Genomic DNA, 57,671 nt, shown 5'->3' with positions numbered 1-57,671 from the left:
AATGACTGTAAAAAATATAGCAACTCTAATGATCATTGTCAGCGACAACATAGCTACAAATATGATAATTGATTATCTTGGGATAGATACCATCAATACTTTTATGAAAAACCAAGGTTTTAGTAGCACAGTACTACATAATAAGCTAGACTTTGAAAAATATGATAAACTTGGAACAACAACGCCTAGAGATTATGCAACATTATTTGAACGATTATGCAATGAAGAATTGGTAAGTAAGGAAGCTTCACGTGAAATGTTAGAAATATTTAAAAAACAACATTATAATTCCATGCTAACAAAACGCTTCCCACAAGCACTGATTGATGAAGATACCTATGAAGAAGAGCTAATCTATGTAGCCTCCAAAAGTGGTAGTATGAATGCGTGTAGAAATGATGGGGGAATTGTATCAACACCATATGGGAAGTATGTAATTGTATTAATGAACAAAAACTTCCATGATCCAGTATATTATGCTGAACATTCAGCAACTGAGTTCGGTTCCAAGGTCAGTCGATTAATTTTTGATCAATATATGACGCTAAAAGGCAAATTAACATTGAATTGATAATTTTAATCGGAAGATAAATTAGGAATTGACTGATATTTGTGACAGATTAGTAATATGAAAATAAATTTGCATAGATTGATGTTTGTAATATAAAAATTAAAATCAACATTAGATTGATGCTCCTTGAAGAAGAAATACAAATCTGACATTAAACGTAAAAACATTTACCTAGATCCATCGTATAAACAGTAACTCATGTAATTCCGTGCCATTTAGAAAAAAGGCGTGGGACATACATGTGACCGGAACGTTTATGCGATTAGACTAGGTATTTTTTTATTGTAAATAAAGAAGTAGGTTGTATGTAGAAACAAAGTAGTTTACAATACTCTTATTGAAAGGAAGGGTGAGATTGCATATATGACATTAAGAAAATCAACTAGATTAGATTTGCCCGATATTATGGCGATAATTTCCCATGCACAAGAGAGCTTACGATTACAAAATATAGATCAATGGCAAAATCAATATCCAAATGAGGATACAATTTTAAATGATATGAAACAAGAGAATAGTTATGTCTTTGTGGATGATTCTAATCAAAAAGTCGTTGCTACGGTTGCGCTGTCTTTTGACGGAGAAGAAACTTATAATAAAATATATCAGGGAAAGTGGATTTTAGATGAACCGTATGGAGTGATTCATAGAATCGCAGTTCATAAGGAGTATCTAGGTAGTGGAGTTGCTGCAAAATTAATACACCAAATTCAAGATATTGCAAGAAAACAAGGCGTTCATAGTTTAAGAATTGATACACATAAAGACAATGTTCCTATGCAAAAGCTGTTAAATAAACTTGCCTTTACTCAATGTGGAATTATATATCTAAAAGATGGCAGTGAACGACTAGCGTATGAAAAAGGCATAAGGGAGGAATTTTAATGTATAGCTTTAAGAATGATTACAGTGAAGGAGCACATCCTAATATTATAGAGGCACTCACTAAGACGAATTTTATCCAAAGCGTTGGATATGGTTGTGATGAATATTGTGAGTTAGCGAAGACAAAAATAAAAAAGAGATTACATTGCGAAAATGTAGATATTCATTTCCTTGTTGGGGGTACACAAGCGAATCAAACAGTGATAGCTTCTGCACTTCGTCCACATCAAGCAGTAATTGCGGCTGCTACTGGACATATCAACGTACATGAGACAGGGGCAATTGAAGCCACTGGTCATAAGGTTTTAACCGTTGAAACAAAAGATGGAAAATTAACACCTTCGCAAATAAAAGAAATTTGCGAAAACCATCCAGATGAACATATGGTTCAGCCAAAGATGGTTTATGTTTCAAATACAACCGAATTAGGTACCTTATATAAAAAAGAAGAGCTTAGGGCATTATATGAATGTTGCAAGGAGTTATCATTGCTTTTTTTCTTAGATGGCGCAAGATTAGGCTCTGCACTTGCCTCTTTAGAAAATGATATTTTGTTGGAGGATTTACCAAATTTAGCAGATGTATTTTATATCGGCGGAACAAAAAATGGTGCGTTATTTGGCGAAGCAGTAGTAATTTGTAACGATTCCTTAAAAGAAGATTTTCGTTACCACATCAAACAACGAGGTGGTTTATTAGCCAAAGGAAGATTACTTGGAATACAATTTAGCGAGTTATTTGAGGATGACTTATATCTTAAATTAGGGAAACATGCAAATGACATGGCTATGGAAATAAAAAATAATCTTATTTTAAAAGGTTATCAATTAAAAACGGACTCCTATTCAAATCAATTATTCGTTATTTTTACCGATGATAAAATAAAAGAGCTTGAAAAGAATTTCATTTTTGAAAAGCAAGAAAGAGTGGATGAAACACATACTTGCGTACGTTTTGTTACATCATGGGCAACCACAGAAGAAGCTGTAAAGGCTTTAATCGCAGAATTGTAGGAGGCTTTTATCATTATAAAAGATCTAATGATAAAACCATCGAAAGATAAAACCATTTAAAGATTAAACCGTGTAAAGCTAAAACCATCGAAAGATAAATCTTTATTTAACAAAGTTTATAAAAATTTTCTTCGATTTAGGGAATGTTTCATACATTGACCCGAAAAAAATGTTATAATATACAAGATGAGCAAAATAGCTAATAGGCCACAATGCATTTATATATGTAAGCCTAAGGCTTAGAGCTTCTATTGTAGGAGGTATATATGAGTGTAGATGTGATTGTTCCAGTTTATAAGCCAAATCACAAATTTGAGCGTTTATTAAAAATGTTAGTGAAGCAGACAAATAAACCTAAAAATATAATAATATTAAACACTGAGGTATTGCCTGAATATTCAACACCTCTTATAAAGGAGCGTATTGAAAAAACGTTAAGTGGAATGCATATTCCAGGTACTGGCGAAATTAATATAGATGTTCAATCCATAAAAAAAGAGGAATTTGATCATGGTGCGACCAGACATTATGGTACAAGCTTCAGTGATTCAGATTTTCTATTATTTATGACTCAAGACGCAGTGCCAAAGAATGAGCATTTAATAGAAAAACTATTAGCTCCTTTTTCAGATGAAATGGTATCAGCAGCTTATGCAAGACAGTTGGCAGATGAAACAGCAAAAATAACAGAAGCATATACTAGAATTTTTAATTATCCTGAGAAAGGATTTATTAAGTCAAAGGAAGACAAAGAACGTTTAGGTATAAAAACATATTTTTGTTCCAATGTATGTGCTATGTATCGTAGAAAAACCTATGATGAATTAGGGGGATTTGTAACACGTACAATATTCAATGAAGACATGATATTTGCATCAAAAGTCATTGAAGCAGGCTATAAAATTGCTTATGCGGCAGATGCAATGGTGATACATTCTCATAATTATACGATTGAAGAGCAATTTCATAGAAACTTTGATTTAGGTGTGTCACACTATGAGTATAAAGAAGTATTTTCATCCGTTCCATCAGAGTCAGAAGGGATGAAAATGGTAAAACAAACACTATCATTTTTAGCGGATCGCAAAGAATATTTAGAAATGATTGAATATTTTTTTGAAAGCGCAGCAAAATATATTGGATATTTCATGGGAAAGCATTATTCCACTTTACCCAAGAATCTTGTAGTATGGAGTAGTATGAATAAGGGATATTGGAGGAAATAATGAGTACGGTTAATATCGTTATGGCAACCTATAATGGTGAAAAATATATAAAACAACAAATCGAATCAATATTAGGTTCCAACTATACCGATTGGAGTTTATTTATTTTTGACGATGGATCTACCGATGCGACGATTGAGATAGCAAAAAGTTTTGAATCAAAATTTCCGGAACGAATTCAAGTAAGCCAAAATGAAAAGAACCTAGGCTCTACTTTGAACTTTTTAAATGGATTAAAGAGAGTATATGATCTAACGAACGTAGAAGGAACATCCGATAATGCTTCAAAGATGCCTTGTTCCAGTAATCATGCTAGGTATTATATGTTTTGTGATCAAGACGATGTATGGAATCGTGATAAAATTAAGATAACCCTAGAACGTATGAAATTTATAGAAAAAAAGTTTGGTAAGGATAAAGCCCACTTAGTTTTTACCGATGCAAATGTAGTGGATGAGAATTTAGAGCTTATTTATCATTCCTTTTTCCGAAGCCAATGCCTATATCCATATCGCACTGATCTAGCACATATGCTAATGGAGAATAAATGCATTGGTTGTACTGTAATGGTAAATCGTTCTATGGTAGAATGTTTAAAGGAATTGCCTGACGCAGCAAGACTTCATGATTGGTGGCTAGGATTAATAGCGGCAAGCTTTGGTCATATTAGTTATGTCGCTACTTCCACTATACAATATAGACAACATGGAAATAATGTAGTTGGTAGTAAGAGTTTTGGTGAATATGTAAAACAACGAGTTAAGTCATTAAATAACCAAAAGATAAGCATAAATGCTTGTATCAATCAAGGAAAAGAATTTTTAAGAATCTATCAAGATGAGTTATCAGAAGAAGAGAAGAAATTGATATCTGAATTTACCTTAATAGCAGATTCAAATTGGTTAAAAAAGAGATATTTATTGCTTCGATATGGGTTCTTAAAATCTGGACTTATTAGAAATATAGGATTGTTAATTATTATATAAATGAAAAATCGCTATGCTTACCATAAAGTGAACCATTTTGTTAGACAAAAGTTTAATGAAATGGTTCACTTTACAATTAAGCATAGCGATTTTTTTGACTATATTGGAATAAACGGCTTAATATTATTTCTTATCACTGCCAGGTTTATGACGATTGCCTGACTGTTTTTTTGTGTTATTGCTTTCTCCATCTAATGCACTTTCTGCCATGGTAGGTCCACCTTTTGCTTTTTCTTTGCGTACCTCTTTTGGGTCTAACTGTGAATCTTTTGCCATATGTTACCTCCTATTATAATACGTATTCATATTATTGGAAGCACGCTAATTATTTATGCATTGGAATGAAAGCATGAGTCTTTAAGCGATATGCAAATCGTCATTTCTATGAAGTAGACAGGACTTTGTAAACTCAATAAATTCCGTATAACTTTTATTTTGTAATAACTGTACCAGTTTTCCCAGCAAGAGCATCGATAGCACGGTCAATTTTAGTAATAATTGCTTTTCTTGAAGAATCCTCATTTACAAAGGATACCGCAGCACTTACCTTTGGAAGCATAGCACCTTTTGCAAAATATCCATCTTTCATATACTCTGCAGCTTCTTCTGAAGTAATAGAATCTAAGAATTTTTCATTTTCAGTGCCATAATTAAGAGCAACTTTCTCAACTCCTGTTAAGAATAAAAGAGTATCTGCATGTAATAATTCTGCAAGTTTTGCAGCAGTTAAATCTTTTTCAATAATTGCGCTTGCGCCTTTTAATACTGTTCCTTGCTCAAGAACTGGTATACCACCGCCGCCACCTGCAATAACGATTTGATCTGCATCAACCAATGCTTTGATAGCATCAATTTCATAAATATCCATAGGATTTGGAGCTGCAATGATACGACGGAATCCTTTTTCTTCCTCTACTACATAGTTACCTTTGCGTTCTTCTGCTTCTGCTTCTTCCTTAGTCATATAGCGACCGATTACTTTAGAAGGGTTGCTAAATGCCTTGTCAAAAGGATCTACTTTTACTTGAGTTATAATGGTGGATACAGGTTTAAAAATACCACGATTTAAAAGTTCGGTACGAATGGCATTTTGTAAGTCAAAACCAATATAACCTTGGCTCATTGCACCACATAAGGACATTGGGGCAACGGTATAGCGGTCATCTAAACGGCTAAATTCGGTCATAGCAGTATGTACCATACCTACTTGAGGACCATTACTATGAGTAATTACAATTTTATAATTGGCTTCAACTAAATCAGCAATCGCTTTTGCTGCTATTGATACATTTTTACGTTGTTCAGGAAATGTTTCTCCAAATGCACTTCTGCCTAGTGCAACTACAAGTGTTTGCTTTTTCATAACTTCTCCCATTCCGCCGCACATAGCGGCACAAATTTTATTAAAGAAACCACATTGCGGGTTCTATTAGAACAAAAGTGATTTCATTCACTTTTATCTCCATGCATATAGTACATGTTTTATATAGATATCATAACATTTTTGTATATTTTTTTAAAGGTTTTCTTATAAATTTCTGGAATTCTTAATTTAGAAAAATTATTAATTAAAAAGGAAAGCTTACTTTTACAATACTTATGAAAGCTGATTACAGTGTTTTTACTTGCACTTAAGTATCACCTTTGGTAAAATAAATATATATAAAAAAGCCAGATGCAATAATATTTTTATAGTATTGCATTTGTAATATACATAAAAAATAATATATGTTACAATATATTGTTTAACACGATATAACGATAAGGAGATAAGTGATGTTACAGGACGATTATATCTTTTTTAAGATTGAAAAGACAAAACATATTGCATTAATCGCACACGATGGTAAAAAGAAAGAACTTGTCGAATGGGCACAAAGACATAAAGAAGAATTAAAAAAGCATACCTTATGTGGTACAGGAACAACAGCAAGATTGTTATCAGAACAAACTGGTTTACCAGTAAAAGCATATAATAGTGGCCCACTTGGTGGTGATCAGCAAATAGGTGCTAGAATCGTGGAAGGTAAAGTGGACTTTGTTGTATTCTTATGGGATCCACTAGAATCACAACCACATGATCCAGACGTAAAGGCATTATTACGTATTGCTGTAGTGTATGATATTCCAATTGCCAATAATTTAGCAACTGCTGATTTTCTATTACAGTCTAAATTAATGAATGAAGAATACGATAGAAAAGTTTCTAATTTTAATAAAACAATGCAGTCTAGACTTGAACAGTTTTCAAAGGAATAAATTTCTGAAACTAATTAAAATTAAAGAAAAGCGTTTTATATATGCCCCAATAACATATTGGAATATATAAAACGCTTTTTAATTAATTGAAATAAATAAGCTTTATTTTATATTGAGATTTGGATGCTAAAATCCCGTTTTCAAAATTATAATGCCGATTGCACAAAACAAAAGAACCTATGCACTTATGGAAATGCATTTATGTTATTTTCTTTCATGCAAAAGCGACTGTGCTCCTTATTCGTCCATATTATATATGAAATTCCTCTATATAACTTCTTAACTTTTCAGATGTCTCTTTCGTTACTAAATTTGTAGAAGCAATAGAAGATGAGGCGATATTAATATCACTGATGGATTCAGCAATGGAAGTACTTCCGTTGGCACTTTCATCTGTAGCTGTTGTTATTTGAGTTAAAACAGTCGCCATGTTATTTATAGAATCTTGAATCTGTTCCGACATTGTTTTTAGATGATCGACTAAAGTAGTTACAAATAAAGAATCATTGTAATATTGTTCCCCTGTAGTTACTAATTCCTCATAGGCAGTTACTACATTTTGATCCATGAACTGTAATATGTAATTTGAGCATGAAATTAAATTTTCAACTGCATTAGTAACGAGAGACGTAACTTCCTGAATTTTATTTACTGTGCTACTAGACGCTTCCGCAAGTTCTTTGATTTCATCAGCTACAACTGCGAAGCCACGTCCACTTTCCCCTGCCCTCGCTGCTTCAATAGAAGCATTTAATGATAATAAGCTAGTTTTTGAAGTTATAGTTAAAATTGTATCAGATAATATTTTAATTTCATCGATACTTTTTGCTTGTTCAATTGCAGAAGTAAGTTTATCTTTTGATTCTATAATGATGTCATTGGTTTTCTTCTGTGATTCAAAGGCATTTGTTTTTAAGCTAATTGCACGATTTTTAATCTCTGTAGCAGCAGTAGCTCCATCCTTTGCCTGTAATGAAATATTAATTGCCGCTTTTTCTAACGCATATGAGGAGTTTTGAACTTCTCCCATGGAAGCACTCGTTTCTTCCATACCAGCAGATATTTCTTCTGTAGTAGCGGAAACATCATTTAAATTAGAATTTAATTCTGTTAGCTGCTTAGTGGTATTATTTAAAGAATTATCTAATGTTGCGGCTGTTTCTGTAATTGTTTGTATTATCCTTATTAATTCTGTTTTTAATTGATTGGCTTCTCTAGCTAAGGCCCCAATTTCATCTTTTCGCCTTGTAAATCGTTCTGGGATGCTTCCAGTAAAATCTTTGTTTGACATACGTTCAAAAGCGGATATCACTGTTTGCAACGATTTTACAATAGAGCTACCAAAGAAATAAAATAGAACGATACCAATAAGTGTAATACATCCAAGTACAAAGGATATATTTTTTATCGCATCAAAAATGACTTGTTGAATCATAGATTGAGGCATTCCTAGATATAACATTCCTACGACAGCACCTTGTGCATCTAATAAAGGCATATAAATAGCTCTGGTTAAAACATTCATTACATTAAGAGTAGAAGTATAGATTTCTCCATTGTCTAAAACCTTATCAATTACCATATCGGAGGCTTTTGTTCCAATGGCGCGCTCACCAGATTCATCTAAAAAATTCGTTGCTATTCTTGTATCCATAGCGAATATGGTAACATAGTAGCCTGTGTGTTTAGATACCGTATCAATAAAAGAAGTTTCATTATTTAATAAATGTCCACCTTTGTATAAATGTCCGTTGGAATCTAAAGAAAAGTCTCCAGGATAGGAATGATCCAGTATTTCATAGGAGAGGTTTAAGTCTTGAGATACAACGGTTTTGTAAGTATTAGTGAGTGAGTTTCGTATCGTTGTATTCGTAGTTAGACTCACTAATAAAGTAGTAATTAATAAAATGATAACGGTAAATCCAATTAACTTAAATCGTAATTTCATAAAGTTTTCCTCCAAAATTCAAAATAAACTTAAAATAAAATAATTTACCAAAAAGTAAATCGAATTCAAAATAATTTAGTTAATTTTTTGAATCTTGGTAAGGAATATTTCTTTTTTAATATTATTTCGATAATAGTAATTATTCAATAAATGTATTATATTATATAGCCTTCAAATAAGCAAAGAAATTATATGATTATTAGTTTTAGACTTATAATTATTTGTTGACAGGAATAGTATAATTGTATACAATAAGACAATAAATCAGCAAATGATACTATACAGGGTGAATAAGGAGAGTCGACATGAAGAATCGTAGAGTTTATATGAACATGCATAATAATTTACTTTCTCTAGAAGAGCACATTTACGAATTGGTAGATGTTGAGGCACCGAACGTATTTCGAAATCTATTTCCATATGATGAAATACCTAAAATTGCATTCAACGATCGAATCGTACCCCATAATATGCCAGAAGAGATTTGGATTACTGATACGACATTTCGTGATGGACAACAGTCTAGAGCTCCTTATACGACTGAACAAATTGTAACTATCTATGATTATTTACACCGATTGGGTGGTCCAAATGGAATCATAAGGCAAAGCGAGTTCTTTTTATATAGTAAAAAAGACAGAGATGCCGTTTACAAATGTATGGAACGTGGATATCAATTCCCTGAAATTACATCATGGATCCGTGCAAATAAGAAAGACTTCGAGCTTGTAAAAGAGATCGGTCTTAAGGAAACAGGAATTTTGGTAAGTTGTTCTGATTATCATATTTTCTATAAAATGAAAATGACAAGAAGTCAGGCAATGAATCATTATTTAAATATAGTTAGAGAATGTCTAGAGACTGGTGTTGCTCCAAGATGTCACTTAGAAGATATTACACGTTCGGATATTCATGGATTTGTTATTCCTTTTTGTTTTGAGTTAATGAAGCTCGGTACAGAATATGGAATTCCAGTTAAGATACGTGCTTGTGATACTATGGGATATGGAGTTAATTTTCCAGGAGCGGTAATTCCACGATCTGTGCAAGGAATTATTTATAGTTTAATTACCCATGCTGGTGTACCATCGGAATTATTAGAGTGGCATGGACATAATGATTTTTATAAAGCAGTAACAAATTCAACTACAGCCTGGATCTATGGTGCTTGTGGTATCAATTGTTCTTTATTTGGAATTGGAGAGAGAACAGGAAATACACCACTTGAGGCAATGGTATTTGAATATGCCCAGTTAAAAGGTTCTCTAGATGGCATGGATACTACAGTCATTACAGAATTGGCTGAGTACTTTACTAAAGAAATTGGTTATAAAATACCACATAGAACACCATTTGTTGGAAAGAATTTTAATGTAACACGAGCTGGAATTCATGCAGATGGTTTGTTAAAGAGTGAAGAAATTTATAATATATTTGATACTGAAAAGTTTTTAAAACGCCCAGTCTTAGTTTCTGTTTCTAATACGTCTGGTTTGGCTGGAATTGCACACTGGATTAATACATATTATCATTTAAAAGATGAACTTCAATTAGATAAATCACACCCTATGGTGAATCGTATCAAAGAAGAAGTTGATAAGGAATATGAAGAAGGAAGAATTACAGTAATGACTGATGGTGAATTAGTTGACATGATTAATAAGTATAAGGTAGAATATAATTTGGATTTACCGGAAGTTACATTGGAATAATTATGTTCCCTAACATTATTTACAGGAGGATAACAAGATGATTGCAGAAAATATCGAAAAAGCGAAAGAGGCCTTTGGAAAGTTATTAGAGGAACAATTAAAACGTGTTGAAGCTATGAAAGCCCAAGGAGATTTCTTAAACTATCAAGAATTAGATCAAATTATTATCGGCGTTTGTGGCGGAGATGGAATTGGACCTGCAATTACAGCACAAGCCCAAAGAATCCTTGAATTTTTATTAAAAGAGGATGTAAATGCTGGCAAGGTAGCATTTCGCGTAATCGATGGTTTAACAATTGAGAGAAGAGCGGAAGAGATGGCAGCGATTCCAGCAGAGGTCTTGAAAGAATTAAAAGAATGTCATGTTATTTTAAAAGGACCAACTACAACTCCTAGAAAAGGCGATCCTTGGCCAAATGTAGAAAGTGCCAATGTTGCAATGCGTAAAGAACTAGATCTTTTTGCTAATGTTCGTCCGGTTCGTATTCCTGAGCAGGGAATTGATTGGACATTTTACCGTGAAAACACGGAAGGTGCATATGCAGTGGGAAGCAAAGGTGTACATGTAACAGAAGATTTAGGTATAGACTTTACAGTTGTTACATCACAAGGAACAGAACGTATTATTCGTGCAGCGTTTGAATTTGCAAAAGCGAACGGTAAAACAAGAGTAACTGCGGTTACCAAAGCAAACATTATTAAGACTACAGATGGTAAGTTCTTAGATATGTTTAAAGAAATTGCTAAGGAATACCCAGATATTACAGCTGATGATTGGTATATTGATATCATGACAGCAAAATTAATTGATGAGAAGAGAAGAAGAGATTTCCAAGTATTGGTTCTTCCTAATCTATATGGTGATATTCTTACAGATGAAGCGGCAGAGTTCCAAGGTGGTGTAGGTACTGCAGGAAGTGCTAATATTGGTAAGAGATATGCAATGTTTGAAGCAATTCATGGTTCTGCTCCTCGTATGGTTTTAGAAGGAAGAGATAAGTATGCAGATCCATGTAGCGTAATACGTGCAGCAGCGATGCTTTTATCACACATTGGTTATAAAGAACAATCTGATAAATTATATGCAGCACTTGATATTTGCACTGTAACAGAAAAGAAACTTGTTATGACTGGACGTAGTGACGGAGCAACAGGTGAAGAATTTGCAGATTATATTATGGAAACAATTGAGAAAATGAAATAGATTGATACGGTGTGACGTCTGTGATATTAGGGAAACCTATATTGCAGGCGTTTACGTATTAAGAAAATTTTCATTATCTTATTTCTGGTTCTTATATGAATGGCGCAAAAGTAGCGCCTTTTAACGGAAGTTATAAATAATTTCCTACAGTACAATTTGGAGGGAGAAAATCCCGTTTATCATTAGGAGGACGTTGTGAGCAATAAAGACGTGCAAAAAGAAGTAACCGATAAATACTCGTTACGTGGTAGAGTATTTCATCGAATCAGAGAAGATATATTATCTGGTAAATATTCTCAGGACGAAGAACTTAAGGAAAATACCATTGGTATGGAATTAGGTGTAAGTCGTACTCCAGTAAGAGAAGCATTAAGGCAATTAGAACTTGAAGGACTTGTTAATATTATTCCTAACAAAGGTGCCTACGTAACTGGAATCTCAGAAAAAGATATTCATGATATCTATGTGATACGTTCTTATTTAGAAGGTTTATGTGCAAAGTGGGCATGTGAACATATTACAGAACAACAGATTGAAGCTTTAGAGGAAGTTATTTTCCTTTCAGAATTTCATTTAAAAAAAGAACATTATGAACAAATATTAGAGTTGGATAATAAATTTCATGAGTTGATATATGAAGCTTCTGGAAGTAAAATACTAGAACATGTTTTAAGTGATTTTCATCATTATGTTCAACGAATGAGAAAAATTACATTATCTCGAACGGAACGTGTTTCTGATTCAAATGCAGAACATACAGCGATTCTTGAGGCGATAAGAAAAAGAGATGGTGAGCTTGCAGAAAAACTAGCACATGAGCATATCATAAAAACAATCCAGAATATAAGTAAACAAGGCTTATAGTAAGGCTTAAAAATTAATTAAATACGGAGTAAGAAAGTTGTGTTTTGTACTATGATCGAATCGTCATATATGTATATAATACAACTTTTTTTATTGGTAGAATTAGGTGTCTAATCCCTATATACTTTATGGAAATGACAATTTTCACAAAGCTAAAATACTTCCGCTTCGATTAAAATGCATAAGATGTTCCAATTCTTTCATAATTTGTGTTAAACATATCAAAAAACAGATAACTCGCTATGAACAGACAAATCTGTCTTTTGATATAACACAAATTTTAAAGAAAGGAACATCTAAAGCATTTCTATAGGCACAGTCTTTTTCCTGTTTTATTTCGTCTTTACATCACTAAAAAAAGTTTTTATATGATCTAATCTAGAACTCATACTTTGTAACATAAGATCTAAGAGTGTAAGGGCAGCCATTGATTCGATAACAACAACAGCTCTAGGTACTATGATAGGATCATGACGTCCTTTGATATTTACAGTTATATTTTCACCATTCTTATTTACGGTTTGTTGACTTTTTGCTATGGAAGGAGTAGGTTTTATTGCTGCACGCAATATAATTTCCGAACCATCACTAATACCCCCAAGAATTCCGCCCGCATGGTTTGAGATTTTTTTAAGTTGAGAACCTTCTTGTATGAAGTTATCATTATTATAGGAACCAAAATGATTTGCAACTTCAAAACCATCACCTATCTCAACACCTTTCACTGCGCCAACTGACATAATAGCTTTTGCAAGGCTGGCATCCAATTTATCAAAGACAGGCTCGCCAATCCCAGCAGGAACTCCACTAATAATACACTCTATGATTCCACCAACAGAGTCTTGATTTTCCATAGCAGAGGTAAGAAATTCCTCAGCTGCATTTGAAGCTTCTAAATCTGGCATGCAAAGTGGGCTTAAATCTCTATTTTCTTTTTTGCAGTTTTTATAATCAATTTTTATAGGGCCGATGGATTTTGTATAAGCACATACTTCAATACCAAGTTCCTTTAAAATAGCACTTGCAATAGCACCAGCAGCGACACGACCCGAGGTTTCACGACCAGAAGAACGTCCGCCACCACGATAGTCACGAAATCCATACTTACTATCAAAAGTAAAGTCTGCATGACCAGGACGATAATAGCTTGCAATTTCGCTGTAATCAGAGGATCTTGCAGTTTCATTAAAGATAGCTAAAGAAATAGGTGTACCTGTTGTCTTTCCTTCAAAAACACCAGATAAAATATGTACTTTATCTGCTTCTATTCTTGGGGTGGCAAATTTCGTTTGACCTGGTTTTCTTCGGTCTAAATAAGTTTGTATTAATTCTTCATCAATGGATAATCCAGCTGGGCATCCATCAACAACAACGCCAATACCTTTTCCATGAGATTCTCCCCACGTAGTAATTTTAAATATTGTTCCTAAAGTAGATCCTGACATAATCGACCTCCAATTCTAATTCTTTAATTATTTCCATGTTGAACTTATGAATAAGTATAATAGATGTATTTAAAATAAGCAATGAAAAAAGTCATTGATTCAAGTCGAATAATGTAAACATTTTCGTAATTATATCATATAATGAAGTATAGTCTAGTTGGAAGGAATTCATCAATATGAAAAAAAATTATGGAATCGTAACTACAGATGTGTCAATCAATGATTTTAATATAGAGCTTAATAAAAAAAATGAGTGCAAACTTTGTGCATGTGGTGAGGAGAACTCAACAAATGCACTGTTAGTAACTGACGAAACATCTATATATGAATATGATTATGATTGTTTAAAACAAAAACAAAAAGAGCTGTAATCAGCTCTTTTTGTACATAAATGTTTAAAACTAGCAGCAGCCATTGTTGCCAAAGCCATTACCGCAGAAGCAGAAGAGAACAAGAATAATGATGATGCAACTGCAATCGCCACCGAAGATACCATTGTTACATCCTCTGTCACAATCTCTGTTACAGCCATTGTTGCCAAAACCATTGCCGCAGAAGCAAAGAAGTAAAAGGATAATAATGATGCAGCTGCAATCGCCACCAAATAAACCATTATTACAATCACATCCTCTGTCACATCCGCAGTTAGTTGCTGTTAAATCACTCATGTTAGAACCTCCAAATTTTGTTTACAATGTATATTATGAGAGATGGCTTGCCTTATTTCCAAAAGAATAAAAAGAATCGGTATTCAAAATATAACATAATATTACAATAATAGAGCTTCTAAATAGAAAAATTTCCATTAAATATAAGTAACTGATATAAAATTACTAAAATATAAAATAATAGGTAATAATTAATTCTAGTTCTTGATTTTTTTAAATGAATCGAATATAATTGCAATGCTTAGTTTAGTATAAAAAAGCAATCAAAACGGGTAAGATTGTAGTTAAGAAATTGAAAAGAGGAAGTTATGAAAAAAAAAGATGTATTATTAATCATTATTTTACTTGTGATTGCAGGAAGCACGTATCTTGGATATCGTTATATTAGCCAAGCTGATTCGGATGATGACGCTGTGGTTGTTGTTACTATAGATGGAAAAGAATATGGAACATATCCATTAAATTTAGATACTAAGATTGAAATTCCAGCAAAATTAGGTACTAGCATTTTAGAAATTAAAAATGGGGAAGCTAAAATGATAGAAGCTCAATGTCCGGACCAAACATGTGTGATAATTGGAGCGATTCATAACACGGGACAAATGATAATATGCCTACCGAATCGAATTATTGTTGAAGTTAAAGAAGGAGATTTTAGCAATATCGATAGTATTGTTCAGTAAATCAGACTTAAAAACAAGCGTGTGATAGCAAATTAAATTACTATATCTTTTAAAATGAAAGGACTAACTACCTATTTAAAAAGTAATTTACTTCTTAGATAGGTAATTAGTCCTTCTTTTATTTATAGGTAGCATAAATGCTTTGTTCTATGTTTAATTCTTTGCTGTGTTTTTTTCGTTTATTAATTCTATAAGTCATCTACCAAAGCGCTACTTTTTGCGTAAGCAGTGCTTTTGGCTTCAAAAAAGTCAGTTTTAATCATATTTGCATTACTATATTGGCTTACCCATGACATACTTTTGGGTTCCTCTTTATGGCCTTCATAAATTGGATTAAATCCAAGAGAATGGCAACGAAGATTACCAAGATACATAATGTAATCGGATATCATTTCGGTGGTAAGTCCATGAATTTGATTACCAATTACATAGCTACCCCATGCAATCTCTTGTTCACAGCCTTCTTTAATCATTTCACGGTAAAGGTTTATTTTATCTTCGGTAAAGAGTTCTGGTTGCTCTTTTTTTAGCTCTAGAATAATACTGCGGAATAACCAAAGGTGTGCATTTTCATCTCGATTAATATAGCGGATGACCTGAGTTGTTCCAGGCATTTTGTTATTACGGCCTAAATTATAAAAAAACATAAAGCCACTGTAAAAATAAATTCCTTCAAGGATAAAATTCGCCATTATTGTTTTTACAAGTGAAAATGGAGATTTATCATGCTGAAATTCATTATACAAATCACCAATAAAAGTATTTCTTTTTAAAAGATGTTCATCTGTTTTCCATTGATACAACACTTCATTTCTTTGTTGCGGCTCACATATAGTATCTAGCATATAACTATAGCTTTGAGAGTGGATCGCTTCTTGAAATGCCTGAATCGTTAAACATAGGTTAATTTCGTTTGCAGTAATGTATTCCGAGATTGCAGGAAGATTCGCTGTTTGCATACTGTCTAAGAAGACTAAAAAAGAGAGTATTTTATCATATGCAATACGTTCTTCTGTCTCTAAATTTTTATAGTCTTTTACATCAGCGCTTAGATTGATTTCTTCAGGAATCCAAAAATTATTCATTGCATGACGATACCAATCGCTAACGAATGCATACTTCATGTTATTAAAATCATTGAGATTCGTAGTGTCACCATTAATCATTCGGCGACTCATTACATCGGTATTTCCAGAAGGATTAAAAAGTGGTTTTTTCTTTAAATTCATAAGCAACGAAGCCTTTCTATATTAATATTAGATTATTTAATAAATAAATTTTATTTAGAGAAAATCGTATATTATCTTAAATAAATTTTAACTTGAACATACGGTGTATTACCTAATCAATGTTAACTTGAGCATACGGTGCATTCTTCAACTTCAAGACTTTTTGAGCGAATATAATATATGGTTTTTACCCCCTTCTCCCATGCAAGGATGTAGAGATTTAGTATGCCACGGAATGTATATTCATTTGTGATATAAAGATTTAAACTTTGAGCTTGATCAATGTGTCTTGAGCGAATACCGGCAGCCTTTATCGACCAGGTTTGATTGATTTGATGCGCATTCTTATAAAACCAAACGGTCTCATGGGACAAATCTGGTGCTACTCTAGGAATTAACCCATCCTTCTTTTCTTCTAAAAAATAAGAACTCATAATTGGATCAACACCAGCGGTAGTTCCAGAAATGATACTTGTACTACTTGTAGGAGCAATTGCAAGAAGATATGCATTTCTCATACCGTACTTAGCAACTTCTTTACTCAAAGCATCCCAACGTTCGTTAGAATAATTACGTAATCTAAAATATTCTCCAGTTTGCCAGTCGCTGCCTTCAAAATAGTCATACTTGCCTTTTTCTTTGGCAATTTCATTGCTTGCTAGAATTGCAGCATAGTTTATTGTTTCAAATACTTTATCAGCGAATTCAAGATGCTCATCAGATTCCCAACGAACTTTATTTTTGGCTAACATATGATGATATCCACTGACACCAAGTCCAATTGGACGATACTTATTATTAGTAATTTTTGCGTATGGCAGAGGGAAAAAGTTCAAATCAATAACATTATCAAGAGCTCGAACAGCGCTTTTTGTAATATCTATAATTTCAGCTTCATTAGTAACATCAATATGACCCAGGGATAAGCTAGCTAAATTACATACAACAAAATCACCTGGCTTTGTGGTAGTAATAACGATTTCTTCTCCGTCCACTGTCGTTGTAGTTTGTTCTATTAAATCAATCTGACTCATGTTCTGAGCGATTTCTGTACAAAGGTTACTAGAATATATAATACCTTTATGTTTATTTGGATTTAATCTGTTTACGATGTCACGGTTAAATGTAAACGGAGTACCTGTTTCAGCAGCACTTTTAATAATCAATCGAATGATTTCCTTGATTGGGATTATTCTTTTTGAAATTCTAGTGTCATTAATACAATCTAGATATTTTTCTTCCCATTCTTCCCCATAATAATCTTCTAAACAATAACCTTTAATTTTCATGATATCGTGGGGACACATCAAGTGCCAATCTGCTTCAATATTATCTTTTGCGGTTTTCCAAAATAAATCAGGATAGCAAACGGCTGGAAAGACATCGTGTGCTTTCATACGGTTATCACCATTATTCGTACGTAATCCTAAAAATTCTGGCAAATCCTTATGCCATGCATCTAAATAAACGGCGACAGCGCCTTGTCTCATACCTAATTGATCAACGGCAACGGCTGTATCGTTTGCTAATTTAATCCAACGAATAACTCCACCTGCAACACCTTGGTAACCTCTGATTTCACTCCCAAGAGCACGTACCTTACCAAAGTAAAGTCCCATGCCTCCACCAAATTTACTAATCTTAGCAAAATTATCAATACTTCTATAAATACCATCTAAGCTATCTGGTACTGTGTCAATAAAACAAGAGGAAAGTTGATGAAATACTTTTCTTGCATTGGATAAAGTAGGAGTAGCCATGGTTACTTTAAGTTCACTAAGCATATCATAAAACTTTTTAACCCAATCGTTTCGATCCTTTTTCTCATTCATTGCTAAATGCATCGCGATACCAAGAAACATTTCTTGAGGAGTTTCAATTGGTGTTCCATCATTTAAATGAATAATATAGCGTTTTAAAAGTAAATCTAGTCCAGAGTATGTAAGTAAATTGTTTCTGGAATAGTCTAAATAAGTTTCATAAAGATTTATCTCTTCTTTTGTATAGTTAGATAAAAGGTAATCCCCGTATAATTTTTCTTTCGTAAGGAACTTAACTTTATCATAATAATTATTAATATTTCTTAAAGCTAGGTCAGCTTTAAGTCTCTTATTAAATTTGTAATAGAGTAGTCTTGCAGAAATAAACTCCCATTTTGGAGCTTCTTTTGTAGTTAACTCAACGCTTGCTTTAATAAGTAAGTCTAATCTTTCATTAAATCCTAAGGATTCTTTATTAAAACTTTCAAATTTATCTGCAAGTTTATTAAGATTATATTCATCGTCTATATAAATACAGGAGATCTCCTTTAATAAATCTAGAAAATCAGGGAATTGTCCAAAATTAACCGAAAATACTTCAGCATTATAGGTAATATGTTCTCTGTTTATGTAAAAATCTAGGGATTTTGTCATGATAAACTCCTTTCTGTTAATAATCATATTTATCTATAAAATAGTACTTATATACAATTTATAGTATTCGTGAATCAGTATAACACAACATATTGTAATCCACAAGAGTTAAGATTTATATTAAATTTTTGCTTAGATATATTTTTTTTTGGTTGACATATTAATACTTAATGTTATAATTTATCCATAAACAAGTTGTTAGTAGTTACCAGTTAATAGCTATATGAATAATGTTCTGTTTATTGTAAAAGTACAATAGTAAATACTAGACAATTTGTAAATACCAAAAATTATTTGTGTGAAGGGAGTTTTGTAGAATGGAGCCAAAGTTTTTTATTTGTAAACATTGTGGTAATATCGTTGAGGTAATTCATAGTTCAGGTGCACCATTAACTTGCTGTGGAGATAACATGACAGCGTTAGTTGCAAATACTTCAGATGGAGCGACTGAAAAGCACGTACCAGTGTTTGAAATCGATGGTAATGTTGTTAAGGTAACTGTTGGTAGTGTGGAACATCCAATGCTTGCAGAACATCATATTGCTTGGATTTACTTAAAGACGGATAAAGGTACACAAAGAAAAAAATTAACAGTTGGTGAAAAACCATATGCAGAATTTGCTCTAACAGATGATGAAACAGTATTAGAAGTATATGAATATTGCAACTTACATGGTTTGTGGGTGGCAAAAGCATAAGAAAGTATGCAGAAGTAAATTTTACTAAAGTATACAAATAATACATAAGTTTACTAAACAATATTAAACTGTTCTTAGTAACTTAGATAAAATAACATTAAAAAATAGGAGGAATATAACATGAAGAAATATGTATGTGATGTATGTGGATATATTTATGATCCAGAAGTAGGCGATGAAGATAACGGTGTAGCTGCAGGAACAGCTTTTGAAGATATTTCAGAAGATTGGGTTTGCCCACTTTGCGGAGTTGGTAAGGATTCTTTCTCTGAAGCTTAAGAAAAAGAAACTAAAGAAGATACTTGATAAATACTATAATTAATAGTTTAAGGAGATAATAGCATGGAAAACATTAAAGGAACAAAAACAGAAGCAAATCTTATGTCTGCATTTGCAGGGGAGTCAATGGCAAGAAATAAATACACTTACTATGCTTCCAAAGCTAAGAAGGATGGTTATGTTCAGATTGCAAATCTATTTGAAGAAACAGCAAACAATGAAAAAGAACATGCAAAAATCTGGTTTAAGCTTTTACATGATGGAATCGGTTCTACCATGGATAACTTATTAGATGCAGCTGAAGGTGAAAATTACGAATGGACTGATATGTACGCTACATTTGCAAAAGAAGCAAGAGAAGAAGGCTTTGAAAGAATTGCAAAATTATTTGAAAAAGTAGCTGAAATAGAAAAAGTTCATGAAGAAAGATATCGTAAATTACTTGGTAACATCAAAGATGGTATCGTATTTTCAAGAGAAGGAGATATGATTTGGGAATGTTCTAACTGCGGACATATTTGCATTGGCCAAAAGGCTCCAGAAGTTTGTCCAGTTTGTGCTCATCCACAATCTTATTTCCAAATTAAAGCTCAAAATTACTAATTAATAACAAAGATTTGGTAAATTAGGCCAAAGAGGATTAATATGAATGATAATGTCTATTGGAAATTGTCTTATGGTATGTATGTAATTTCTACAAAAGATGGATTCTATCCTACTGGTTGCATTGCAAATTGTGCGATGCAAGTTACAGTTGAACCAGCAACTATTGCTGTTAGTATTAATCATGATAATTATACGAATGAATGTATTATAAATAGTGGTCAATTTGCAATATCAATTTTATCAGAAAAAACAGATTCTGAAATAATTAGTACCTTTGGATTTCAATCTGGAAAACTTGTAGATAAATTTAATAAAGCTCCATATTTTGAAAAACATGGATTACCAATCCTTTCTGATTCTTGTGGTTATCTAATATGCAAGTTAGTTGACAAATTGGAAACTGCCACGCATACTGTTTTTCTTGGTGAAATTATAGATGGTGATGTACTTAGTGATGATCCGGTAATGACTTATGCTTATTATCATGATGTTATTAAAGGAAGTAGCCCTAAGAATGCACCAACTTACAGGCCAAATGTAAATAAAGATTCAGAAAGTAAATATATCTGTAAAATATGTGGCTATGTTTATGATGGTGATACACCATTTGAAGAGCTCCCAGATAGTTATCTATGTCCGGTTTGTAAAAAACCGAAAAGCTATTTTGAGAAAATGTAATAATAGATAGAGGACTGTTATAAAATGCAATCCGATTCGCGTTCATTAATAAAACGTGACTTGGTAAACATTTTATAACAGTCTTTTTTTTAGTGGTTTGTATACGATTAACAATTCATACAAGAATTGGCATGTAGATTTTGTCGAAAAATGTTGACTGTGAAAAATCTCTTTGCTATAATTTAATCACTTTGTAACAACTTTGTAACAAATTAAGTTTTAAATGGTTTTATTCGACCATTCATACAGGAAAGAGGATACTATGAGAAATAAAAAACTAATGAAGGCAAGCTTAGGTTTGGCAGCGTTATGTTTACTTATGATAAATTCGACTGAGGTTAAAGCAGAAGAAATAGCAAAAGAAGAAACGGCTGTAGCTGGTATGTCCAAATTACTGGAAGATTATTATTCAGAAAGATTGTCTGAGACTGGGATTTCTATTTCAAATGTAACGACACCTTTTTATGTAAATGGTGAGAGATTAGAACCTGTAAATACCGGGATTTCACCTCTTGAAGGCTATGCTTTTTCAAATACTCAGGATTATGTTAATATCCGACGAAAGGCATCTACGAAATCAAAAATCATCGGAAAATTGTATCGTGGAAGCGCAGCAGAGGTAATAAAAGTAGGGAAAGTTTGGACCTTAGTAAAATCAGGAAGTGTTGAAGGCTACATTAAATCAGAATACTTATTATATGGAGCAGATGCAGAAACACTAGCAAAAGAAAATAGCATTATTTATGCTAAAGCAACTTGTGTTACATTAAATGTACGTATGGGACAAGGAACCGATTATAAAATATTAACTCAAATTCCACAAGGTGAAAGATTTGAGGTAAAGAATACATATGATGATTGGTTTGAAATTATTTTAGACATAGATGATAATACAGGAGAAGAAGTAACTGGCTTTATTAGTAAAGATTACGCTGACCTTGAATATGAATTTAATGAAGCTGTGTCAATTGAAGAGGAACAAGCAGCAATTGAAGAAGCAAGAAGAGAGGAAGAAGAGAGACTTGCTTTGTTAGCACAACAGCAAGCGGCGAATCGTCCAAGTAGTAATTCTTCAAGTAGTTCAAGTTCATCAAACAGCGGAAGTTCAGGAAGTTCAAGTAGTTCAAGTTCTTCCAATAGTTCAAGCTCAGGAACTTCAAGCAACTCAAGCTCTTCCAATAATTCAAGCTCAGGATCTTCAAATTCCAATGGGAATTCCTCTAGCTCTTCTTCCACAACTAGTACAAAGGGAAGCGAGATTGCAAATTATGCGTTGAAATTTGTAGGCAATCCTTATAAATGGGGAGGAACAAGCTTAACCAATGGAGCTGACTGTTCTGGTTTTGTATATGCAGTATATAAGAATTTTGGTTATACATTGCCAAGAGTATCAAGAGATCAAGCAAGATATGGTACAAGTGTAAACTTAAGTACTTCTAGTCTACAACCAGGAGATCTTATTTTCTATGGTACAAGTTCAGGTTATGTAAACCATGTAGCTATGTATGTAGGAAATGGAAAAGTTGTACATGCAAGTAATTACAGAGAAGGTATTAAAATTTCCACATGGAACTATCGTACACCGCTTGGTGCAAGAAGAATATTAAACTAGTATTTTTGTATTGGATAGTTAAAATAGGGGATATTTAAAAATAGATCAAAAACAGCCTCAATAGATAGAGATTTTATTTACTCTATTTATTGAGGCTTTTTAACGCCATAGATAATTCACTTATAACGTAAATATACTCCTCATTAGATAACAGTAACGTCTAAGGTGCTATAAAGTTACTTTGTGACAGAACATTTTGTTTTATAATATTATTTAAGATTATCAACCTTAACTCCAGAATCTTCAATTGCTTTTTTCGCCGCTTTAAGGACTGCGTTACTAGTTACAGTGGCACCACTAATGGCATCAATTGAGAGACTTTGTTTTTCAACAATACTGTTTGCAATCATTGGAGCAGCTTTACCACCAATATCAGGAGTTTCGGCATCTGCTGTAACATTTACGGCTGTAATTTTACCAGTTCCATCTACGGTAACATTAACAGTGACATCGCCACCGTAACCTTTTTCTGTAGCAGTATATTTTCCTGCTTTAACGGCGTTATTATTTGCATTGTCCGTGTTGTCTGATTTGCACCCAGTTAAGAGAGCAATTAGTATTGAAATAATGAGTGCATATGCAAATAGTTTCCCGGTTGAAAGATTCATAAAAAGTCCTCCTATACTATAAGAATTAACTAATATTCTTTTTATTAGGATTCACAAACTTTATAAAATTATGAATTTAAAATGGAAAACTTATTTTTTGAAAATAATTGTTTTCAAAGTAGACATAGAACGCCTTACTCTGTTTCGAATATGATAATAGTGATAATTATTATGGAGAAAAGGTATGGACATGGCAAGGCGTACCATAAATCTTAATTATGCTCATGAGAGACGGATTTATGGCGAAGGTGTAGGTGTTGCCATAATCGACACTGGAATTTGTCCACATCCTGATTTTATTCAAGGTGGGAATCGTATTGTAAGCTTTAAAGATTTTGTTCATTTAAAGACTAGAGTGTATGACGATTATGGTCATGGAAGTCATGTAGCTGGTATCATTGGAGGAAATGGATATGTCTCTAATGGAAGATATCGCGGTGTAGCGCCGAAATGTAGTTTGATTATAATTAAGGCGTTGAATTATAAAGGTGATGGAAATATTTCAGAAGTAGTTGAGGGACTAGAATGGATTTTAGAGCATAGTGAAGAACTTAATATACGGGTTGTAAACTTATCATTTGGTACTGGAAATAAGAAACTAAATGATGACGGTCAAAAGCTGATCGATGCTGTTGAACGCATATGGGATAATGGTATTGTTGTCGTTGCAGCAGCTGGGAATGGAGGTCCTAATCCAAATACCATTGCAATACCAGGAAGTAGCAAAAAAATAATTACCGTTGGTGCTTCGGATGATAATGTGGAAGTAGAATTATTAGGGTCTCGTCAGAAAAACTATTCTGGAAGAGGTCCTACACTAGAATGTATTAAAAAGCCAGACATTGTTGCACCTGCAAGCAACATTATGAGCTGCAATCTAGTTCGTAGTGTTGGAAATGAAGGACTTCGTGGAGTAAATACCGTTAAAAGAAATTTTATATATTCCAACGTAAGAGAACGATTCAATCATTTTTATACAGAAAAGAGTGGAACTAGTATGTCAACACCAATGGTTACAGGTGCAGTTGCATTGCTTTTATCCGCTCATCCTAAACTAACGCCTAAAGAAGTTAAAATGAACTTAAGAGAAAGTGCTAAAGATTTAGGGTTCCCCCAGAGTAAACAAGGTTGGGGATTACTTGATATTAAAGGAATGTTAACTTTATAAAAAAGATTCGTTTATAAAGGCTGTAACAGAATTGAGTCCGCTTTTCTGTTACAGTCTTAAGTTTGTTTTCTGTTACAGTCTTAAATTTGTTTTCTGTTATAGTCTTAAGTTTGTTTTCTATTATAGTCTAAAGTCTGCTTTTCTGTTATAGACTTATAGAGGATTTATGAATAAGAACGTTATATTAATGAAAATTTTAAGTTTTGAGATTTCTTCATTCGGTAGTGTCAATAATTTTGTGTAAATAGTTTATGCGTACCTTTCGGTAAACATATCCTGAAGTTTATCTGATGAACAAGCAAAGCCTCTAAGCTTTCTTGTAGACCATGATTCATTATAAGAAATCACTTTATAATAAACGAGTTTACTACATGCGTCTTCTGTGGGTAGTGCATCCTTAGTTTTTACAAGACGACGTACTTCTTTATTAAAGCGCTCGATCCAATTCGTTGTATAGATGGATTTTCGCATAGAAACAGGGTATTTATAGTATGTGAATAAGTCCTCGTCATTTAACCAGGATTCCACTACACGTTTATAAGATTTACTCCATTTAACAGCAAATTCGTCTAAAGCTGCTCTACACTGCTCTAGGTTTGGAGATTCGTATACAACTTTTAAATCAGCTGTAAAATCGTTGATATCTTTCTTACGAACACTACGAATTGCATTACGAACTTTATGGACAATACATCGTTGAATATCCGCTTTTGGATATACTCTATGAACAGCATCGTCAAGTCCAGAGAGACCGTCCATGACGAAGAGGAGAACTTCATCTACGCCTCGTTCTTTTATCTGGCGAAGATTATCCTCCCAAACATAAGCGCTTTCATTTACACCGATAAAGAAGTCTAATACTTCACGGTATCCATCTTCATCGACACCTAAAATGAAGTAAACGGCGTCACTTGATACTGTATCTCTTCTTAATTTAAGATGTAAAGCATCAATATAAATGACACTGTACCTCTTCTTTAGAGGACGCTTATGCCACTGTTCAATTTCTTCAAGAGCAACATCAGTGATATTACTTACTGTAGCCGCACTATAAGAATTTCCATAAAGTTTTTCAATGATGTTAGCAATTTCACGTGTAGATACTCCACTTGCATACATGCGGATGATCATGGTTTCTAGCCAATCATCTCTTCTTGCATATGGTGGAATGAGTTGTTGTTCAAACTCATTATTACGGTCACGAGGAATTTTAAGATTCTCAATCAGACCGTATTTGGTTTCATAATTACGGGTATAGTATCCGTTGCGTGAATTGCCAGTACCATGTCCTTCGTAGCTATATTTACTGTACTGGAGAATGTTAGTGAGTTCTTCCTTCATCAAGGTTTCCATGGTTTGTTTTAATAGACCAAGAATATACTCTTCAAAAAAAGAGTTTAAGTCTAGATTTTCTTTTTGATTTTTGTTATTATTAGTCATAGGGAAGTCCTTCTTTCTTGGTTATGTTTTTCTTCGTCGTTAAACATTTTACCATGTCAGATGGAACTTCTCTATTTTTATTTACACAAAATATTTTACACTATCCTTCATTCATTGAATTCATATTTTACTAATGGTATAATTAGTATATAAATGAGAAATTATTCTTACTAAGGAATATATTGTATATCAAAGGAAGAAAGGAAGGTAGTAATTATGAAGTATCGTAAAATGGGACAGACGGGTGCAGAAGTATCTGCACTTGGATTTGGAGCTATGCGTCTTCCAGTAATTGTTGATGAGACTGGTAATGCTACGATTAATGAAGAAGAAGCGATAAAAATGATTCGAACTGCAATTGACGCAGGCGTAAATTATGTAGATACTGCTTATCCGTATCATAATGGTATGAGTGAAATTACTGTGGGGAAAGCATTAAAAGATGGGTATAGAGAAAAGGCCTTTGTGGCTACAAAATCACCGGTATGGCTTATTAATTCCGAGGATGATTTTGAACGTTTGTTAGAGGAACAGTTACATAAATTAGAGATAGACTCAATCGATTTTTATTTATTACATGCGCTAAGTGCGGAACGTTTTAACAATGTCGTATTAAAATATAATCTGATTCCGAAGATGATAGAGGCAAAGAAAAAGGGGAAAATCAAACATATGGGATTTTCTTTTCATGATAACTGGGAAGCATTTAAAACGATAGTAGATAGTACAGACGCTTGGGACTTTTGTCAGATACAGATGAATTATATTGACGTAAACAATCAAGCCACTTTAAAGGGGATGGAATATGCAGCTTCTAAAGGTCTTGGAATTATAATTATGGAACCGTTGCTTGGTGGAAAGCTTGCAAATCCGCCAAAGAATGTAGCAGCAGCATTGGATAAAAGTAAAACGCCAGTAGAATGGGCATTTGATTTTCTATGGAACCGTCCGGAAGTTAGCATTATCCTAAGCGGAATGAGTGATATGCAGCAAACAGTTGATAATTTAGAGTATGCGAATCGATCTAAAATTGGTATGCTTGAAGAGAAAGATCTTGCTATGCTTGCTAACGCAAAAGAAATCTATGATACAATGGCATTGGTTTCTTGTACAAAGTGTGAGTACTGTATGCCATGTCCATTTGGATTACAAATACCAAAAACATTTGAAGCATATAATAAAACGGCTTCTGCTTCAATGAAAGAAGCAAGAGAATTATATGACTCTATAGAAATAAAAGCAGATGCCTGCAGAAAATGCAGAAAATGCGAAAAGGTCTGTCCACAAGGAATAAAAATTAGTGAAGTTATGACAGTAATCGAAAAAGAATTTGCCGTATAAAGTGAATAATGAAAGATATTTGCTTTATAATTTTAACGCATAAATTTAAATAATCCGGAGGTTTTGATGAATCAAACAAAAAAAATAATATATGCGGCCATGTTCATGGCGTTGGGGTTAATTGTGCCACAAGCATTTCATTTTACAGGAGTAGCGAATGCAGGAGCGATATTCTTACCAATGCATATTCCGGTAATTCTTTGTGGATTTGTCCTAGGGCCGTATTTTGGGATACTTGTTGGTGCATTAACACCTCTTTTAAGCTCACTTTTACTTGCAATGCCACCGATGCAAAGACTTCCATTTATGATGATAGAACTTGCTGTTTATGCTTTTTTTGCAGGAATTATGTATCAAACCTTTGGATTTTATAAAAGAAAGTTTGGAATCTATTGTTCTTTAATCATAGCAATGGTAGCAGGTAGGATCGTGTATGCAATCAGTTTATGGTTTGCAACGAATATTCTAGGTATTAGTAAAATAGGACCGATTGCTGCTTTAGATGCAGTGATAAAAGGAATCCCAGGTATAGTAATTCAACTAGTAATATTACCTGCTATTGTATATCAGTTTAAGAAAGGAATCATCAGTGGAAATGAATCTATTAGATAGAGCAAAGCGTACATTAAAAAATAATAGTCATACATTTGTTTGTATCAATGATGAAGAGGTATTTACTTCACAAAAGCAGGGAATTGCTCCGATTATGGAACTACTTGAAACAAATAAAAAAATGCTTGATGGCGCATATATCGCTGATAAAGTAATTGGAAAAGCAGCAGCTTTGTTACTAGTAAAAGGTGGCATCAAAGAGTTATATGCAGACATCATTAGTGAACATGCCCTAAGTGTGCTTAAAGAGAAACAAATCATTGTTACATATGGGGCACTAGTTCCATTTATTGAAAATCGTAGGAAAGATGGAATGTGCCCGATGGAAGAGACGGTACTTGAGATTGAGTCACCTGAAGATGCTTACATGAAATTAAAAGAAAAGATTAAAAGCATGCAAGCTAATTCCTAATTTAAAGTTTTAGTTTTAATTAAATCATTTTTCTAAAATGTTGTGGAGTACATCCACAGCATTTTTTAAAATATCGAATAAAGTGGTATACATTTTGAAAGCCTACTAGGGAAGCAACTTGTTTCACTTGGTAGGCTTCGTTTGTGAGTAAAAATTTAGCCTTTTCTATCCTAGCATTTATTAATTCTGCTTTAGGAGAGTTATTAAAAAATAGTTTATAATAATAAAAAAATTGACTTTTACCAATATGAACTAGTTCAGACATGGACTCTGTAGTCCAATCTTTTTCTGAATGTGTTAAAATTTCTAATCGTGCAGTTCTAAATTCTTCTTTTAGTGTGGAATCAATATTCGGATTCTTTTCAGAATGATATAACTCCCGCTCTATGGTAATAAACATCTGTTTCATGAATGAATCTAAAAGCATATCAGAGTGTCTCTCTTCGGAAAAAAACTCAATTTGTATTCTGCGAATAAACTCATTAATCGTAGCAGGGTGATGTAAGGAAAAGATTTTATTTAGTGGGATATGTAATTCTTCAATAAGTTCTTTCTCCACTGTAAAATGGATATAACTATTTCTAAATTTATCAACAGCTTCATATATTTGAGGCATTCCAGGTGAAAATAATATAAAAGAGTTTGTTGGTGCAATCACTGCTTTATTCTCCATATGGATTCGCATTGGTGCTAAAAAGTATAGTAATAAATAATCTCCACTACCAAGTGGACGATTAATGCGGTCAGTGTCTGCATTTGAGGCGTTATAATCACAGTAATTAATGGAAAACATAGAAACCTCCTATTATATAGTAGTTCTTAATGGATCCTAACATTTTGTATACAATTTTATATATTGTTATATGGATAACCTTAATTGAAATCGGAGAAAAAGTCAATTTAATCGGACGAAAAGCTATCGAAATTCTATACTCTTTATTTTATAATTGGATTAACTAGTTCAGTATTTTGTGAAATAATAAGTATAAGAAGGAGAAGGCAGATGAAAAAAGCAGAGATAATTATTGATAAGAATTTTATTGTAAGTAAAGTTGACCGTCGGATTTACGGTTCTTTTATAGAACATTTGGGAAGAGCTGTATATGAAGGAATTTATCAACCGGAAAGTCCCTTTGCAGACGAACAAGGATTTCGTAAAGATAGTTTGGCATTAGTAAAAGAATTAAATGTTCCAGTTGTTCGTTATCCAGGAGGAAACTTTGTTTCTGGTTACCATTGGGAAGATGGAATTGGGCCAAAGGAGAAACGTCCGAAAAAAGTTGATCTAGCTTGGAATGTTATTGAAACAAATCAATTTGGTTTAAATGAATTTGTAGACTGGAGCAAAAAAGCAGGATCAGAAGTAATGATGGCTGTAAATCTTGGAACAAGAGGAATCGATGAAGCAAAAGATATTTTAGAATATTGTAATTTTAAAGAAGGTACTTATTTAAGTGATTTAAGAAAGTCCCATGGTTATGAAAAACCTCATGATATTAAGTTATGGTGTTTAGGAAATGAAATGGATGGCCCTTGGCAAATTGGTCATAAAACCGCTGAAGAATATGGTAGATTAGCAAGTGAAACTGCAAGAGTAATGAAAATGGTGGATCCTTCCATTGAGCTTGTTGCTTGTGGTAGTTCACATTTACATATGCCGACTTTTGGTACGTGGGAAGCAACAGTACTAGATCATTGTTATAACGATGTTGAGTATCTTTCTTTACATCAGTATTATGGAAATCGTAGTAATGATACGAAGAGCTTTTTGGCAAATAGCGTAGGAATGGATATTTTTATTCAATCGGTAGTCTCCATCTGTGATTATGTAAAAGCAAAAAAACATAGTAAAAAACAAATCAATTTATCATTTGATGAATGGAATGTTTGGTATCATTCCAATGAAGCAGACCAAAAACTTGAAAAATGGGTGCAGGCTCCACATCAATTAGAAGATGTTTATAATTTTGAGGATGCTTTATTGGTAGGTAGTATGTTAATTACGATGTTGCGCCATGCGGATCGCGTAAAAGTTGCTTGTATGGCACAGCTTGTTAATGTTATCGCACCGATTATGACTTCGGATACAGGGGCATGGAGACAAACAATTTTCTATCCATATATGCACGCAAGTGTATATGGAAACGGTACTGTATTAAATACGATTGTTAAATCACCAGTTTATGATTGTAAAGAGTATACAGATGCACCATATCTTGATTCTGTCGTAATCGCTAATGAGGAGACGGAAGAGTTAGTTATTTTTGCAGTTAATAAAGATTTAGAAGAAGATATGGAAGTTTCCTGCGATTTCCGACAATATGCGGATTATCAAGTCGTTGAGCATATCGTTTTAACACATAATGACTTAAAGGCAGTGAATACGGAAGTAAATCCAAACAATGTAATACCACGTATTGGTGGAAATTCTAAAATGGATGATGGAAGATTTACTACAATTTTAAATAAGCAGTCTTGGAATGTAATACGCTTAAAAAAATAAGAACACGTTCCTGAGTTTTATTAATTAACTGAAGTTTGTAGTCTTTAATTGCCTAGATTACAAACTTCTTTTTAATTAATTGTTCAAAGTGAAAGTCTCTTCTTTAAATAAATTATCCAGAGTGCAAACTTCATTTTTAGATTAATTATCCAGAGTGCAAACTTCTTTTTTAAATTAATTACCCGAGGTGTAAACTTCTTTTTAAGATTAATTATCCAGAATATAAACTTCTTTTTAAATAAATTATCCAGAGTGAAACTTCTTTTAAATTAATTACCTAGAATGAAATCTCTTTTTAAATTAATTGCTCAGATTACAAACTTCCTTTCTTAAAAATGAATTATTTTGACATAATGTATCCAAAGCTACATTTTGCAAAACGAAAATAGGTATAATGTATTTATAAAAAGTAAAAGTAATTGTAAAAAGCATCACATTATTTATAAAATATATTTAAGTATCCAATCATATTTGTTTTACAGATGGATTTTGGAGTGTAAAATACGAGAGATTGGCAAATAATAAATTTATTAAGGAGGATATGTATCAATGGAAAATATGACTGAAAATGTCAATAGTATTGAGATAATGATGGAGGAACATCAGAATATCTTACGTATGTGTAAAGTAATTCGTACCATTTGCTTTGGCATTTTAAAGGGAAAAGAAATAAACTATGATGAATTTTATGAAATTATCGATTTTATAAAAAATTATGCGGATACGCATCATCATGGAAAAGAAGAAAAATTCCTTTTCGCAGAAATGCAGGAACATTTAGGGCGAATTGGTGAAAACCTAATTACACATGGAATGCTTGTGGAACATGACTATGGAAGATTATATATGTCAGAATTAAAGGATGCACTTGCACGTGTAAAAGAAGGCGATGAGGAAAGTAAATTAGATGTGATTTCAAATGTTATTTCATATACACATCATATTACCCGCCATATCGCAAAAGAAGATGAAGTGGTTTATACTTATGGTGCAAAACACTTATCTAAGGAAATATTGGACAAAGTTAATAAACTTTCCGAGAAATTCGAAGAAGATGCAAAAGAAGCGGGAGTACAAGAAAAATATTTAGACTTATTGCAAAGATTAGAAGAAAAATACAAGGAGAAATAAATTATGGTAGACAAAAGTATGAAAATTGGTGAAATTTTAGGATTGCATGAAGAGATTCCTCCATTATTACTACAAAGTGGTATGCATTGTCTTGGATGCCCATCGTCACAAATGGAATCTTTAGAAGAAGCATGTATGGTACATGGTATCAATGTAGATGAATTAGTAGAAAAAATTAATTCATTATTAAAATAGTAATAATAGGTCACTGTATTTCGCTTTTTTATGGGGTCACGCTAGATAAAAAAGCGAAATATCTGTGGCCTTTTATATATTAGATACATATTAGTATTAAATGTTAATAGGTATAATTAATTTTAGCTTATTCAGAATAAAGTAGATTTTTATCTTAATTAGAGCTAATTAAAACTTATATTTATTATCTGCAAGAGTATGTTTCTCTTTATTGACTTTAAAATGAAATTGTGGTAATATTAACTAAAGTTAGCACAAACTAACTACTTTTGCAGGTGACAATTTGGAGACTTCTTTTATAAAGAGATCCAAATAAGAAAGGAGTTCACAATGAAAGCATTAAAGATAAGTAAAATAATAGGAAGAGAAATTATTGATTCCAGAGGAAATCCAACCGTAGAAGCGGAAGTAATACTAGAAGATGGTACAATAGGCGTTGGTGCAGTACCTAGTGGTGCCTCCACAGGTATCTTTGAAGCATTAGAATTACGCGATAATGATAAAAGCCGTTACGCAGGAAAAGGCGTATTAAAAGCGGTTGAAAATATTAATACAACAATACAAAATCTTTTAACAGGAATGGATGCATCTAATATCTATGCCATTGATCAAGCAATGATAAAAGAAGATGGAACCAAAGATAAATCAAAATTAGGAGCTAATGCAATTTTAGCTGTTTCAATTGCTTGTGCAAGAGCTGCAGCAAATGCTTTACAAGTTCCACTATATCGATTTTTAGGTGGTGCATCTGCGAATGTACTTCCAGTTCCTATGATGAATATTTTAAATGGTGGAGCTCATGCTTCTAATACCGTTGATGTACAGGAATTCATGATTATGCCAGTAGGAGCAAAGGATTTTCATGAAGGTTTACGTTGGTGTACAGAAGTGTTCCACTCACTTGCCTCTATTTTAAAGAGCAAAGGTTTAACAACTTCTGTTGGAGATGAAGGTGGATTTGCACCAAATCTTGCAAGTGATGAAGAAGCAATCGAATTAATACTTGAAGCAATTAAAAAGGCAGGTTATGAACCTGGAGTTGATTTTGTATTAGCTATGGATGCTGCTTCTAGTGAATGGAAGGGCGATGGCTGCTACATACTTCCAAAGAGCGGTAAAAAATTCACATCATCTGAATTAATTGCTCACTGGAAAGAACTTTGTGATAAATATCCAATCTATTCCATCGAAGATGCTTTGGATGAAGAAGATTGGGATGGCTGGAAAGAGCTCACAAAGGAACTAGGAGATAAAGTACAATTAGTTGGTGACGATTTATTTGTAACAAATACGGAACGCCTTAAAAAAGGTATTGACCAAGGTTGTGGTAATTCCATTTTAATTAAATTAAATCAAATCGGTTCTTTATCTGAAACACTTGATGCAATTAAAATGGCTCATAAAGCAGGTTATACTGCAATAGTTTCCCATAGATCTGGTGAGACTGAAGATACAACCATTGCAGATTTAGCAGTAGCTTTAAATGCTGGTCAAATAAAAACTGGTGCACCAAGTAGAAGTGAGCGAGTTGCAAAATATAATCAATTGCTTCGCATTGAAGAAGATCTTTCTGTTGGTGCTAAGTATTTAGGCAAAGATACCTTCAATGTAAAAAGATAATAAATACAATTATAAATAAAAATAAAAATTTAATTTATTTAAAGTAGAATCTATCGAGTTATACATTTTAAAATAAACACAAGGTATTAGACAATTCATGTCGACTATCTTGTGTTTTTTGTTAATAGGATAATAGACTTATTTCTTACTCATATTTTTAGAAAATTATGTTAAATATGCAATATATTGTTAAGATGTCGCTAAACTTACGGTGTAACAATTACAAACAATTTATAAATATTGTATAATAAAACTTATCTAGGAATGATTCTAATTATTATGTTTTATTTAGGTCAAGGAAGAGAGAAGAAAAAGCTGTTTCATTAGTGGATATAAAGGTTCAATCTTAATTGATTGATACATTTATATAAAATAAAGTGCAAGGGAGTGATTACATGGCGCAAGAAACAATTCAAGCAGTTAGGCATGCAGAGCTTATTGCAGAACAGCAGGAGAAACAAGCTGTAAGTGAGGCAAAGGAATTGATAGCGGCAGCAGAAAAGGAAGCAAAAGAAATTATTTCTGCTATGACTAAAAAATCCTTGGCTGATGCTAAAAAAGCAAGTGATGAGGCTTTGAGGCAGGGAGAAGTTATGATGCAGGAAGCGAGAACAAGGGCTGAGAAAGAAATTGCATTACAAAAAGAATTGTTAAATCAAAAAGAGGAAAATGCAATTCAATTGGTAATCTCTGAACTTGTAGGCTAACAAAGGAAAAGAATGAAACATTTATAAGGGGGTGAATTGTTATGGCAGTGCTGCAAATGCAACGAATTAATATATGTACGCTCAAAAAGAATAGAAAATCAATTTTAGAGTTGTTGCAGCGCAAGGGAGTAATAGAAATCAGTGACACCATGCCAGAAGACAGTGTATTTCAAAAAATGGATGTTACTGCAACCGAAACATCATTAGAAAAAAATATTGCTTTAGCAAATGAAGCATTGGGTGTCTTAAATACCTATGTGAAGGAAGAAGCTGGAATGCTGTCCATACTGAATGGGAGAAAGGAAGTACCCGTTGATATCTATGATGGCTTCTATAAAGAGCATGACAATGTATTAGCAGTAGCTAAAAAGATTTGCGATCTTTCTAAGAAAATCAATGAGGAAAAATCAGAAATTCTAAAATTAGAAGCTCAGTTAGAAACACTAACACCATGGCTTTCCTTAGATCTTCCATTTAGCTTTAAAGGAACAAAATGTACAAGTGCATTTATAGGTGTATTACAAAATGAATGGACCTTAGAAAGTATTTACGAACAAGTTCCAGAAGACATTATATTACATGTAGAAATCGTATATACCTCAAAAGATCAGACTTGTATATTTGCACTATGCTTAAAAGAGCAGTCAGAAAAAGCCTTAGAATATTTAAGAACATTAGGTTTTTCTCAAAAAACTTCCTCAAGTATAGTGGATCCTCAGCTTGAAAATGTGGGATTATTAAATCAGATTGAGTCATTAAAGAAATCCCAAGAAGATGCTGAGGAAGAAATCAAATCTTTTAAAGATATGAGAGAGAAGATTAAATTTCTTATGGATTATGAAACCATGAGAAGTGAAAAGTACAGTGTAATGGGTCAGCTTTTACAATCAAAATCAGTTATGGTTTTAAGTGGATATATTCCGAAAAAAGATAGTGAAGAAATAAAGGATATTCTAACCAATAGGTATGAAGTAGTTGTGGAATTAGAAGAACCAACGGAGGAAGAAGATACTCCAGTTTTACTAGAAAATAATGGATTTTCAAGTCCACTTGAAAGTACTGTAGAAGGTTTTGCTTTACCTGGAAAAGGCGAAGTGGATCCAACATTCATGATGTCATTATTCTATTACATGTTGTTTGGACTTATGCTTTCCGATGCGGCATACGGTGCTATTATTGTACTTGGTTGTGGGATTGCACTAGCAAAATTTAAAACAATGGAAAACTCTTTAAAGAAAACATTAAAAATGTATCTTTATTGTGGAATCTCAACTGTTTTTTGGGGCATCTTGTTTGGTAGTTATTTTGGTGACGTCGTAGATGTCGTTTCAAGTACCTTCTTTGGTAAACAAATTACAATTCCAGCTCTATGGTTTGTACCAGTGAATGAGCCTATGCGAATGCTTGTATTTTCAATGCTTCTAGGTGTAATCCACTTATACGCTGGACTTGGAATTAAAATGTATCAATGCTTAAGAGATAAGAAATATTTAGATGCTTTCTATGATGCAGTTTTATGGTATGTATTACTCACTAGTTGTATCGTAATGTTACTATCCGCAGAAATATTTATTAACATTGTAGGCTTAAGCTTTATCTTACCACCAGTGGTAGGAAAGATTGCAGGAATTTTTGCTATAATTTCAGCAATTGGTATTATCCTTACAAGTGGAAGAGAATCTAAGAATCCGTTTAAACGATTCCTAAAAGGTCTTTATGGATTATATGGTATTTCAGGATATTTAAGTGATGTATTATCCTACTCTCGTTTATTAGCCCTAGGCTTAGCAACAGGAGTTATTTGTACGGTTATTAATAAAATGGGTTCCATGGCAGGCGGTGGAATCAAAGGAGCAATCGTATTTATACTTGTTTTTATACTAGGTCATTCGCTTAATATTGGTATTAATGCGTTAGGAGCCTATGTACATACAAATCGTTTGCAATATGTAGAGTTTTTTGGAAAATTCTATGAAGGTGGCGGACGAAAGTTCCAGCCATTTAGTGTAAAAACAAAATATTTTAAATTTAAGGAGAAAACAAATAATGAATAATTTTGGAGTTGTATTAGCATTAGTTGGAGCTGTTTTAGCAGCATTATTAGCAGGTATGGGTTCAGCAAAAGGTGTAGGTATGGCAGGTGAGGCTGCTGCAGGTGTTATCACTGAAGATCCTACAAAATTCAGTAAAGTTTTAATTTTACAGTTATTACCTGGTACTCAAGGTATTTATGGTCTTTTAATTGCGTTTATCACATTGTCTCAGATTGGTATTTTAGGTGGAGATCCAAATGAAGTAACTATCGCTAAGGGAGCTCTTTATTTCGCAGCTTGTCTTCCAATGGCAATCGTTGGATATGCTTCTGCAATCCGTCAGGCAAGAGCATCTGTAGCAAGTATTGCTGTAGTTGCAAAAAAACCAGAACAATTTGGTAAGGCAATGATTTTCCCAGCCATGGTAGAGACTTATGCAATTTTAGCATTATTAATTTCCATCTTAGCAGTTATTGGTATTGGAAGCCTTTAATATATAATAGTTAGGAGAACTTATTATGACAGGACTCGAGAATATATTGAAGCATATTGACGAGGAAGCTTCTAAAAATGCCACTAAAACACTGAATGAGGCTAGGGAAGCGAAAAACAAAATCCTTGCAGATGCTAAAATAGAAGGTGAAAAACGATGTGCTGATATTGCAATGAAATCAAAAGAAGAAGTAAAAATTCTTTTAAGTCGTGCAAAATCGGCAGCTGAGCTAGAAGAAAAGAAATTATTACTTCGCTCAAAACAAGAAGCAATTGAACATATTTTAATGAAAGCAATGGAGCAATTAAAGCAATTGCCTGCCGATCAATATTTCGAAATCCTTGTTACAATGATAAAAAAATATGCAGAGCCTCTTCCTGGAGAGATTATGTTTTCAAGTGAAGATAAAAAACGTTTACCGAATAACTTTGAAGAATTAATCAATGCTGCATTAGCAGATAAAGAGGGTGCAACATTAAAAATATCAAATAACAATAGAGAAATAAATGGTGGATTTATTCTATCCTACGGCGAGGTAGAAGAGAATTGTTCTTTTGAAGCATTATTTTTAGCAGAGAGAGAAAACTTGATTGACAAGGTTGGTTCCGTTTTATTCTAATATGAAGTAGGAAAGAACCTTTCTATAAAAGAAAGAGGTAGAGAGATGGCTGATAATCAGTATACCTATGCAGTCGCACGAATCCGTTCCAAAGAGCTGTCCTTGTTAAGCAAGAAAGATTTTGAACAATTACTGTTATGCAAAGATTATAAAGAATGTATGAATCTGCTGTTTGATATGGGATGGGGAAGTAAAGAGCAAGAAGATTCTTCAGATATCATTAGTTTTGAACATAAGAAAACTTGGGATCTCATAGAAGAACTTGTTGAGGATATGTCAGTTTTTGATGTGTTTTTATATGAAAATGATTTCCATAATTTAAAGGCTGCAATTAAGCAAGCATATCAAAAGGTTGAGGTACCAAATATATTTATATCCCATGGTACAGTATCAGCATCTTTAATAAATGAAGCGGTGATGCAACATGATTTTTCCATACTTCCAGAACGTATGAGAGATTGTGGAAAAGAAGCATACGAAGCTTTATTACATACAGGTGATGGGCAATTATGCGATATGATCATTGATAAAGGTGCACTAGAAGCAATTTATAAGGCTGGAAAGTCTTCTAAGAATGAACTTTTATCATTATATGCGGAGCTTAAAGTTGCTGTAGCAAACATAAAGATTGCAATTCGAGGATGTAATACGAATAAAAGCAAAGAGTTTTATTTGCGTGCAATGACAGAATGTGAAACCCTTAATCTTGAATCATTAATCGATGCAGCATTACAAAATGTAGATGCAGTCATTGAATATATTAATTCAACGGTTTACGCGGATGCTTCTTTTGCGATTAAGGAGTCATTATCTTCCTTTGAACGATGGTGTGACAATATGCTAATCGCGAAAATTGGACCACAAAAGTACAATCCTTTCACGGTATCACCACTGGCAGCTTATATTCTGGCGCGTGATAACGAGTTGAAAACAGTAAGAATTATTTTATCTGGTAAACGAAATTCTCTTTCTGAGGATATCATCAGGGAAAGGATTAGGGATTCGTATGTATAAAATAGCAGTTTTAGGAGACCGAGATAGCATATATGGATTCGCTGCATTAGGACTTGACACTTTCCCAGTCAGTGATAGGGAGAGCGCAGTTAAAAAATTACGTGAGATTGTAGGGCAATCTTATGCGGTGATATATGTAACAGAGAAATTACAAGAAGAACTTTCAGAAGAAATTGATGTTTATCGTAATGAGCCTCTTCCGGCAATCATTCCAATACCTGGAGTATCTGGAAATACCGGAAAGGGTATGTTAAATGTAAAAAAATCAGTGGAGAGAGCCGTTGGTTCCGATATCATTTTCAACATGGAAGAAAAATAAGAAAAAGTAGGTGAATAATGCAATGAGTACAGGAATAATTAAAAAAGTTGCTGGACCCTTGGTAATTGCAGAAGGTATGCGTGATGCAGATATGTTTGACGTGGTACGTGTAAGCAATCAACGACTCATCGGTGAGATCATAGAAATTCATGGTGACCAAGCTTCTATTCAGGTTTATGAAGAAACATCTGGCTTAGGACCAGGGGAACCAGTAGAATCCACAGGTGCACCACTTAGCGTTGAACTTGGACCAGGATTAATTGGAAGTATATTTGATGGTATTCAAAGACCATTGGTTGATATCATGAATGCAGTGGGTAATAGTTTAACAAGAGGTGTTGAACTACCTGCATTAAAGAGAGAAACTGTTTGGAATTTTAAGAAGTGTGTAAATGTCGGAGATGAAGTTGAAGCTGGAGACATCATTGGTACAGTAGAGGAAACAGAAATCGTTACTCATAAAATCATGGTGCCACATCGTGTTTCTGGTAAAGTAACTTCCATTGAAGATGGAGATTATCGCATAGAAGATCCAGTTGCAGTGATAACAGCAGCGGATGGTACTGAACATAAAGTTACAATGATGCAAAAATGGCCAGTACGTGTTGGCCGTCCATATAAAGAAAAACTATCACCAGATATGCCATTAGTAACAGGACAACGTGTTATTGATACGTTATTCCCAATTGCTAAAGGTGGTGTTGCAGCAGTTCCAGGACCATTTGGTAGTGGTAAAACAGTTGTACAACATCAGCTTGCAAAATGGGCAGAAGCTGATATCGTAGTTTACATCGGTTGTGGTGAACGTGGAAATGAGATGACAGACGTATTAAATGAGTTCCCAGAGTTAAAGGATCCAAAAACAGGTCATTCCTTAATGGAAAGAACTGTATTAATCGCCAATACATCTGACATGCCAGTTGCTGCACGTGAGGCATCCATCTATGTTGGTATTACAATCGCTGAATATTTCCGTGATATGGGATATTCCGTAGCACTTATGGCTGATTCTACATCCCGTTGGGCAGAGGCACTTCGTGAAATGTCTGGTCGTCTTGAAGAAATGCCAGGTGAAGAAGGTTATCCAGCTTATTTAGGTAGCCGTTTGGCACAATTTTATGAAAGAGCTGGTAGAGTTATTTCCACTGGTAAAGAAGGAAGAGAAGGAGCATTATCCGTAATTGGAGCAGTATCCCCTCCAGGTGGTGATATTTCAGAACCAGTATCTCAGGCTACCTTACGTATTGTAAAAGTATTCTGGGGTCTTGATTCAAACCTTGCTTATAGAAGACATTTCCCAGCAATTAACTGGTTAACAAGTTATTCCTTATATGTAGATCGTTTAGGAAAATGGTTTAATAATAATGTTCATGATGACTATATGGATTTAAGAGCTAGAATTATGAAGATGCTACATGATGAATCAGAACTTGATGAAATCGTTAAGTTAGTAGGTATGGATGCACTTTCTGCACCAGACCGTCTTAAACTAGAAGCAGCTCGTTCCATTCGTGAAGACTTCCTTCATCAAGATGCATTCCATGAAGTGGATACTTATACCTCTCTTGATAAGCAGTATCGCATGATGGAACTTGTACTTAATTACTATGATATCTCTTTGGATGCACTTTCTAAAGGCGTTAGTATTGATGCATTAGTTAAGCTACCAGTAAGAGAAAATATTGGACGTTTTAAGTATGTAAAAGCAGAGCTTATGGAAGAAGAATTCTATCGTATTTTAAATACTCTACATAACCAGACAGAAGAATTATTACAGAAGGAGGATGCCTAATGCCAAAGGAGTATAGAACCATAAAAGAGGTTGCAGGTCCTCTCATGTTAGTACATGGTGTAGAGAATGTAACCTATAATGAATTAGGAGAAATTGAATTAGCAAGTGGTGAAAGACGTCGTTGTAAAGTACTTGAAATCGACGGAAGCAACGCACTTGTACAGTTATTTGAAAGTTCCACTGGTATTAATCTTGCAAGCAGTAAAGTACGTTTTCTAGGACGAAGCATGGAACTTGGTGTATCCGATGATATGTTAAGTCGTGTATTTGACGGTCTTGGACGTCCTATTGATGATGGTCCTGAGATTTTACCTGAAAAACGCTTGGATATCAATGGTCTTCCAATGAATCCAGCTGCAAGAAATTATCCTCAAGAATTTATTCAAACAGGAGTTTCTGCAATTGATGGACTAAATACATTAGTTCGTGGACAAAAATTACCTATTTTCTCAGCCAGTGGTTTGCCACATGCTGAATTAGCAGCTCAGATTGCACGTCAAGCGAAGGTTCGTGGAAACGATTCGAACTTTGCGGTTGTATTTGCTGCGATTGGTATTACTTTTGAAGAAGCGAACTTCTTTAAGGAAAGTTTCCGTGAAACTGGAGCGATTGATCGTACTGTAATGTTTGTTAACTTAGCAAATGATCCAGCGGTTGAACGTATCGCAACACCACGTATGGCACTTACTGCTGCTGAATACCTTGCCTTTGAAAAAGGTATGCATGTACTTGTTATTTTGACGGATATTACAAACTATGCGGATTCTCTTCGTGAAGTATCTGCTGCTCGTAAAGAGGTTCCAGGACGTCGTGGTTACCCAGGTTATATGTATACTGACTTAGCTTCCCTTTATGAAAGAGCAGGACGTCAAAAAGGAAAGGATGGTAGTATTACATTAATTCCTATTTTAACAATGCCTGAGGATGATAAAACACATCCAATTCCTGACTTAACAGGTTATATTACAGAAGGACAGATTATCCTTAGTCGTGAACTTTTCCGTCAGGGAGTTACACCTCCAATTGATGTATTACCATCACTTTCTCGTTTGAAGGATAAGGGTATTGGAGAAGGAAAAACAAGAGCCGATCATGCGAACACAATGAATCAGTTATTTGCAGCTTATGCTAGAGGTAAAGAAGCGAAGGAATTGATGGTTGTTCTTGGTGAAGCAGCTTTAACAGATATTGATAAGTTATATGCGAAATTTGCAGAAGAATTTGAAGCAAGATATGTTTCACAAGGATATTATGCAAATCGTGATATAGAAGAGACATTAACTCTTGGTTGGGAATTGTTATCCATTTTACCAAGAGCAGAGCTAAAGAGAATCAAGGATGAATATCTAGACGAGTATTATGGTAAATAGAAGGGGGTGCAGGTATGGCGCAAACGCATGTAAATCCAACGCGTATGGAATTAACGCGCTTAAAGAAAAAGTTAACAACTGCAGTCCGTGGGCATAAGCTCTTAAAAGATAAACGCGATGAATTAATGCGTCAATTTCTAGAATTAGTTCGTGAGAATAAAGCATTACGTGAACGGGTCGAAGAAAAGATTTATGAAGCAAACAAGAATTTCGTGTTAGCTCGTGCGGTTATGCAAGAAGAAGTGCTAAATGTTGCATTACTTGCACCAAAACAGGAAGTTTTCTTAGAAACAAGTACAAGGAATGTTATGAGTGTAGAGATTCCTGTATTTGAGTATAAGACGAAGACACCAGATGCAAACGATATTTATTCCTATGGTTATGCATTTACTTCAAGTGACCTTGATGATTCCGTGAAAGCATTGGCCGATGTATTGCCAGATATGCTACGTTTGGCTGAATGTGAAAAGTCTTGTCAGCTCATGGCAGCAGAAATTGAAAAAACAAGAAGAAGAGTAAATGCTCTAGAGCATGTTATGATTCCAAGAATGCAAGAGAATATTAAGTATATTGTTATGAAATTAGATGAAAATGAGAGAAGTACTCAAATTCGTTTAATGAAAGTTAAAGATATGATGTTAGAGCAAGCACATAAGTATAGTGAAAGAGAATGGTAATCGTATTACCTAAGTATTAAATTCACAGTGTTATAGAGTTTTAGCACGATTAACATATATAAACTCTTGTTATTAATAAAATGCTTTGTAAGAATTGTTGTGGTTGAATCTTATAGAATTTAGCAAGGCTTATATGAAAAAATCAGCAGGAAGATATTTTAATATTTTAAGATGGGAATACATCTTAGAAGTTGAAGTGATCTTCCTGTTGTTTTATTTATCTAAAATATAATTGATTTTAGAATTTTGCCTATGTTTTATTTAACAATTCTTTTATAAGTATTATTTTTTCAAAGATATAAAATCCCAGATATACGAGGAGGGAGGAAACCGTTCCTTTTTTGTATATCTGGGATTTTAAGATTATGTTAGTGTATAAGTTTGATATGTATTAATTTATGTTTAAAATTATTTATTATGGAGCCTAATATTTTGTTTTTTTAAGTAAAAATTATCTGCATGTAATTGCATAAAAATCGATATATGAATTTAAATACTATAAAATAAATATTATAAAATAAATATTATAAAAATAAATCTTATAAATTAAATTCCTTACCATTTATAAAAACTTGTTCAATGGATATATCTTCATCGGTAATTAATAAATTGGCCTTTTTACCGATACTTATTTCACCCACTTCATGATCAGCTTTAATTGATTTCGCAGGTATCTTTGTAGCACTTAAGATAGCATCTTCCTTCTTAACACCAAAGCGGATACAATTTAGCAATGCTTCATGTACGTTGGTTGTAGAACCAGCGATTGTACCATCCTTTAAGGTGGCTTTTTTATTCGTTACATAAACATCTTGACCACCAAGAGAATAAAGGCCATCCTCTAAACCGCTTGCACTCATTGAATCAGAAATTATAATCATTTTTTGTGGATCTAGTTTAAACATCATACGAACTACGGCAGGGTGAATATGAATGCCATCCGTAATGAGTTCTGCATGAACATCATAATCTGACATTGCACCAATTAAACCTGGTTCACGGTGATGAAGACCATTCATAGCATTGAATAAATGGGTGATATGCGTAGCACCGGCATCAAAGGCTTCACAAGCTAAATCATAATTACAGCTGGTGTGAGCAAGTGAAATAGTTTTTGTTTTACTATGATTTTTAATAAATTCAAGAGCTCCTTCTTTTTTAGGATCGATATCTACTAATCGAATGCAATTTCCAGATAGCTCGTTTAATTCATTAAACATATTTTCATCAATTGGACGAAGATATTTCTCATCATGAGCACCTTTTTTATCAGCACCTAAAAATGGGCCTTCCATATTAATTCCAAGAATTGAACTTCCAGAATAATCGGTATGCATTACAGATTTAATGTTTAACATAGATTGTTTTAGTACTGAATATTGTTCTGTCATAACAGTAGCTAAAACAGAAGTGATACCCTTACTTGCATAGTACTTGCACATTGCAATAATTTCTTCTTCGGTACCATTGGTAAAATCAAAACCAACGCATCCGTGGGAATGGATGTCGAGAAATCCAGGTAATATATACTTTCCTGTACAATCAATAAATTCTTCCGAATCAATGGAATCTGAGATTGCAATGATTCGATCATCTTTTGTTTCAATATCAACTTTTTTAAAATGTCCGTCAATAAAGACATTTGCATGTTTAAATACCATATAAAAACCTCCTTATTTAAAGCATTGAATTACTGTTAGATTAGGATGTAATTGAAGTATGGATGCAGGAACGTCTGGTGTAATAGGGCCAAATAAAGCTTTCTTTACTATCTCTTCTTTGTCTGGTCCATTTGCGATTAGTAATACATGTCTTGCATGCATAATAGATTTAATACCCATAGTTATTGCTTGTTTTGGAACATCATCAATGGAGTCAAAAAATCTAGCATTTGCCTCAATCGTACTTTTATCTAAGTCCACAATATGTGTTGTTTTTTCAAATTTAATGTTAGGTTCATTAAAACCAATGTGACCATTATGGCCGATACCTAATAATTGCATATCAATACCACCAAGGTCATTGATCATTGTATCGTAGTTAATACATTCTTGTTCCAAATCTTTTGCAAGTCCGTTTGGTACATGTGTTTTATTTTTGTTTATATTTATATGGTTAAATAAATTGGTATCCATAAAGTATCGATAGCTTTGCTCGCTTTCTCCAGATAAACCACAATATTCATCTAAGTTCACTGAAGTAACCATTGAAAAATCAATATCGCCTTTTTCATACCATTTTATAAGTTGTTTATATGTACCGATAGGAGTTGATCCAGTTGCAAGTCCAAGAATGCTTGTTGGTTTTAGGATAACTTGCGCAGAAATAATATTTGCTGCTTTACGGCTTAAATCGTTATAGTCATTTGCTGTTATTATCTTCATAGTAATAAATCCTTTCTATAATCCAAATGGATTTTTATAAATTGTACAGTTATTATTACCATAAGTATAATTTATTTTAAATAAATTACAAGTAAATATAGGAAATTATTTTATATTTTATGCAAGATAACATAAATAAACAAAAAATAGCAAAAATTAGATGTGGGAAATCACTAGAAATGAAAGGTGGGGTTTACCAAGATATTGACATATGAAAGAGAATGAAAATATATAGAACTTTATCAAAGATTCTAGTATGTGATAGGTGGATTGACTAAATTTTTATAATAGTTAATATAGTAGATAGATGCATTTATTTCGTTTATATGGATGGAAGATTCACAATAAATTAAGAAAGGGGAACGTAGTAGATACTTTAATGTGCAAAGTAAGTAGGATGCTTTTTTTAGAATACTTACATACATATTACACTGTCTACTACGAAACAAAAATAATGACAGAAAAAGAAAAAGCAAGCAAAGGATTATTGTATAATGCAAATTATGATGATGAACTTATCAAGGACCGTACAGTATGTAAGGATTTATGCTATGAGTTTAATCATTTGAGACCATCACAAGTAAAAGAGCAGGAAGAAATAATTAAAAAACTATTTAGCAAAACAAAAAATAGTTTTTGTATCACTGCTCCATTTTATTGTGATTATGGATATAATATTGAAATTGGCGAAAATTTTTATACGAACCATAATTGTGTAATACTTGATGCAGCTAAAGTTACATTTGGAGATAACGTATTTATCGCTCCAAACTGTGGTTTCCATACAGCGGGGCATCCGTTGGATATTGAGCAAAGAAACGAAGGTCTAGAGTATGCTTATCCAATCACCGTTGGAAATAATGTATGGATTGGTGCTAATGTCGTTGTACTTCCAGGTGTTACAATTGGAGATAATACTGTCATTGGAGCTGGTAGTGTAGTAACGAAAGACATTCCATCCGGTGTAATAGCTGTGGGTAATCCTTGTAAAGTCATTCGTGAGATTACGGAGGATGATAAGAATAAGTATAGAAGATAAAGAAAGTGCAAGAGATAAGAATTATTATAAAAGATAAAATAAGTATAAAAGTTAAAATAAGAGTATGTGAGTATGGTTTAAAATTAAAAAATATAATGAATGAATTAAGAAATAGTGATTTTAAAATTGTTTCGTATATGATGGTTATCATATATGGGACAATTTTTTTACGTTTTTGGACTGGGGTGTCAAATCTCTGTTTACTTTTTGTAAATGGTAATTTGCACAAGGCAAAAGACTCCTGTTACGGTTTTAATGCATATGATGTTCTGATTCTTTTGTGATTCTTGCTAATCATATCAAAAAACGGATAACTTGCTACGCTTAAAAGCGACTGCAATCGTTAGTTGTAGTTACGGCGGATTTGATTAATTATAAAAGTTTTGGAAACATATAATTACTATTGACAAAAGAAGGTAAAGGGTATATTATATGAATATAAAAATGAAAATCATTCTCAAAATAAAACATAAAATAATATATAAGCAAAGTATATAATTTAAAATTTATTAGATGCAGAATTCAGAACATAGAACATAGAATATAGAACATAAAGAGAAGAGCATATCTTATAAGAATATTAACAAATGCTCTTTAAATTTTACTCACAGGTTAGTTTACGCTAACTGGAATATTATATTATAAAACAAAAGAAAAAGTATCTAAAAGAAAATGAAGAGAAATTAGGAGTGTAGTTTGTATGGGAGACTTTTTATATTACATTGGTGAAAATCAAACATATTCGTATGTTAAATATATGTTAGCAAATAGCTGTATGCCTACGCTTCTAGGCGTTAAACCATCCTGTATGATAACAGTGAATAAAAAATACATAGAAAATAAACAAGAATTTTTAAAATTCTTAGTGTTAGAATTAGAACAATTTGAATGTGAATATTCATTAATCCACGAAGAGGAACAATCTTATACATTATTTTTATATAATCCAGAGGTAATGAATAAGACTTTAATGAAAGAAGAAAACAAAGAGCTTTTGATTCATTACGGATATGATTTTAATAACCATATCTTAACTGAAACTATACATCGTTTAAAAAATCGTTATGTGGCATATAAATCGAAAAAGTCGGAGTTTCCACATGAGTTAGGAATTTTATTAGGTTACCCAATTGAAGATGTTATAGATTATATTAAAAATGATGGGAAGAATTATAAATCATGTGGTTATTGGAAAGTTTATCATAATGTAGAGCAAGCAGAAAAGATGTTTGAATTTTTCCGACTGGTAAGAGAAGATGCAATGCGTATTATTAGTACTAGAAAAAATCTCTTAGATATAAAAGCATCTTATAGCTCTTTAAATGAATATGCAATGGTATGTTAATGAAATCTTAACGATTGTAAAACGAATGAATTTCGTATGCAATCGTTTTTTTATAGATAAATACTGGAATAAAATTCCATAATAATTATAGAATATAACAGATAAGTAATGCTAAATGTTAGAAGTTTTACTAAAAATTTGATATTTGATAAAAAATATCGTAAAATAGTAAATGAGGCTTATTGTAAATTGTATACTTAAAAGGAAAAAAACTTAAGTATACATAGAAAAATGGAGGTATGTATATGTTAAATTCAGAAATAGCAAAATTGTTAAATGAGCAAATTACGAAAGAGTTATACTCAGCATACGTTTATCTTGACATGGCTAATTTTTACTCAGATCATAATTTAAATGGCTTTGAAAATTGGTTCTATGTTCAGATGCAAGAAGAAAGAGACCATGCATTACTATTTCGTCAATATTTATTAAACAATGATGAGCAGGTTAAATTATTACCAATTGAAGCTCCAAATATTGAATTTGTAAACTTAAAAGATCCATTGGTAGCAGCTTTGGCTCATGAAATTACTGTAACAGAATCAATCAATAAGATTTACGAAGCTACGTATACTTATAATGATTATAGAACAAGACAATTCCTTGATTGGTTTATTAAAGAGCAAGGAGAAGAAGAAAAGAACAGCAATGATTTAATCAAACGTTTTGAATTATTTGGTGATGATGCAAAAAGTTTGTATATGTTAGATAGTGAACTTGGAGCTCGTGTATACGCTGCACCAAGTTTAGTACTCTAAAATAATTTGAAAATATTGTATATATTAGGAAAAAGTGCTATAGTTACTATAGCACTTTTTCTTTTATGAGTTTTAATTCAGTACTATTTAAGGTATTTAATCTGAGGTATTTAAAAGTAGGTTAACAGTAAATATTTAAACCCAACTAAATTTAAGTAAACTTAAATTAATTTTTGCTGACCATAGCAGCATGGAGGTCAATATGAAGTTATCTGCATTACTTAGTGATGGAATGATATTGCAACGCGGGGAAAAGACATCCATTTGGGGAGAGACAAAGCCAGAAACAAAAGTTAGAATCATATTTTTAGAAGAAATATATGAAACAATCTCAGATTCCTTAGGGAAGTTTACAATTAAACTAAAATCGTTAGAGGCAGGTGGCCCTTATGAAATGATTTTAGACGATGGAGAGATACATAAAATTAAAGATATTTTAATTGGTGATGTGTGGCTTTTAAATGGTCAGTCCAATATGGAATTGCCAGTTAGAAGAACACTGGACCTTTATGAAAACGAGGTAAAGGACGCATGGGAGAATAACATTAGGAAATTTGCTGTTCCAATGCAATATAATTTTCAAAATCCAGTGAATGAAGTTACTGCTGGAGAATGGATGAGTGTAACACCAGAACAGGTTCTTGATTTTAGTGCGACTGGCTATTTTTTTGCAAAAGAATTATATAAGACATATAAAGTTCCAATTGGCTTAATACAAACAGCAGTTGGAGGGACACCAATAGAAGCTTGGTTAAGTGAAAATGCAATAGGAATGATCGGTGGTTATGAAGAAGAATTAGCTCTATGTAAAGATGAGAATTACGTAAAGCATACACTGGAAACGCAATCAGAAAAAAGCCTACAATGGATGGAGTATTTAAATGAGCAAGATCCTGGTTTGAAGGAAAAATGGTTTCAAGAAGATGTGGATTCATCAAATTGGAATATAATAGAATTACCAAAATACTTAAAAGACGATGAATTTAAAAGCTATTATGGCTCTATATGGTTTCAAAAAAAGTTTTATTTATCAGAGGAGCAAAAAGATAAATTTAATAAATTAAAATTAGGTACCATAGTAGATGCTGATGAAACTTATGTAAATGGGGTTTTGGTTGGAACTACAGCATATCGATATCCACCAAGAAGATATCAGATACCTAAGGGGATATTAAAAGAAGGAATCAATGTAATTACCGTACGTTTTATTTGCACCCATAATGTAGGTGCATTTATACCAGATATGCCGTACCAACTGGTATCAGAAGAGGAGAGCGTTGACCTTACTGGTGAATGGAACTATCGTCTTGGGTTTCGGACAAATATCTTTCCAAGTTCGATTACGTTTCAATATAAACCAACAGGTGTCTATAATGGAATGTTGTATCCACTTAGAAACTACACAATCAAAGGGATTGCATTTTACCAAGGAGAATCAAACACTGGTAAACCAAAAGGATATGGTGAATTATTTCAAGCATATATCAATGGAATTCGTTCTCTATTTCAAGAGAATGAGTTACCAATTGTTTATGTTCAGCTACCGAATTTTTTGGATGATGAACAAGTAGAAGAATTGGATCATTGGGCACAGCTACGAGAAGAGCAAAAGTGTGGACTTAAGCTAAAGCATACAGCAATGGTTGTAACTATTGATATTGGACAATACAATGAATTACATCCACAAAATAAAAAGCTTGTTGGGCAGAGAATAGCATTGGCAGCGAGAAGAGTTGCATATGGAGAAGATGTCATTTATAGTGGTCCAATTTATGAAAGTATGAAATGTGTGGAAGATAAAATTTATTTAACATTTAAGTATGCAGAGGATGGTTTTTTAGAAAAAGAATTGCATGGTTTTGAAATTAGTGAAGATGGAAAAAAATTTTTATCAGCAAAAGCAAAAATAAATGGAGTACAAGTTGTAGTATGTGGGGATGGAATAAACTCACCGAAATATGTTCGATATGCATGGGCTGATAACCCTGAAAATATAAGTTTATTTGGCAAAAACGGGCTACCAGCGGCACCATTTAATACCACTATATATTGTGGTATATAATTGAAATTTAAAAAAACTATCAATATATAGTGGACAAATATTTTTTATGTGGTATACTATACATAACGCTTCTTCCCAAGTAAGGCTGTCTGAATGCGCAAAACTAAGACGGTCTTGCTTATTTTTACGGGTAAGATACATACAGAATTGAAAGGATGAACGAAATGAAAGTTATTAAGCGTGATGGTAGGGTTGTAGATTATGACAGAAGTAAGATTCTTCTTGCCATTCAAAAAGCAAATGACGAGGTAGAGAATAAAGAGCAAATTACGGAACAAAAAATTGAAAAGATAGTTGCAAGTATTGAAAATCTTAAAAAAGATACAATGCATGTTGAAGAGATACAGGATCATATAGAACAAAAGTTAATGGCGGATGGAAAGTTTACATTAGCTAAGACCTATATTATTTATCGTTATACAAGAGAACTTGTTCGTAAAGCAAATACCACAGATGAATCCATTATGAGCCTTATTAAAAATAGCAATAAGGACGTTATGGAAGAAAACTCAAATAAAAATGCTGTTATTGCCTCTACACAGCGTGATTTAATTGCTGGTGAAGTTTCAAAAGATTTAACAAGAAGATTATTACTTCCTGAAAAAATATCCAAGGCACATGATGAGGGAGTTCTTCATTTTCATGATGCGGATTATTTCTTACAATCCATTTTTAACTGTTGCTTAATTAATATAAAAGACATGCTAGATAATGGAACTGTAATGAACGGAAAACTAATTGAGAGCCCAAAAAGCTTTCAGGTAGCATGTACAGTTATGACTCAAATTATCTCAGCAGTCGCAAGTAGCCAGTATGGTGGACAATCTGTAGATATTAGACATTTAGGTAAGTATTTAAGATATAGCTATAAAAAATATCAAGAACGTTATCAAGAACGTTTCAAAGGACAGTTATCCGATGAAGTAATCGAGCAAATTGTTCAAGAACGTTTACAAGATGAATTAAAATCTGGTGTACAAACCATTCAATATCAGATTAATACATTAATGACTACAAATGGACAATCTCCTTTCGTAACACTATTCTTAAATCTTGATAAAGACGATGAATATATTGAAGAGAATGCGATGATTATCGAGGAAGTACTTCGTCAACGTCTACAGGGAATTAAAAATGAAAAAGGAGTATATGTAACTCCTGCGTTCCCTAAACTTATCTATGTATTAGATGAGCATAATTGCTTAAAAGGTGGCAAATACGACTATATTACAAAGTTAGCAGTACAATGTTCTGCAAAACGTTTATATCCAGATTATATTTCAGCGAAGAAAATGCGTGAAAACTATGAAGGAAATGTATTTAGCTGTATGGGTTGCCGAAGCTTTTTAACTCCATGGAAGGACGAGAATGGAAACTATAAATTCGAAGGCCGTTTTAACCAAGGTGTTGTAAGTATTAACTTGCCACAGATTGGTATTATTGCCCAAGGAGATGAGGAAGTATTCTGGCCATTATTAGAAGAAAGACTTGCTCTTTGCTATGAAGCACTTATGTGCAGACATCATGCACTAGAAGGAACATTATCCGATGTTAGCCCAATTCACTGGCAGTATGGTGCAATTGCAAGATTAAATAAAGGTGAAACAATTGATAAGTTATTACATGATGGATATTCTACAATCTCACTTGGTTATATCGGTTTATATGAAGTAACAAAACTTATGAAAGGCGTAAGTCATACTGAGCCAGGTGGCAGTGAATTTGCCCTTAAGCTTATGAATCGATTAAGACAAGCTTGTGATACTTGGAAGAAAGAAACAGGAATTGGTTTCGGTCTATACGGTACACCAGCAGAATCTTTATGCTATCGTTTTGCACGCATTGATAAAGAGAAATTTGGTGATATTAAGGATATAACAGATAAGGGATATTATACAAATTCATATCATGTAGATGTAAGAGAGCATATCGATGCGTTTAATAAGTTCGCTTTTGAAAGTCAATTCCAAGTGATTTCCTCCGGTGGAGCAATTTCATATATTGAAATTCCTAACATGAGACATAATATGGAAGCTCTTGAAGAAATCGTAAAATTTATCTACGAGAATATTCAATATGCAGAATTTAATACAAAATCCGACTACTGCCATGTATGCGGATTTGATGGCGAAATCATTATCAATGACAATTTAGAATGGGAGTGCCCAAACTGTGGTAACAAAGATCATTCTAAAATGAATGTGACTCGTAGAACATGCGGATATCTTGGTGAAAATTTCTGGAATGTTGGTAAAACAAAAGAGATTAATGCAAGAGTACTTCATGTTTAATTAATAGATCGTCCCTTGCTGTATCCAATAAACACAGTAAGGGACGTTTTTGTGTTATATAAAATTAAAAGCATAAGGACTTTTACCCGATTGCAAAGAATGGAGAAAACAATGTATTATGCAGATATAAAGCGCTGTGATGTAGCAAATGGACCAGGTGTCCGTATCTCACTGTTTGTAAGTGGTTGTACACATCATTGCGAAGGATGTTTTAATGAAGTGGCCTGGGATTTTAATTATGGCAAGATGTTTACGGAAGAAACCATTGAGGAAATTTTAAATTTATTGGACTCTTCTTATATAAAAGGTTTATCCTTACTTGGGGGCGAGCCTTTTGAAAGAGCAAATCAACAAGGGTTATTGCCTTTACTTAGAAAGGTAAAAGAAAGATTTCCAGAAAAGGATATATGGTGCTATTCAGGATATTTATTTGATAGAGATATCGTTGGTACTATGTGTGAAAAATGGCCAGAGACAAAAGAAATGATCTCTTATATTGATGTTTTAGTAGATGGGAAATTTGAAGAAGATAAAAAGAGTGTTAATTTAAGATTTCGTGGTTCAAGCAACCAGCGTATCATTAAGGTGAGTGAATCGCTTCAGAGTAAAAGTATAGTTCTTTGGGATGAATAATTGTAAAGAGGAGAAGGTATGGGGCGAATTTTAAATGCACTAAGGTATGGGAATTCAAAAACAAAAAGATATATAATATCTATATTTTTCATGCTCCTGATAGGAGTGATTAGTGTTATAAAAGGAATCCGATTATTATCACCATTATGGGCAATGGTGGCTGTATTTGCTTTTTTATTAGCCTTTGTATTTATAAATTCATTAACTTTTATAGAAGCTAAAAATACGAAGAAAACGAAAGAAAATGAAAAAGTATCAAAAAGCAAGGATCAAAACTTACATGATAGTACTCAGGAAAAAGATTCCGATGAACTTATAGATTCTGATAATTACCTAGAACAATATGATGAGTCAAGTGTGAAAAAGATATTTTATTATTACAAGGTGAAAAAGAATCATATTCCCATTATGATTGATTCTTGGAAGAGTAAAGGCATAGAGCAATGTCCAGCTTATGCGTGGCTTGATAAAACTAACTTGCATGTACTAACAATTGGAAAAGAAGCGGAAAAATTCGAACTTCCAAGGAAACAATTGCTTAAGATGTCCTATGAAAAAGGAGCTAGTGTTCATTTTGAGGATTATCAAGAGTTTAAAACTCCATCCTTTATAAGCCTTGCTTTTTCCGGATTATTACCTACCGTGTATGAAGAAGGAGCTGGGATAAAGACTTTATATAAGAAAAACTTATATGTTCTTTCCACGGATTTTAAAATAACGAACACTTCTGTAAAATCACTCATTGACTTTTTGCAAGTGGATTTTTCTCTTCCGGAAGAAGAAATCTATTCGAAGAAGTTCTCGCCTTATTTTACTTCAGCATATAAATTAAATATTTTATTAAAGGATGGCATATTATCGGTAAATGATTATAAACGAAAAATAAAAGCGGTTCTTTTGGCATTGGCTGAAGCTGAGATATCCTTTGATGTATTTGAAACTTACATAAATCAATTAATTAAAGGTAGATTAGTCACAAAAGAATATGCAGAGTATTATTTAGATTATCGTAAGAAGCATAAGAAAGAGAGGGGAAGTATTATTGAATAATAGAACACCAAAACCTGGAGATTTATACCGACACTTTAAAGGAAATTTATATCAGATTATTACCGTTGCAACTCATACGGAAACAGAGGAGCCACTTGTAGTTTATCTGGCATTATACGGCGATTATAGAGCGTATGCAAGACCTCTTTTGATGTTTTTAGAAGAGGTAGATAGGGTAAAATATCCGGACGTTACACAAGTGTATCGTTTTGAAAAAATAGAAAGAGAATCATTAATCAATACAAAAGAAAGCAAAGAAATTAAAATTGCATTAGACTCTAATAATGCCAATGGAACTGACTTTATTAATGCTAATGCAACAAACACTAGTAATACAAGTGTATCAGATTCTAGCAATGCACTTACTTCGGAAATGCAAGCAGAAGTAGATAATGAATACGGAATGGTAAATAAAGATTTGCTTGCATTCCTTGATGCAGAAAGTTATGGTGAAAAATTAGAAATTTTATTTGCTATTCGAAATAAAATTGATGATCGTTTAATGACGGATATTGAAATGTCACTGGATCTTTCTGGACACGAAGGAACAATTGAAGATCGATTTGATTTAGTAAAAAATAATCTTCAAACACTATCAAAATTTGAGTCAAAAAGACTTCGATAAGAGGTGATTATAAGTACCATTAATACCGCTAATTAACGCTATTTTACTGACAAAATTGGCTTAATTCTTATACGAAAATCACAAACATTTCACTGAAATTTTTGTGTATTTATCCGAAAATTTTTTTACACCGAAAAAGCTCTTGCGATATTTAACTGGTGTTATATAATTAAATTGTTGTTAAAACGTGGCAGGGAAATCTTAAAAAAGGAAATTCCTTGTGAATGTAACGCTAAGGAGGATAATATCACATGGAAAAGTTAGAACAACTTTATGAAGGTAAAGCCAAAAAAGTGTACAAGACAGAAAATCCAGATGTTTTAATCGTTGATTATAAGGATGATGCAACTGCATTTAATGGTGAAAAAAAAGGTACCATTGTGGGCAAAGGTGTGATTAACAATAGAATGTCCAACTACGTAATGCAACTTCTTGAAAAAGAAGGGGTTCCAACTCATTTTATTGAAGAGTTAAGTGACCGTGAAACAGCTGTTAAAAAAGTGGAGATCGTGCCACTTGAAGTTATTATTCGAAACGTGTCTGCTGGAAGCTTTGCGAAAAAGCTTGGTATTGAAGAAGGCAGAAAATTATTATGTCCTACCTTAGAATTTTCTTATAAAGATGATGCGCTTGGTGATCCAATGATTAATTCCTACTATGCATTAGCACTAGGAATTGCTACACAGGAAGAGATAGATACGATTACAAAGTATGCATTTAAAGTAAATGAAGTATTAATCAAATATTTTGAAAGCATTGGAATTGAATTGATTGATTTTAAGATTGAGTTTGGTAGATACCATGATCAAATCATTTTAGCGGATGAAATATCTCCGGATACTTGTAGATTATGGGATAATGAAACTCACGAGAAATTAGATAAAGATAGATTTCGTAGAGACCTAGGTAATGTAGAAGATGCCTATAATGAAGTATTTAAACGCCTTGGTATAGAGAAATAATATCATCTATCAATTTTTGTACTAGTTACATAGTCCATGTCGGCCAAACAGGTTGTCTCAAACGAATATTAATTTAGTCTGAGGCAACCTTTTGTAGTTAATGGATAGTGACTTAGAAAGGAAATGACCATGACGACTAGAATCAGTGAATATATACCAGATGAATTACATGAAGAATGTGGTGTCTTTGGCATCTATGATTTGGATGGAGAGGACGTTGCATCCTCTATTTATTATGGACTATTTGCTTTGCAACATAGAGGACAAGAAAGCTGTGGTATTGCCGTTAGCGATACATTTGGGCCAAAAGGAAAAGTGCAGTCAGTAAAAGGTATGGGACTTGTAAATGAAGTCTTTACAACTGAAGGAATTGAAGGCTTGCATGGTAACATTGGTGTTGGCCATGTACGTTACTCAACAGCTGGTGCAAGTAATATTGCAAATACGCAACCTCTTGTGTTAAACTATGTAAAGGGTACTTTAGCACTAGCCCATAATGGTAATCTTATTAATGCTTTAGAGTTAAGAGAAGAGTTAGAATATACAGGAGCAATATTTCAAACAACAATAGATTCAGAGGTAATTGCATATCATATTGCTAGACAGCGTTTGAATACTAAATCGGTAGAAGAAGCTGTAATTAATGCAATGGTAAAATTAAAAGGTGCGTACTCCCTTATTGTTATGAGTCCACGTAAGTTAATTGGAGCGAGAGATCCTTTTGGTTTTCACCCTTTATGCATAGGAAAGAGAGATAATGCTTATATCTTAGCATCAGAAACTTGTGCACTTGATGCAGTGGATGCAGAATTTGTTAGAGATGTAGAACCAGGAGAAGTAGTGACAATTACTCCAAATGGTATTTTCTCGAATAAAAGTTTATGCCAGGATAAAATAGCTCCTTGTATTTTTGAATATATTTATTTTGCTAGACCAGATACTCATTTTGATGGAATCAGTGTTTATAATTCAAGAATTATGGCAGGAAGAATACTAGCACAGACAGATCCTGTGGAAGCAGATTTGGTTGTTGGAGTTCCTGACTCGGGAAATGCCGCTGCCATGGGTTATGCCAAAGAATCAGGTATTCCATATGGAACTGCCTTTGTTAAGAATAGTTATGTCGGACGTACTTTTATTAAGCCAAAACAATCCATGCGTGAGTCTAGCGTACGTATTAAACTAAATGTCTTAACGGAAGAAGTAAGAGGAAAACGCATCGTTATGATCGATGATTCCATTGTTCGTGGAACAACTAGTGCAAGAATAGTAAGTATGCTAAAAGCAGCTGGTGCAAAAGAGGTTCATGTACGTATCTCTTCACCACCATTTTTACACCCTTGTTATTTCGGTACAGATGTCCCTTCCGATGAGCAATTAATTGCACATAATAATACTGTGGAACAAATCTGTGAAATTATTGGGGCAGATTCCTTAGCTTACTTATCCATTGACCGTTTAAGTGAATTAATTGGTGGTAGAAAAGGA

55 protein-coding genes (2 of these 55 running past the window's edge) are annotated in these 57,671 nt (G+C 33.2%); 43 read left to right on the top strand and 12 right to left on the bottom strand.

What is annotated here, in order from left to right; translation table 11 throughout:
• The 5 genes from BN4220_RS05280 to BN4220_RS05260 all read left to right on the top strand — a co-directional run.
• Positions 1-571, top strand: the 3' portion of a protein-coding gene (locus BN4220_RS05280; RefSeq protein ID WP_066714452.1) for a serine hydrolase. The gene continues 275 nt to the left of window position 1, outside the view; the window shows 571 of its 846 coding nt (coding positions 276-846); its start codon lies off the left edge, out of view; the stop codon is at positions 569-571.
• 363 nt (positions 572-934) lie between these two features.
• Positions 935-1,456 (top strand): GNAT family N-acetyltransferase, encoded by a 522-nt coding sequence (locus BN4220_RS05275; RefSeq protein ID WP_066714450.1) that lies wholly within the window; start codon positions 935-937, stop codon positions 1,454-1,456.
• Positions 1,456-2,469 carry a threonine aldolase family protein gene (locus BN4220_RS05270; protein ID WP_066714448.1) on the top strand — a complete coding sequence of 338 codons (1,014 nt, stop codon included), beginning with the start codon at positions 1,456-1,458 and terminating at the stop codon, positions 2,467-2,469. Before BN4220_RS05275 ends, BN4220_RS05270 begins: the two co-directional genes overlap by 1 nt.
• Positions 2,470-2,735: 266 nt before the next feature.
• The gene (locus BN4220_RS05265; protein ID WP_066714446.1) at positions 2,736-3,695 is read left to right on the top strand and encodes a glycosyltransferase; all 960 of its coding nucleotides are present in this window, start codon (positions 2,736-2,738) and stop codon (positions 3,693-3,695) included.
• Entirely contained in the window at positions 3,695-4,681 is a 987-nt protein-coding gene (locus tag BN4220_RS05260) for a glycosyltransferase family 2 protein (protein ID WP_066714444.1), read from the top strand. The genes BN4220_RS05265 and BN4220_RS05260 overlap by 1 nt, the downstream gene beginning before the upstream one ends.
• A gap of 123 nt (positions 4,682-4,804) precedes the next feature.
• On the opposite strand, the gene BN4220_RS20220 is transcribed toward BN4220_RS05260, so the two are convergent.
• Both BN4220_RS20220 and arcC read right to left on the bottom strand, forming a co-directional pair.
• Positions 4,805-4,957: a hypothetical protein gene (locus BN4220_RS20220; protein WP_197467893.1), complete on the bottom strand. Its 153-nt coding sequence runs from the start codon at positions 4,955-4,957 to the stop codon at positions 4,805-4,807.
• A 154-nt stretch (positions 4,958-5,111) separates the two neighbouring features.
• Complete coding sequence (arcC, locus tag BN4220_RS05255) at positions 5,112-6,044, bottom strand: carbamate kinase (RefSeq protein ID WP_066714441.1); 933 nt, start codon at positions 6,042-6,044, stop codon at positions 5,112-5,114.
• 413 nt (positions 6,045-6,457) lie between these two features.
• Between arcC and BN4220_RS05250 the strand changes: the two genes are divergently transcribed.
• Positions 6,458-6,940, top strand: coding sequence for a methylglyoxal synthase (locus tag BN4220_RS05250; RefSeq protein WP_066714439.1), 483 nt, complete (start codon positions 6,458-6,460; stop codon positions 6,938-6,940).
• Between the two features lie 250 nt (positions 6,941-7,190).
• On the opposite strand, the gene BN4220_RS05245 is transcribed toward BN4220_RS05250, so the two are convergent.
• Positions 7,191-8,888 carry a methyl-accepting chemotaxis protein gene (locus BN4220_RS05245; RefSeq protein WP_066714437.1) on the bottom strand — a complete coding sequence of 566 codons (1,698 nt, stop codon included), beginning with the start codon at positions 8,886-8,888 and terminating at the stop codon, positions 7,191-7,193.
• A gap of 305 nt (positions 8,889-9,193) precedes the next feature.
• On the opposite strand from BN4220_RS05245, the gene BN4220_RS05240 reads away from it, so the two are divergent.
• The 3 genes from BN4220_RS05240 to BN4220_RS05230 all read left to right on the top strand — a co-directional run bounded on the left by BN4220_RS05240 (position 9,194) and on the right by BN4220_RS05230 (position 12,668).
• The gene (locus tag BN4220_RS05240; protein ID WP_066714435.1) at positions 9,194-10,600 is read left to right on the top strand and encodes a 2-isopropylmalate synthase; all 1,407 of its coding nucleotides are present in this window, start codon (positions 9,194-9,196) and stop codon (positions 10,598-10,600) included.
• Between the two features lie 37 nt (positions 10,601-10,637).
• Complete coding sequence (locus BN4220_RS05235) at positions 10,638-11,804, top strand: isocitrate/isopropylmalate family dehydrogenase (RefSeq protein ID WP_066714433.1); 1,167 nt, start codon at positions 10,638-10,640, stop codon at positions 11,802-11,804.
• A 195-nt stretch (positions 11,805-11,999) separates the two neighbouring features.
• The gene (locus tag BN4220_RS05230; protein WP_082812130.1) at positions 12,000-12,668 is read left to right on the top strand and encodes a GntR family transcriptional regulator; all 669 of its coding nucleotides are present in this window, start codon (positions 12,000-12,002) and stop codon (positions 12,666-12,668) included.
• A 332-nt stretch (positions 12,669-13,000) separates the two neighbouring features.
• On the opposite strand, the gene aroC is transcribed toward BN4220_RS05230, so the two are convergent.
• The gene (gene aroC / locus BN4220_RS05225) at positions 13,001-14,113 is read right to left on the bottom strand and encodes a chorismate synthase (protein WP_066714432.1); all 1,113 of its coding nucleotides are present in this window, start codon (positions 14,111-14,113) and stop codon (positions 13,001-13,003) included.
• 176 nt (positions 14,114-14,289) lie between these two features.
• Between aroC and BN4220_RS05220 the strand changes: the two genes are divergently transcribed.
• On the top strand, positions 14,290-14,484 hold the full coding sequence (locus tag BN4220_RS05220; protein WP_066714431.1) for a hypothetical protein: 195 nt from the start codon (positions 14,290-14,292) through the stop codon (positions 14,482-14,484).
• On the opposite strand, the gene BN4220_RS05215 is transcribed toward BN4220_RS05220, so the two are convergent.
• On the bottom strand, positions 14,448-14,726 hold the full coding sequence (locus tag BN4220_RS05215) for a hypothetical protein (RefSeq protein WP_066714430.1): 279 nt from the start codon (positions 14,724-14,726) through the stop codon (positions 14,448-14,450). The two genes, BN4220_RS05220 and BN4220_RS05215, sit on opposite strands and share 37 nt — an antisense overlap.
• 363 nt (positions 14,727-15,089) lie before the next feature.
• On the opposite strand from BN4220_RS05215, the gene BN4220_RS05210 reads away from it, so the two are divergent.
• On the top strand, positions 15,090-15,464 hold the full coding sequence (locus tag BN4220_RS05210; protein ID WP_066714425.1) for a NusG domain II-containing protein: 375 nt from the start codon (positions 15,090-15,092) through the stop codon (positions 15,462-15,464).
• A gap of 188 nt (positions 15,465-15,652) precedes the next feature.
• Here BN4220_RS05210 and BN4220_RS05205 read toward each other — a convergent pair whose 3' ends face one another.
• On the bottom strand, positions 15,653-16,693 hold the full coding sequence (locus BN4220_RS05205) for a ribonucleotide-diphosphate reductase subunit beta (RefSeq protein ID WP_066714421.1): 1,041 nt from the start codon (positions 16,691-16,693) through the stop codon (positions 15,653-15,655).
• Between the two features lie 122 nt (positions 16,694-16,815).
• Entirely contained in the window at positions 16,816-19,107 is a 2,292-nt protein-coding gene (locus BN4220_RS05200) for a ribonucleoside-diphosphate reductase subunit alpha (RefSeq protein ID WP_197467892.1), read from the bottom strand.
• A gap of 317 nt (positions 19,108-19,424) precedes the next feature.
• Here BN4220_RS05200 and BN4220_RS05195 point away from each other — a divergent pair, with 317 nt between their 5' ends.
• From BN4220_RS05195 to BN4220_RS05175, 5 genes are all read left to right on the top strand, one after another.
• The gene (locus BN4220_RS05195) at positions 19,425-19,805 is read left to right on the top strand and encodes a desulfoferrodoxin family protein (RefSeq protein WP_066714419.1); all 381 of its coding nucleotides are present in this window, start codon (positions 19,425-19,427) and stop codon (positions 19,803-19,805) included.
• 120 nt (positions 19,806-19,925) lie between these two features.
• Positions 19,926-20,084, top strand: a complete 159-nt coding sequence (gene rd / locus BN4220_RS05190) for a rubredoxin (RefSeq protein ID WP_066714418.1) — start codon at positions 19,926-19,928, stop codon at positions 20,082-20,084.
• Between the two features lie 63 nt (positions 20,085-20,147).
• Positions 20,148-20,687, top strand: a complete 540-nt coding sequence (gene rbr, locus BN4220_RS05185) for a rubrerythrin (protein ID WP_066714416.1) — start codon at positions 20,148-20,150, stop codon at positions 20,685-20,687.
• Between the two features lie 42 nt (positions 20,688-20,729).
• Entirely contained in the window at positions 20,730-21,368 is a 639-nt protein-coding gene (locus tag BN4220_RS05180) for a flavin reductase (protein ID WP_066714414.1), read from the top strand.
• Between the two features lie 262 nt (positions 21,369-21,630).
• Positions 21,631-22,980, top strand: coding sequence for a C40 family peptidase (locus tag BN4220_RS05175; protein WP_066714412.1), 1,350 nt, complete (start codon positions 21,631-21,633; stop codon positions 22,978-22,980).
• Between the two features lie 209 nt (positions 22,981-23,189).
• On the opposite strand, the gene BN4220_RS05170 is transcribed toward BN4220_RS05175, so the two are convergent.
• Positions 23,190-23,588, bottom strand: coding sequence for an FMN-binding protein (locus tag BN4220_RS05170; protein WP_066714410.1), 399 nt, complete (start codon positions 23,586-23,588; stop codon positions 23,190-23,192).
• Between the two features lie 184 nt (positions 23,589-23,772).
• On the opposite strand from BN4220_RS05170, the gene BN4220_RS05165 reads away from it, so the two are divergent.
• Positions 23,773-24,756, top strand: coding sequence for a S8 family peptidase (locus BN4220_RS05165; RefSeq protein ID WP_066714407.1), 984 nt, complete (start codon positions 23,773-23,775; stop codon positions 24,754-24,756).
• Positions 24,757-25,005: 249 nt separating this feature from the next.
• On the opposite strand, the gene BN4220_RS05160 is transcribed toward BN4220_RS05165, so the two are convergent.
• A complete protein-coding gene (locus BN4220_RS05160) occupies positions 25,006-26,196 on the bottom strand; it encodes an IS256 family transposase (protein WP_066713149.1) in 1,191 nt (396 codons plus the stop codon).
• Between the two features lie 216 nt (positions 26,197-26,412).
• On the opposite strand from BN4220_RS05160, the gene BN4220_RS05155 reads away from it, so the two are divergent.
• From BN4220_RS05155 to BN4220_RS05145, 3 genes are all read left to right on the top strand, one after another.
• Positions 26,413-27,537 (top strand): aldo/keto reductase, encoded by a 1,125-nt coding sequence (locus BN4220_RS05155; protein WP_066714405.1) that lies wholly within the window; start codon positions 26,413-26,415, stop codon positions 27,535-27,537.
• A 66-nt stretch (positions 27,538-27,603) separates the two neighbouring features.
• Positions 27,604-28,149, top strand: a complete 546-nt coding sequence (locus BN4220_RS05150; protein ID WP_066714403.1) for an ECF transporter S component — start codon at positions 27,604-27,606, stop codon at positions 28,147-28,149.
• On the top strand, positions 28,133-28,561 hold the full coding sequence (locus BN4220_RS05145; protein WP_066715427.1) for a DUF1893 domain-containing protein: 429 nt from the start codon (positions 28,133-28,135) through the stop codon (positions 28,559-28,561). The genes BN4220_RS05150 and BN4220_RS05145 overlap by 17 nt, the downstream gene beginning before the upstream one ends.
• A gap of 19 nt (positions 28,562-28,580) precedes the next feature.
• Here the strand turns inward: BN4220_RS05145 and BN4220_RS05140 are convergent, their stop codons facing one another.
• Positions 28,581-29,354, bottom strand: a complete 774-nt coding sequence (locus BN4220_RS05140; protein WP_066714401.1) for a helix-turn-helix domain-containing protein — start codon at positions 29,352-29,354, stop codon at positions 28,581-28,583.
• A 210-nt stretch (positions 29,355-29,564) separates the two neighbouring features.
• Between BN4220_RS05140 and BN4220_RS05135 the strand changes: the two genes are divergently transcribed.
• From BN4220_RS05135 to BN4220_RS05075, 13 genes are all read left to right on the top strand, one after another.
• Entirely contained in the window at positions 29,565-31,064 is a 1,500-nt protein-coding gene (locus BN4220_RS05135; RefSeq protein WP_066714399.1) for an arabinosylfuranosidase ArfA, read from the top strand.
• Positions 31,065-31,613: 549 nt separating this feature from the next.
• Positions 31,614-32,195 carry a hemerythrin domain-containing protein gene (locus BN4220_RS05130; protein ID WP_242867737.1) on the top strand — a complete coding sequence of 194 codons (582 nt, stop codon included), beginning with the start codon at positions 31,614-31,616 and terminating at the stop codon, positions 32,193-32,195.
• A 3-nt stretch (positions 32,196-32,198) separates the two neighbouring features.
• The gene (locus tag BN4220_RS05125; protein WP_347477050.1) at positions 32,199-32,390 is read left to right on the top strand and encodes a DUF1858 domain-containing protein; all 192 of its coding nucleotides are present in this window, start codon (positions 32,199-32,201) and stop codon (positions 32,388-32,390) included.
• Positions 32,391-32,720: 330 nt separating this feature from the next.
• Positions 32,721-34,010 carry a phosphopyruvate hydratase gene (gene eno / locus BN4220_RS05120; RefSeq protein ID WP_066714396.1) on the top strand — a complete coding sequence of 430 codons (1,290 nt, stop codon included), beginning with the start codon at positions 32,721-32,723 and terminating at the stop codon, positions 34,008-34,010.
• Between the two features lie 395 nt (positions 34,011-34,405).
• Complete coding sequence (locus BN4220_RS05115) at positions 34,406-34,717, top strand: hypothetical protein (RefSeq protein ID WP_066714395.1); 312 nt, start codon at positions 34,406-34,408, stop codon at positions 34,715-34,717.
• Positions 34,718-34,758: 41 nt separating this feature from the next.
• Positions 34,759-36,771 carry a V-type ATP synthase subunit I gene (locus tag BN4220_RS05110; RefSeq protein ID WP_066714394.1) on the top strand — a complete coding sequence of 671 codons (2,013 nt, stop codon included), beginning with the start codon at positions 34,759-34,761 and terminating at the stop codon, positions 36,769-36,771.
• Entirely contained in the window at positions 36,764-37,243 is a 480-nt protein-coding gene (locus BN4220_RS05105; RefSeq protein WP_066714392.1) for a V-type ATP synthase subunit K, read from the top strand. The genes BN4220_RS05110 and BN4220_RS05105 overlap by 8 nt, the downstream gene beginning before the upstream one ends.
• 25 nt (positions 37,244-37,268) lie before the next feature.
• Entirely contained in the window at positions 37,269-37,862 is a 594-nt protein-coding gene (locus BN4220_RS05100) for a V-type ATP synthase subunit E (RefSeq protein WP_066714390.1), read from the top strand.
• Between the two features lie 45 nt (positions 37,863-37,907).
• Complete coding sequence (locus BN4220_RS05095) at positions 37,908-38,876, top strand: V-type ATPase subunit (protein ID WP_066714388.1); 969 nt, start codon at positions 37,908-37,910, stop codon at positions 38,874-38,876.
• A complete protein-coding gene (locus BN4220_RS05090; protein ID WP_066714385.1) occupies positions 38,869-39,195 on the top strand; it encodes a V-type ATP synthase subunit F in 327 nt (108 codons plus the stop codon). Before BN4220_RS05095 ends, BN4220_RS05090 begins: the two co-directional genes overlap by 8 nt.
• 22 nt (positions 39,196-39,217) lie before the next feature.
• Positions 39,218-40,987 carry a V-type ATP synthase subunit A gene (locus BN4220_RS05085; protein ID WP_066714383.1) on the top strand — a complete coding sequence of 590 codons (1,770 nt, stop codon included), beginning with the start codon at positions 39,218-39,220 and terminating at the stop codon, positions 40,985-40,987.
• Positions 40,987-42,357 (top strand): V-type ATP synthase subunit B, encoded by a 1,371-nt coding sequence (locus BN4220_RS05080; RefSeq protein WP_066714381.1) that lies wholly within the window; start codon positions 40,987-40,989, stop codon positions 42,355-42,357. The genes BN4220_RS05085 and BN4220_RS05080 overlap by 1 nt, the downstream gene beginning before the upstream one ends.
• Before the next feature lie 14 nt (positions 42,358-42,371).
• Positions 42,372-43,034: a V-type ATP synthase subunit D gene (locus tag BN4220_RS05075; RefSeq protein ID WP_066714379.1), complete on the top strand. Its 663-nt coding sequence runs from the start codon at positions 42,372-42,374 to the stop codon at positions 43,032-43,034.
• 539 nt (positions 43,035-43,573) lie between these two features.
• On the opposite strand, the gene nagA is transcribed toward BN4220_RS05075, so the two are convergent.
• Both nagA and nagB read right to left on the bottom strand, forming a co-directional pair.
• Entirely contained in the window at positions 43,574-44,695 is a 1,122-nt protein-coding gene (gene nagA, locus BN4220_RS05070) for an N-acetylglucosamine-6-phosphate deacetylase (RefSeq protein WP_066714378.1), read from the bottom strand.
• Positions 44,696-44,707: 12 nt separating this feature from the next.
• Positions 44,708-45,418: a glucosamine-6-phosphate deaminase gene (nagB, locus tag BN4220_RS05065; protein WP_066714376.1), complete on the bottom strand. Its 711-nt coding sequence runs from the start codon at positions 45,416-45,418 to the stop codon at positions 44,708-44,710.
• Between the two features lie 454 nt (positions 45,419-45,872).
• Here nagB and BN4220_RS05060 point away from each other — a divergent pair, with 454 nt between their 5' ends.
• The 10 genes from BN4220_RS05060 to purF form a co-directional block, all read left to right on the top strand.
• A complete protein-coding gene (locus tag BN4220_RS05060) occupies positions 45,873-46,457 on the top strand; it encodes a sugar O-acetyltransferase (RefSeq protein ID WP_197467891.1) in 585 nt (194 codons plus the stop codon).
• A gap of 700 nt (positions 46,458-47,157) precedes the next feature.
• Positions 47,158-47,802 (top strand): DUF3793 family protein, encoded by a 645-nt coding sequence (locus BN4220_RS05050; RefSeq protein ID WP_066714372.1) that lies wholly within the window; start codon positions 47,158-47,160, stop codon positions 47,800-47,802.
• A gap of 245 nt (positions 47,803-48,047) precedes the next feature.
• Positions 48,048-48,560, top strand: a complete 513-nt coding sequence (locus tag BN4220_RS05045) for a ferritin (RefSeq protein ID WP_066714370.1) — start codon at positions 48,048-48,050, stop codon at positions 48,558-48,560.
• Positions 48,561-48,762: 202 nt separating this feature from the next.
• A complete protein-coding gene (locus tag BN4220_RS05040) occupies positions 48,763-50,622 on the top strand; it encodes a sialate O-acetylesterase (protein ID WP_066714369.1) in 1,860 nt (619 codons plus the stop codon).
• A 164-nt stretch (positions 50,623-50,786) separates the two neighbouring features.
• Positions 50,787-52,913: an anaerobic ribonucleoside-triphosphate reductase gene (nrdD, locus tag BN4220_RS05035; RefSeq protein ID WP_066714367.1), complete on the top strand. Its 2,127-nt coding sequence runs from the start codon at positions 50,787-50,789 to the stop codon at positions 52,911-52,913.
• 111 nt (positions 52,914-53,024) lie between these two features.
• The gene (nrdG, locus tag BN4220_RS05030) at positions 53,025-53,546 is read left to right on the top strand and encodes an anaerobic ribonucleoside-triphosphate reductase activating protein (RefSeq protein ID WP_066714365.1); all 522 of its coding nucleotides are present in this window, start codon (positions 53,025-53,027) and stop codon (positions 53,544-53,546) included.
• An 18-nt stretch (positions 53,547-53,564) separates the two neighbouring features.
• Positions 53,565-54,596, top strand: coding sequence for a hypothetical protein (locus BN4220_RS05025; RefSeq protein WP_066714363.1), 1,032 nt, complete (start codon positions 53,565-53,567; stop codon positions 54,594-54,596).
• Positions 54,589-55,221 (top strand): DUF1653 domain-containing protein, encoded by a 633-nt coding sequence (locus tag BN4220_RS05020; protein WP_066714361.1) that lies wholly within the window; start codon positions 54,589-54,591, stop codon positions 55,219-55,221. The genes BN4220_RS05025 and BN4220_RS05020 overlap by 8 nt, the downstream gene beginning before the upstream one ends.
• Before the next feature lie 251 nt (positions 55,222-55,472).
• Entirely contained in the window at positions 55,473-56,183 is a 711-nt protein-coding gene (gene purC, locus BN4220_RS05015) for a phosphoribosylaminoimidazolesuccinocarboxamide synthase (protein ID WP_066714359.1), read from the top strand.
• A gap of 129 nt (positions 56,184-56,312) precedes the next feature.
• Positions 56,313-57,671: the 5' portion of an amidophosphoribosyltransferase gene (gene purF, locus BN4220_RS05010; RefSeq protein ID WP_082812120.1), read on the top strand. 78 nt of this gene lie beyond the right edge of the window; only the first 1,359 of its 1,437 coding nucleotides appear in the window; it begins with the start codon at positions 56,313-56,315; its stop codon lies beyond the right edge, outside the window.

The organism is Clostridium sp. Marseille-P299 (assembly GCF_900078195.1).
Lineage (GTDB): Bacteria > Bacillota > Clostridia > Lachnospirales > Lachnospiraceae > Lachnoclostridium.
The sequence above is the reverse complement of the archived record's forward strand: the minus strand, read 5'-3'. Positions and strand labels throughout refer to the sequence as shown.

What these genes read in the sequence shown, in the direction of transcription:
- BN4220_RS05275 (WP_066714450.1), top strand. Translation starts at nt 935, where the DNA reads ATGACATTAAGAAAATCAACTAGATTAGATTTGCCCGATATTATGGCG.
- BN4220_RS05270 (WP_066714448.1), top strand. Translation starts at nt 1,456, where the DNA reads ATGTATAGCTTTAAGAATGATTACAGTGAAGGAGCACATCCTAATATT.
- BN4220_RS05265 (WP_066714446.1), top strand. Translation starts at nt 2,736, where the DNA reads ATGAGTGTAGATGTGATTGTTCCAGTTTATAAGCCAAATCACAAATTT.
- BN4220_RS05260 (WP_066714444.1), top strand. Translation starts at nt 3,695, where the DNA reads ATGAGTACGGTTAATATCGTTATGGCAACCTATAATGGTGAAAAATAT.
- BN4220_RS20220 (WP_197467893.1), bottom strand. Translation starts at nt 4,957, where the DNA reads ATGGCAAAAGATTCACAGTTAGACCCAAAAGAGGTACGCAAAGAAAAA.
- arcC (WP_066714441.1), bottom strand. Translation starts at nt 6,044, where the DNA reads ATGAAAAAGCAAACACTTGTAGTTGCACTAGGCAGAAGTGCATTTGGA.
- BN4220_RS05250 (WP_066714439.1), top strand. Translation starts at nt 6,458, where the DNA reads ATGTTACAGGACGATTATATCTTTTTTAAGATTGAAAAGACAAAACAT.
- BN4220_RS05245 (WP_066714437.1), bottom strand. Translation starts at nt 8,888, where the DNA reads ATGAAATTACGATTTAAGTTAATTGGATTTACCGTTATCATTTTATTA.
- BN4220_RS05240 (WP_066714435.1), top strand. Translation starts at nt 9,194, where the DNA reads ATGAAGAATCGTAGAGTTTATATGAACATGCATAATAATTTACTTTCT.
- BN4220_RS05235 (WP_066714433.1), top strand. Translation starts at nt 10,638, where the DNA reads ATGATTGCAGAAAATATCGAAAAAGCGAAAGAGGCCTTTGGAAAGTTA.
- aroC (WP_066714432.1), bottom strand. Translation starts at nt 14,113, where the DNA reads ATGTCAGGATCTACTTTAGGAACAATATTTAAAATTACTACGTGGGGA.
- BN4220_RS05220 (WP_066714431.1), top strand. Translation starts at nt 14,290, where the DNA reads ATGAAAAAAAATTATGGAATCGTAACTACAGATGTGTCAATCAATGAT.
- BN4220_RS05215 (WP_066714430.1), bottom strand. Translation starts at nt 14,726, where the DNA reads ATGGTTTATTTGGTGGCGATTGCAGCTGCATCATTATTATCCTTTTAC.
- BN4220_RS05210 (WP_066714425.1), top strand. Translation starts at nt 15,090, where the DNA reads ATGAAAAAAAAAGATGTATTATTAATCATTATTTTACTTGTGATTGCA.
- BN4220_RS05205 (WP_066714421.1), bottom strand. Translation starts at nt 16,693, where the DNA reads ATGAATTTAAAGAAAAAACCACTTTTTAATCCTTCTGGAAATACCGAT.
- BN4220_RS05200 (WP_197467892.1), bottom strand. Translation starts at nt 19,107, where the DNA reads ATGACAAAATCCCTAGATTTTTACATAAACAGAGAACATATTACCTAT.
- BN4220_RS05195 (WP_066714419.1), top strand. Translation starts at nt 19,425, where the DNA reads ATGGAGCCAAAGTTTTTTATTTGTAAACATTGTGGTAATATCGTTGAG.
- rd (WP_066714418.1), top strand. Translation starts at nt 19,926, where the DNA reads ATGAAGAAATATGTATGTGATGTATGTGGATATATTTATGATCCAGAA.
- rbr (WP_066714416.1), top strand. Translation starts at nt 20,148, where the DNA reads ATGGAAAACATTAAAGGAACAAAAACAGAAGCAAATCTTATGTCTGCA.
- BN4220_RS05180 (WP_066714414.1), top strand. Translation starts at nt 20,730, where the DNA reads ATGAATGATAATGTCTATTGGAAATTGTCTTATGGTATGTATGTAATT.
- BN4220_RS05175 (WP_066714412.1), top strand. Translation starts at nt 21,631, where the DNA reads ATGAGAAATAAAAAACTAATGAAGGCAAGCTTAGGTTTGGCAGCGTTA.
- BN4220_RS05170 (WP_066714410.1), bottom strand. Translation starts at nt 23,588, where the DNA reads ATGAATCTTTCAACCGGGAAACTATTTGCATATGCACTCATTATTTCA.
- BN4220_RS05165 (WP_066714407.1), top strand. Translation starts at nt 23,773, where the DNA reads ATGGACATGGCAAGGCGTACCATAAATCTTAATTATGCTCATGAGAGA.
- BN4220_RS05160 (WP_066713149.1), bottom strand. Translation starts at nt 26,196, where the DNA reads ATGACTAATAATAACAAAAATCAAAAAGAAAATCTAGACTTAAACTCT.
- BN4220_RS05155 (WP_066714405.1), top strand. Translation starts at nt 26,413, where the DNA reads ATGAAGTATCGTAAAATGGGACAGACGGGTGCAGAAGTATCTGCACTT.
- BN4220_RS05150 (WP_066714403.1), top strand. Translation starts at nt 27,604, where the DNA reads ATGAATCAAACAAAAAAAATAATATATGCGGCCATGTTCATGGCGTTG.
- BN4220_RS05145 (WP_066715427.1), top strand. Translation starts at nt 28,133, where the DNA reads ATGAATCTATTAGATAGAGCAAAGCGTACATTAAAAAATAATAGTCAT.
- BN4220_RS05140 (WP_066714401.1), bottom strand. Translation starts at nt 29,354, where the DNA reads ATGTTTTCCATTAATTACTGTGATTATAACGCCTCAAATGCAGACACT.
- BN4220_RS05135 (WP_066714399.1), top strand. Translation starts at nt 29,565, where the DNA reads ATGAAAAAAGCAGAGATAATTATTGATAAGAATTTTATTGTAAGTAAA.
- BN4220_RS05130 (WP_242867737.1), top strand. Translation starts at nt 31,614, where the DNA reads ATGGAAAATATGACTGAAAATGTCAATAGTATTGAGATAATGATGGAG.
- BN4220_RS05125 (WP_347477050.1), top strand. Translation starts at nt 32,199, where the DNA reads ATGGTAGACAAAAGTATGAAAATTGGTGAAATTTTAGGATTGCATGAA.
- eno (WP_066714396.1), top strand. Translation starts at nt 32,721, where the DNA reads ATGAAAGCATTAAAGATAAGTAAAATAATAGGAAGAGAAATTATTGAT.
- BN4220_RS05115 (WP_066714395.1), top strand. Translation starts at nt 34,406, where the DNA reads ATGGCGCAAGAAACAATTCAAGCAGTTAGGCATGCAGAGCTTATTGCA.
- BN4220_RS05110 (WP_066714394.1), top strand. Translation starts at nt 34,759, where the DNA reads ATGGCAGTGCTGCAAATGCAACGAATTAATATATGTACGCTCAAAAAG.
- BN4220_RS05105 (WP_066714392.1), top strand. Translation starts at nt 36,764, where the DNA reads ATGAATAATTTTGGAGTTGTATTAGCATTAGTTGGAGCTGTTTTAGCA.
- BN4220_RS05100 (WP_066714390.1), top strand. Translation starts at nt 37,269, where the DNA reads ATGACAGGACTCGAGAATATATTGAAGCATATTGACGAGGAAGCTTCT.
- BN4220_RS05095 (WP_066714388.1), top strand. Translation starts at nt 37,908, where the DNA reads ATGGCTGATAATCAGTATACCTATGCAGTCGCACGAATCCGTTCCAAA.
- BN4220_RS05090 (WP_066714385.1), top strand. Translation starts at nt 38,869, where the DNA reads ATGTATAAAATAGCAGTTTTAGGAGACCGAGATAGCATATATGGATTC.
- BN4220_RS05085 (WP_066714383.1), top strand. Translation starts at nt 39,218, where the DNA reads ATGAGTACAGGAATAATTAAAAAAGTTGCTGGACCCTTGGTAATTGCA.
- BN4220_RS05080 (WP_066714381.1), top strand. Translation starts at nt 40,987, where the DNA reads ATGCCAAAGGAGTATAGAACCATAAAAGAGGTTGCAGGTCCTCTCATG.
- BN4220_RS05075 (WP_066714379.1), top strand. Translation starts at nt 42,372, where the DNA reads ATGGCGCAAACGCATGTAAATCCAACGCGTATGGAATTAACGCGCTTA.
- nagA (WP_066714378.1), bottom strand. Translation starts at nt 44,695, where the DNA reads ATGGTATTTAAACATGCAAATGTCTTTATTGACGGACATTTTAAAAAA.
- nagB (WP_066714376.1), bottom strand. Translation starts at nt 45,418, where the DNA reads ATGAAGATAATAACAGCAAATGACTATAACGATTTAAGCCGTAAAGCA.
- BN4220_RS05060 (WP_197467891.1), top strand. Translation starts at nt 45,873, where the DNA reads ATGACAGAAAAAGAAAAAGCAAGCAAAGGATTATTGTATAATGCAAAT.
- BN4220_RS05050 (WP_066714372.1), top strand. Translation starts at nt 47,158, where the DNA reads ATGGGAGACTTTTTATATTACATTGGTGAAAATCAAACATATTCGTAT.
- BN4220_RS05045 (WP_066714370.1), top strand. Translation starts at nt 48,048, where the DNA reads ATGTTAAATTCAGAAATAGCAAAATTGTTAAATGAGCAAATTACGAAA.
- BN4220_RS05040 (WP_066714369.1), top strand. Translation starts at nt 48,763, where the DNA reads ATGAAGTTATCTGCATTACTTAGTGATGGAATGATATTGCAACGCGGG.
- nrdD (WP_066714367.1), top strand. Translation starts at nt 50,787, where the DNA reads ATGAAAGTTATTAAGCGTGATGGTAGGGTTGTAGATTATGACAGAAGT.
- nrdG (WP_066714365.1), top strand. Translation starts at nt 53,025, where the DNA reads ATGTATTATGCAGATATAAAGCGCTGTGATGTAGCAAATGGACCAGGT.
- BN4220_RS05025 (WP_066714363.1), top strand. Translation starts at nt 53,565, where the DNA reads ATGGGGCGAATTTTAAATGCACTAAGGTATGGGAATTCAAAAACAAAA.
- purC (WP_066714359.1), top strand. Translation starts at nt 55,473, where the DNA reads ATGGAAAAGTTAGAACAACTTTATGAAGGTAAAGCCAAAAAAGTGTAC.